The 55,621-nt window shown below is 68.7% G+C and carries 49 protein-coding genes and 5 pseudogenes (2 of these 54 running past the window's edge); 22 read left to right on the top strand and 32 right to left on the bottom strand.

Annotated elements, in window-relative coordinates:
- Positions 1 to 374, top strand: the 3' portion of a protein-coding gene (locus F1642_RS10730) for a MarR family winged helix-turn-helix transcriptional regulator (RefSeq protein WP_045981366.1). Its footprint begins 115 nt before the window's first position; 374 of the gene's 489 nt are visible here — the last part of the coding sequence; its start codon lies off the left edge, out of view; the stop codon is at positions 372 to 374.
- 4 nt (positions 375 to 378) lie between these two features.
- Here the strand turns inward: F1642_RS10730 and ubiG are convergent.
- Positions 379 to 1,120 (bottom strand): annotated as a pseudogene (gene ubiG / locus F1642_RS10725) (bifunctional 2-polyprenyl-6-hydroxyphenol methylase/3-demethylubiquinol 3-O-methyltransferase UbiG).
- A gap of 51 nt (positions 1,121 to 1,171) precedes the next feature.
- Between ubiG and pip the strand changes: the two are divergent.
- The 6 genes and pseudogenes from pip to infB all read left to right on the top strand — a co-directional run bounded on the left by pip (position 1,172) and on the right by infB (position 8,228).
- Positions 1,172 to 2,164, top strand: coding sequence for a prolyl aminopeptidase (pip, locus tag F1642_RS10720; RefSeq protein WP_045981368.1), 993 nt, complete (start codon positions 1,172 to 1,174; stop codon positions 2,162 to 2,164).
- On the top strand, positions 2,161 to 2,625 hold the full coding sequence (locus F1642_RS10715; protein ID WP_206692724.1) for a TspO/MBR family protein: 465 nt from the start codon (positions 2,161 to 2,163) through the stop codon (positions 2,623 to 2,625). Before pip ends, F1642_RS10715 begins: the two co-directional genes overlap by 4 nt.
- A gap of 130 nt (positions 2,626 to 2,755) precedes the next feature.
- Entirely contained in the window at positions 2,756 to 3,388 is a 633-nt protein-coding gene (gene rimP / locus F1642_RS10710) for a ribosome maturation factor RimP (protein WP_045999958.1), read from the top strand.
- Positions 3,389 to 3,391: 3 nt separating this feature from the next.
- Positions 3,392 to 5,018, top strand: a pseudogene (gene nusA, locus F1642_RS10705) (transcription termination factor NusA).
- 22 nt (positions 5,019 to 5,040) lie between these two features.
- Positions 5,041 to 5,664 carry an RNA-binding protein gene (locus tag F1642_RS10700; RefSeq protein WP_045981736.1) on the top strand — a complete coding sequence of 208 codons (624 nt, stop codon included), beginning with the start codon at positions 5,041 to 5,043 and terminating at the stop codon, positions 5,662 to 5,664.
- Positions 5,665 to 5,672: 8 nt separating this feature from the next.
- A complete protein-coding gene (gene infB, locus F1642_RS10695; RefSeq protein ID WP_148911454.1) occupies positions 5,673 to 8,228 on the top strand; it encodes a translation initiation factor IF-2 in 2,556 nt (851 codons plus the stop codon).
- A 162-nt stretch (positions 8,229 to 8,390) separates the two neighbouring features.
- On the opposite strand, the gene F1642_RS15870 is transcribed toward infB, so the two are convergent.
- From F1642_RS15870 to F1642_RS10680, 4 genes are all read right to left on the bottom strand, one after another.
- Entirely contained in the window at positions 8,391 to 8,519 is a 129-nt protein-coding gene (locus F1642_RS15870; RefSeq protein WP_045981737.1) for a hypothetical protein, read from the bottom strand.
- A gap of 121 nt (positions 8,520 to 8,640) precedes the next feature.
- Positions 8,641 to 9,039, bottom strand: coding sequence for a (deoxy)nucleoside triphosphate pyrophosphohydrolase (locus tag F1642_RS10690; protein ID WP_127897813.1), 399 nt, complete (start codon positions 9,037 to 9,039; stop codon positions 8,641 to 8,643).
- Positions 9,036 to 10,280 carry a bifunctional glutamate N-acetyltransferase/amino-acid acetyltransferase ArgJ gene (argJ, locus tag F1642_RS10685; protein WP_194886207.1) on the bottom strand — a complete coding sequence of 415 codons (1,245 nt, stop codon included), beginning with the start codon at positions 10,278 to 10,280 and terminating at the stop codon, positions 9,036 to 9,038. Before argJ ends, F1642_RS10690 begins: the two co-directional genes overlap by 4 nt.
- Complete coding sequence (locus tag F1642_RS10680) at positions 10,280 to 11,116, bottom strand: peptidylprolyl isomerase (protein WP_045981740.1); 837 nt, start codon at positions 11,114 to 11,116, stop codon at positions 10,280 to 10,282. Before F1642_RS10680 ends, argJ begins: the two co-directional genes overlap by 1 nt.
- 204 nt (positions 11,117 to 11,320) lie before the next feature.
- Between F1642_RS10680 and secA the strand changes: the two genes are divergently transcribed.
- On the top strand, positions 11,321 to 14,032 hold the full coding sequence (gene secA, locus F1642_RS10675) for a preprotein translocase subunit SecA (protein WP_194886206.1): 2,712 nt from the start codon (positions 11,321 to 11,323) through the stop codon (positions 14,030 to 14,032).
- Between the two features lie 102 nt (positions 14,033 to 14,134).
- Here secA and fmt read toward each other — a convergent pair whose 3' ends face one another.
- The 9 genes from fmt to F1642_RS10635 all read right to left on the bottom strand — a co-directional run bounded on the left by fmt (position 14,135) and on the right by F1642_RS10635 (position 23,386).
- Positions 14,135 to 15,028, bottom strand: coding sequence for a methionyl-tRNA formyltransferase (gene fmt / locus F1642_RS10670; RefSeq protein WP_194886205.1), 894 nt, complete (start codon positions 15,026 to 15,028; stop codon positions 14,135 to 14,137).
- A gap of 53 nt (positions 15,029 to 15,081) precedes the next feature.
- Complete coding sequence (locus F1642_RS10665; RefSeq protein WP_194886204.1) at positions 15,082 to 16,482, bottom strand: SAF domain-containing protein; 1,401 nt, start codon at positions 16,480 to 16,482, stop codon at positions 15,082 to 15,084.
- On the bottom strand, positions 16,479 to 17,987 hold the full coding sequence (locus tag F1642_RS10660) for a tripartite tricarboxylate transporter permease (RefSeq protein ID WP_045999952.1): 1,509 nt from the start codon (positions 17,985 to 17,987) through the stop codon (positions 16,479 to 16,481). The genes F1642_RS10665 and F1642_RS10660 overlap by 4 nt, the downstream gene beginning before the upstream one ends.
- Positions 17,988 to 17,999: 12 nt before the next feature.
- On the bottom strand, positions 18,000 to 18,515 hold the full coding sequence (locus tag F1642_RS10655; RefSeq protein ID WP_194886203.1) for a tripartite tricarboxylate transporter TctB family protein: 516 nt from the start codon (positions 18,513 to 18,515) through the stop codon (positions 18,000 to 18,002).
- A gap of 61 nt (positions 18,516 to 18,576) precedes the next feature.
- The gene (locus F1642_RS10650; protein ID WP_206692723.1) at positions 18,577 to 19,374 is read right to left on the bottom strand and encodes a tripartite tricarboxylate transporter substrate-binding protein; all 798 of its coding nucleotides are present in this window, start codon (positions 19,372 to 19,374) and stop codon (positions 18,577 to 18,579) included.
- 263 nt (positions 19,375 to 19,637) lie between these two features.
- On the bottom strand, positions 19,638 to 20,210 hold the full coding sequence (locus F1642_RS15050) for a 4-hydroxythreonine-4-phosphate dehydrogenase PdxA (protein ID WP_206692722.1): 573 nt from the start codon (positions 20,208 to 20,210) through the stop codon (positions 19,638 to 19,640).
- Entirely contained in the window at positions 20,207 to 20,698 is a 492-nt protein-coding gene (locus tag F1642_RS15045) for a 4-hydroxythreonine-4-phosphate dehydrogenase PdxA (protein ID WP_206692721.1), read from the bottom strand. Before F1642_RS15045 ends, F1642_RS15050 begins: the two co-directional genes overlap by 4 nt.
- A 58-nt stretch (positions 20,699 to 20,756) precedes the next feature.
- Positions 20,757 to 22,463: a dihydroxyacetone kinase family protein gene (locus F1642_RS10640; protein ID WP_194886202.1), complete on the bottom strand. Its 1,707-nt coding sequence runs from the start codon at positions 22,461 to 22,463 to the stop codon at positions 20,757 to 20,759.
- Positions 22,460 to 23,386, bottom strand: coding sequence for a sugar phosphate isomerase/epimerase (locus tag F1642_RS10635; RefSeq protein WP_194886201.1), 927 nt, complete (start codon positions 23,384 to 23,386; stop codon positions 22,460 to 22,462). Before F1642_RS10635 ends, F1642_RS10640 begins: the two co-directional genes overlap by 4 nt.
- 156 nt (positions 23,387 to 23,542) lie before the next feature.
- Here F1642_RS10635 and F1642_RS10630 point away from each other — a divergent pair, with 156 nt between their 5' ends.
- Entirely contained in the window at positions 23,543 to 24,211 is a 669-nt protein-coding gene (locus tag F1642_RS10630) for a GntR family transcriptional regulator (protein ID WP_194886264.1), read from the top strand.
- A 48-nt stretch (positions 24,212 to 24,259) separates the two neighbouring features.
- Here F1642_RS10630 and F1642_RS16130 read toward each other — a convergent pair whose 3' ends face one another.
- The 4 genes and pseudogenes from F1642_RS16130 to def (F1642_RS15850) all read right to left on the bottom strand — a co-directional run.
- On the bottom strand, positions 24,260 to 24,997 hold the full coding sequence (locus F1642_RS16130) for a calcium-binding protein (RefSeq protein WP_194886200.1): 738 nt from the start codon (positions 24,995 to 24,997) through the stop codon (positions 24,260 to 24,262).
- Positions 24,998 to 25,142: 145 nt separating this feature from the next.
- A complete protein-coding gene (gene def, locus F1642_RS10620) occupies positions 25,143 to 25,643 on the bottom strand; it encodes a peptide deformylase (RefSeq protein WP_139599542.1) in 501 nt (166 codons plus the stop codon).
- A gap of 2 nt (positions 25,644 to 25,645) precedes the next feature.
- Positions 25,646 to 26,131, bottom strand: coding sequence for a peptide deformylase (def, locus tag F1642_RS15855; protein WP_255522396.1), 486 nt, complete (start codon positions 26,129 to 26,131; stop codon positions 25,646 to 25,648).
- Positions 26,132 to 26,170: 39 nt separating this feature from the next.
- Positions 26,171 to 26,674 (bottom strand): annotated as a pseudogene (gene def, locus F1642_RS15850) (peptide deformylase); the annotation flags it as partial.
- Positions 26,675 to 26,751: 77 nt separating this feature from the next.
- Between def (F1642_RS15850) and F1642_RS10610 the strand changes: the two are divergent.
- From F1642_RS10610 to F1642_RS10600, 3 genes are all read left to right on the top strand, one after another.
- On the top strand, positions 26,752 to 27,936 hold the full coding sequence (locus F1642_RS10610; RefSeq protein ID WP_194886198.1) for a MalY/PatB family protein: 1,185 nt from the start codon (positions 26,752 to 26,754) through the stop codon (positions 27,934 to 27,936).
- Positions 27,937 to 28,043: 107 nt separating this feature from the next.
- Positions 28,044 to 29,006 (top strand): acetyl-CoA carboxylase carboxyltransferase subunit alpha, encoded by a 963-nt coding sequence (locus F1642_RS10605; RefSeq protein WP_194886197.1) that lies wholly within the window; start codon positions 28,044 to 28,046, stop codon positions 29,004 to 29,006.
- Between the two features lie 357 nt (positions 29,007 to 29,363).
- The gene (locus tag F1642_RS10600) at positions 29,364 to 29,594 is read left to right on the top strand and encodes a hypothetical protein (protein WP_045999942.1); all 231 of its coding nucleotides are present in this window, start codon (positions 29,364 to 29,366) and stop codon (positions 29,592 to 29,594) included.
- Here F1642_RS10600 and F1642_RS10595 read toward each other — a convergent pair.
- The 3 genes from F1642_RS10595 to F1642_RS10585 are packed head-to-tail and all read right to left on the bottom strand — an operon-like array spanning position 29,579 to position 31,973.
- Positions 29,579 to 30,391 carry a 1-acyl-sn-glycerol-3-phosphate acyltransferase gene (locus F1642_RS10595; protein ID WP_194886196.1) on the bottom strand — a complete coding sequence of 271 codons (813 nt, stop codon included), beginning with the start codon at positions 30,389 to 30,391 and terminating at the stop codon, positions 29,579 to 29,581. The genes F1642_RS10600 and F1642_RS10595 overlap by 16 nt on opposite strands.
- Positions 30,388 to 31,299 (bottom strand): ABC transporter permease, encoded by a 912-nt coding sequence (locus F1642_RS10590; RefSeq protein ID WP_194886195.1) that lies wholly within the window; start codon positions 31,297 to 31,299, stop codon positions 30,388 to 30,390. Before F1642_RS10590 ends, F1642_RS10595 begins: the two co-directional genes overlap by 4 nt.
- Entirely contained in the window at positions 31,299 to 31,973 is a 675-nt protein-coding gene (locus tag F1642_RS10585) for a cell division ATP-binding protein FtsE (RefSeq protein WP_045982482.1), read from the bottom strand. Before F1642_RS10585 ends, F1642_RS10590 begins: the two co-directional genes overlap by 1 nt.
- A 113-nt stretch (positions 31,974 to 32,086) precedes the next feature.
- Here F1642_RS10585 and F1642_RS10580 point away from each other — a divergent pair, with 113 nt between their 5' ends.
- Positions 32,087 to 32,908, top strand: coding sequence for a zinc-ribbon domain-containing protein (locus F1642_RS10580; RefSeq protein ID WP_194886194.1), 822 nt, complete (start codon positions 32,087 to 32,089; stop codon positions 32,906 to 32,908).
- 4 nt (positions 32,909 to 32,912) lie between these two features.
- Here F1642_RS10580 and F1642_RS10575 read toward each other — a convergent pair whose 3' ends face one another.
- The 4 genes from F1642_RS10575 to argH form a co-directional block, all read right to left on the bottom strand.
- Complete coding sequence (locus tag F1642_RS10575; RefSeq protein WP_255522395.1) at positions 32,913 to 35,372, bottom strand: DUF4175 domain-containing protein; 2,460 nt, start codon at positions 35,370 to 35,372, stop codon at positions 32,913 to 32,915.
- Between the two features lie 74 nt (positions 35,373 to 35,446).
- Complete coding sequence (lysA, locus tag F1642_RS10570) at positions 35,447 to 36,712, bottom strand: diaminopimelate decarboxylase (RefSeq protein WP_194886193.1); 1,266 nt, start codon at positions 36,710 to 36,712, stop codon at positions 35,447 to 35,449.
- On the bottom strand, positions 36,713 to 36,880 hold the full coding sequence (locus F1642_RS10565; protein ID WP_164871393.1) for a hypothetical protein: 168 nt from the start codon (positions 36,878 to 36,880) through the stop codon (positions 36,713 to 36,715). It lies immediately after the preceding gene.
- Entirely contained in the window at positions 36,877 to 38,277 is a 1,401-nt protein-coding gene (gene argH / locus F1642_RS10560; protein ID WP_194886192.1) for an argininosuccinate lyase, read from the bottom strand. Before argH ends, F1642_RS10565 begins: the two co-directional genes overlap by 4 nt.
- A 23-nt stretch (positions 38,278 to 38,300) precedes the next feature.
- On the opposite strand from argH, the gene F1642_RS10555 reads away from it, so the two are divergent.
- Entirely contained in the window at positions 38,301 to 38,849 is a 549-nt protein-coding gene (locus F1642_RS10555) for a TlpA disulfide reductase family protein (RefSeq protein WP_045983641.1), read from the top strand.
- Here F1642_RS10555 and F1642_RS10550 read toward each other — a convergent pair.
- Positions 38,827 to 39,402: a DNA-3-methyladenine glycosylase I gene (locus F1642_RS10550; RefSeq protein WP_194886191.1), complete on the bottom strand. Its 576-nt coding sequence runs from the start codon at positions 39,400 to 39,402 to the stop codon at positions 38,827 to 38,829. The two genes, F1642_RS10555 and F1642_RS10550, sit on opposite strands and share 23 nt — an antisense overlap.
- A gap of 111 nt (positions 39,403 to 39,513) precedes the next feature.
- Between F1642_RS10550 and F1642_RS10545 the strand changes: the two genes are divergently transcribed.
- From F1642_RS10545 to phbB, 3 genes are all read left to right on the top strand, one after another.
- Positions 39,514 to 40,314, top strand: coding sequence for an EAL domain-containing protein (locus tag F1642_RS10545; protein ID WP_045983643.1), 801 nt, complete (start codon positions 39,514 to 39,516; stop codon positions 40,312 to 40,314).
- Between the two features lie 129 nt (positions 40,315 to 40,443).
- A complete protein-coding gene (locus F1642_RS10540) occupies positions 40,444 to 41,616 on the top strand; it encodes an acetyl-CoA C-acetyltransferase (RefSeq protein WP_045999935.1) in 1,173 nt (390 codons plus the stop codon).
- 83 nt (positions 41,617 to 41,699) lie between these two features.
- Positions 41,700 to 42,425: an acetoacetyl-CoA reductase gene (gene phbB, locus F1642_RS10535; RefSeq protein ID WP_194886190.1), complete on the top strand. Its 726-nt coding sequence runs from the start codon at positions 41,700 to 41,702 to the stop codon at positions 42,423 to 42,425.
- Positions 42,426 to 42,506: 81 nt separating this feature from the next.
- Here the strand turns inward: phbB and F1642_RS10530 are convergent, their stop codons facing one another.
- From F1642_RS10530 to F1642_RS10520, 3 genes are read right to left on the bottom strand one after another with little or no spacing between them, the layout of a single operon-like run.
- Entirely contained in the window at positions 42,507 to 42,671 is a 165-nt protein-coding gene (locus F1642_RS10530) for a YdcH family protein (RefSeq protein ID WP_064503545.1), read from the bottom strand.
- 59 nt (positions 42,672 to 42,730) lie between these two features.
- Positions 42,731 to 43,489 (bottom strand): tRNA1(Val) (adenine(37)-N6)-methyltransferase, encoded by a 759-nt coding sequence (locus F1642_RS10525; protein ID WP_194886189.1) that lies wholly within the window; start codon positions 43,487 to 43,489, stop codon positions 42,731 to 42,733.
- Entirely contained in the window at positions 43,482 to 43,655 is a 174-nt protein-coding gene (locus F1642_RS10520; protein ID WP_194886188.1) for a DUF2007 domain-containing protein, read from the bottom strand. The genes F1642_RS10525 and F1642_RS10520 overlap by 8 nt, the downstream gene beginning before the upstream one ends.
- Before the next feature lie 111 nt (positions 43,656 to 43,766).
- Here F1642_RS10520 and F1642_RS10515 point away from each other — a divergent pair, with 111 nt between their 5' ends.
- The 3 genes and pseudogenes from F1642_RS10515 (at position 43,767) to F1642_RS10505 (ending at position 48,877) form a co-directional block, all read left to right on the top strand.
- A complete protein-coding gene (locus tag F1642_RS10515; protein ID WP_045983648.1) occupies positions 43,767 to 44,768 on the top strand; it encodes a polyprenyl synthetase family protein in 1,002 nt (333 codons plus the stop codon).
- Between the two features lie 245 nt (positions 44,769 to 45,013).
- Positions 45,014 to 46,420 carry an ammonium transporter gene (locus F1642_RS10510; protein ID WP_045983649.1) on the top strand — a complete coding sequence of 469 codons (1,407 nt, stop codon included), beginning with the start codon at positions 45,014 to 45,016 and terminating at the stop codon, positions 46,418 to 46,420.
- A 176-nt stretch (positions 46,421 to 46,596) separates the two neighbouring features.
- Positions 46,597 to 48,877, top strand: a pseudogene (locus F1642_RS10505) (transglycosylase domain-containing protein).
- A gap of 63 nt (positions 48,878 to 48,940) precedes the next feature.
- Here F1642_RS10505 and F1642_RS10500 read toward each other — a convergent pair.
- Together F1642_RS10500 and F1642_RS10495 are read right to left on the bottom strand one after the other, a co-directional pair.
- A complete protein-coding gene (locus tag F1642_RS10500; RefSeq protein WP_194886187.1) occupies positions 48,941 to 49,558 on the bottom strand; it encodes a phospholipid-binding protein MlaC in 618 nt (205 codons plus the stop codon).
- Complete coding sequence (locus tag F1642_RS10495; RefSeq protein WP_255522362.1) at positions 49,533 to 50,321, bottom strand: VacJ family lipoprotein; 789 nt, start codon at positions 50,319 to 50,321, stop codon at positions 49,533 to 49,535. Before F1642_RS10495 ends, F1642_RS10500 begins: the two co-directional genes overlap by 26 nt.
- 123 nt (positions 50,322 to 50,444) lie before the next feature.
- Here F1642_RS10495 and F1642_RS10490 point away from each other — a divergent pair, with 123 nt between their 5' ends.
- Together F1642_RS10490 and F1642_RS10485 are read left to right on the top strand one after the other, a co-directional pair.
- On the top strand, positions 50,445 to 52,196 hold the full coding sequence (locus F1642_RS10490) for a type I secretion system permease/ATPase (RefSeq protein WP_045999929.1): 1,752 nt from the start codon (positions 50,445 to 50,447) through the stop codon (positions 52,194 to 52,196).
- A pseudogene (locus F1642_RS10485) lies at positions 52,193 to 53,519 on the top strand (HlyD family type I secretion periplasmic adaptor subunit). Before F1642_RS10490 ends, F1642_RS10485 begins: the two are co-directional and overlap by 4 nt.
- On the opposite strand, the gene rnr reads toward F1642_RS10485, so the two are convergent.
- Positions 53,520 to 55,621, bottom strand: the 3' portion of a protein-coding gene (gene rnr, locus F1642_RS10480) for a ribonuclease R (RefSeq protein ID WP_046000803.1). The gene runs 148 nt beyond the window's last position; only the last 2,102 of its 2,250 coding nucleotides appear in the window; the start codon falls outside the window, past its right edge — the gene reads right to left on this strand; the stop codon is at positions 53,520 to 53,522.

The following is a 55,621-nucleotide window of genomic DNA, read 5'->3' as shown; positions in this document are numbered from 1 at the left end:
TCGGCAAGGCGCTGCCCAAGGGGATGCAGATTTCGCATTTTTCGGTGCTGAATCTTCTGGCCCACGTGAACGAGGAACGCACCCCCGCCCAGCTGGCGGCGGCGTTCCACATCACGCGGGGCGCCATGACCAACACGCTGGCGCGGCTGGAATGGGCGGGCCATGTGCACATTCGCCCCGATTGGGACGATGCGCGGCGCAAGTTCGTGTCGATCAGCACGGCGGGCCGGGCCGCGCGCGATCAGGCCATCGCGGGCTTCATGCCGCTGATCGCCGGCGTAGTGCGCGACATCGGCGCGGACCGGGTGCGCGGCGCCCTGCCCGTCCTGCGCGAGCTGCGCCTGCGGCTGGAGGCCGACCCGCCCAAGCCCTGAGGCCTCAGGCCCGACGTGCCGTCATGATGTAGTTCACCGCCAGGTCGCGATCCGACATCGACCAGCCGAAGGTGATCGGGTTGAACACCATCCCCTTGCGATCCGCGACCATCAGCCCCGCCGCCTGCGCATGGGCGGCCAATTCGTCCGGGGTGATGAACCGCGCCCAGTCATGCGTGCCGCGCGGCAGCCAGCGCATGATCCATTCCGCCCCGATGATCGCCGCGCCGAAGCTGCGCGCGGTCCGGTTCAGCGTCGACAGGATCAGCAGCCCGCCGGGGCGCAGCAGGTCGTGGCAGGTCGCGACGAAGGCCGCGGGGTCGGCGACATGTTCGACGATCTCCAGCGCCAGGACCGCGTCAAAGCGTTCGCCCGCCGCGACCAGCGCCTCGGCCGTGGTGGCGCGGTAATCGATCGTCAGCCCCTGCTGATCGGCATGGGTCTGGGCCACGGCGATGTTCACCTGCGTCGCATCCGCACCCACGACATCCGCGCCCAAGCGCGCCATCGGTTCGCTGGCCAGCCCGCCGCCGCAGCCGATGTCCAGGACCCGCAGCCCCGCGAAGGGCCGCAGGCTGCGCCGGTCGCGCCCGTATTCGGCCGCGATCTGGTCGCGGATATAGTCCAGCCGCAGCGGATTCATCAGGTGCAGGGGGCGGAACTTGCCGTTGGGGTCCCCACCATTCGGCGGCCATCGCCTCGAATTTCGCGATCTCGGCCTGGTCGATGCTGCTGGGCGTGGTCATTGGGGGGCGGTCCTTCTGGCGGGCGGCGTTGTCTGTGCTTATAGTGGCAGGATGGACCGATTGGCAGGACAAATCTCCGCGTCACATGGCCGCCTTCACCCGGCGGTCGAACCCTTTGCCCGCCACGAGATCGACGTGGGCGACGGCCACATCCTGTACGCCGAGGAATGCGGCAACCCGCAGGGCCGGCCCGTTCTGGTGCTGCATGGCGGGCCGGGCGGTGGGTGCAGCCCCTATATGCGGCGCTTTTTCGACCCGGCGCATTACCGCGTGGTGCTGTTCGATCAGCGCGGCTGCGGGCGGTCGCGGCCCACCGCGTCGGTGCGGGCCAACACCACTGCGCACCTGATCGACGACATCGCCCTGATCCGCGCGCGCCTTGGCATCGACCGCTGGCTGCTGTTCGGCGGCAGCTGGGGGGCGACGCTTGCCTTGGCCTATGCGCAGGCGCATCCGGACCATGTCACCGGGCTGGTGCTGCGCGGGGTGTTCCTGGGGATGCGGTCCGAACTGGACTGGTTCTATGGCGGGGGCGCCGCGCGGTTCTTTCCCGACCTGTGGGAGCGCTTTCAGGAGCCGATCCCCCCATCCGAACGCCAGGACATGATCGGCGCCTATCACCGGCGGCTGTTCGACGACGACCTGGGCCGTCAGGCGCGATTCGCGCAACCCTGGCTGATGTGGGAAAACGCGCTGGCGGGGCTGCAGTCGCAGGCCGCGGGCCATGCCCCCGCCGATTACGCCCGCGCCTTTGCCCGGCTGGAGAATCACTATTTCAGCAACGGCTGCTTCCTGGACGAGGGGCAGCTGCTGCGCGACCGCGGGCGGATCGAGCACCTGCCCGCGATCATCGTCCAGGGCCGCTATGACATGGTCTGCCCGCCCGTCAGCGCGCACCGGCTGGCCCAGGGGTGGGACCGGGCCGAACTGCGTCTGGTCCCGGCATCGGGCCACGCCCTCTCCGAACCCCGCATCACCGCAGAGCTGGCCGCCGTCATGGACGGCATCCGCGACGAGGACCGCAGCAGAAAGGTTCCCCGTTGATCCTGTTCCCGATCTTCCTGCTGGCCAGCGTCGCCGCCGCCGCGACCGGCGTCATCTTCAAGCCCGGTGCGTGGTATGACGGGCTGCGCAAGCCCGGCTTCACCCCGCCGAAATGGGCCTTTCCCGTGGCATGGACATTGATCTACCTGCTATCTGCCGCGGCCGCGACGCGGGTGGCGGGCCTGCCCGGCGCGGGGGCCGCGCTGGCCCTGTGGGCGGCGCAGATCGCACTGAACACGCTGTGGACGCCGGTCTTCTTCGGGGCGCGGCGGATGGCCTTGGGCATGGCGATCATCGCCACGCTGCTGGTAACGGTCGCGGCCATGACGGTGACCTTCTGGTCGCTGGATCGGATCGCGGGAGCGATGCTGCTGCCCTATCTGGCTTGGTTGGGCGTCGCGTCGGGACTGAACTGGCGCATCTGGCGCGACAACCCCGCCGTGCCGCGACCCGCCGCCTAAGATCGCTTGCATTCGGGCCCGCCTTTGGCTATAGGACCGATCAACAGCGGTGCAGGCGTCCAAACCCTGCCCACCGGAACTTCCGCATGGGGCCCGCTGACGGCCCCTTTTTCCTGTCCAAGAGGATCTGATGTCCGACGATCTGCCCGTCACGAACGACCTGATCGCCAAGACCGCGATCGACCGCCGCCTGGCCGAGATCATCACCCCGGTGATCGAGGATCTGGGATACGAGCTGGTGCGTGTCCGCCTGCAGGGCGGCAAGACCGCCACGCTGCAGATCATGGCCGACCGCCCCGAGGGCGGCATCAACGTGGACGACTGCGCCCAGATCTCGACCGCGGTCAGCGCCACGCTGGATGTCGAGGACCCGATCGAGGACAACTATCACCTCGAGGTGTCCAGCCCCGGCATCGACCGTCCCCTGACCCGCCTGAAGGACTTCGGGACATTCGAGGGCTATGAGGCGCGGCTGGACCTGAACCAGGCGATCGACGGGCGCAAGAAGTTCAAGGGCGTCCTGGCGGGCGTCGAGGGCACCGAGGTGCTGATCAACATCGAGGACAAGGGCCAGACCCACACGATCGGGCTGGACTTCGACCTGCTGTCGGATGCCAAGCTGGTCCTGACGGACGAGCTGATCAAGGAAATGCTGCGTCAGAAGAAGGAAGCCGGGGTCGAGATCGACAACCTGGACGAAACCGCCTTCGACGAGATCGAAACCGATGATGACGGCGCGACCGCCGTGCAACCCAAGGAGTGAGTGATGGCCATCACCTCTGCCAACCAGCTTGAACTGCTGCAGACGGCCGAAGCCGTCGCCCGCGAGAAGATGATCGAGCCCGAGCTGGTCATCGAAGCGATGGAAGACAGCCTGGCCCGCGCCGCCAAGTCCCGCTACGGCGCGGAGATGGACATCCGCGTCAAGATCGACCGCCGCACCGGCAACGCGACCTTCACGCGCGTGCGCACGGTCGTGGCCGACGATGCCGTCGAGAACTATCAGGCCGAACTGACGGTCGAGCAGGCCAAGCCCTATCTGGACAACCCCCAGATCGGCGACGAGATCATCGACCAGGTCCCCCCGGTCGAGCTGGGCCGCATCGCCGCGCAATCCGCCAAGCAGGTGATCCTGCAGCGCGTCCGCGAGGCCGAGCGCGACCGCCAGTACGAGGAATTCAAGGACCGCGCCGGCAGCATCATCAACGGTGTCGTCAAGCGCGAGGAATACGGCAACATCATCGTCGATGTGGGTCGCGGAGAGGCGATCCTGCGCCGCAACGAGAAGATCGGCCGCGAAAGCTATCGTCCGAACGACCGCATCCGCGCCTATATCAAGGACGTGCGCCGCGAGACGCGCGGGCCGCAGATCTTCCTGTCGCGCACCGACCCGCAGTTCATGGCCGAACTGTTCAAGATGGAAGTCCCCGAGATCTATGACGGCGTGATCGAGATCAAGGCCGTCGCCCGCGACCCCGGTTCGCGCGCCAAGATCGCCGTGATCAGCCATGACGGCAGCATCGACCCGGTCGGCGCCTGCGTCGGCATGCGCGGCAGCCGCGTGCAGGCCGTCGTCGGCGAACTGCAGGGCGAGAAGATCGACATCATCCCGTGGAACGAGGACCAGGCGACCTTCCTGGTCAACGCGCTGCAGCCCGCCGAGGTTAGCAAGGTCGTCTTCGACGAGGAGGCCAACAAGATCGAGGTCGTCGTCCCCGACGAGCAGCTGTCGCTGGCCATCGGGCGTCGCGGCCAGAACGTGCGCCTGGCCAGCCAGCTGACCGGCCTGGACATCGACATCCTGACCGACGAGGAGGAATCCAAGCGTCGTCAGGCAGAGTTCAACACCCGCACCGCGCTGTTCATGGAACAGCTGGACCTGGACGAGTTCTTTGCCCAGCTGCTGGTGGCCGAAGGGTTCACCAACCTTGAGGAGGTCGCCTATGTCGACCAGGACGAGCTGCTGACGATCGACGGGGTCGACGAGGGCACCGCAGCCGAGCTGCAAGCCCGCGCCCCGCGACGTGCTGGAGGCCAAGAACAAGGCCGCCCTGGACGCCGCGCGTGCCTTGGGCGCCGAGGATAGCCTCATTGAATTCGAGGGTCTGACACCCCAGATGGTAGAGGCGCTGGCCAAGGACGACGTCAAGACGCTGGAAGATTTCGCGACCTGCGCCGACTGGGAGCTGGCCGGCGGCTGGACCACCGTCAACGGTGCCCGCGTCAAAGACGAAGGCCTGCTGGAGCCCTATGGCGTGACGCTGGAAGATGCGCAGACCATGGTCATGACTGCGCGCGTGATGCTGGGCTGGGTCGATCCGACCGAGCTGGACGACACGGATGCGGAAGACGACCTGCAGGACGATGACGACAACGAGGAGGCCGGGGCCTGATCGCCCCGGATCGGAGCACAGATTGAGCCGTGGTGGACATGACAAGGACCGGGACGATGACCCGGAACGCCGGTGCATCGCCACCGGCGAGGTGCAACCCAAGCGGGGCCTGATCCGTTTCGTGATCGGCCCTGACGGGCAGGTCGTGCCCGACCTGGCGGAAAAGCTGCCCGGTCGCGGCATCTGGGTCGCCGCCGACAAGGCGGCCCTGAACAAGGCGGTGACCAAGGGGTTGTTCTCTCGTGCCGCCAAGGCTCCGGTTCAGGCGGCCCCCGACCTGGCCGACCTGGTCGAGGCGGGCATCGCCCGCCGGCTGGTCGAACTGGTGTCGCTGACGCGAAAATCGGGCCGCGCGGTGGCGGGGTTCGAAAAGGTCAAGGGCTGGCTGGCCGAAGGTCGCGCCAAGGTGCTGCTTCAGGCCAGCGACGGGTCGGACCGCGGCAAGGGCAAGCTGTGGACGCCCACCGGCGGACGCTGGTTCGGCTGCCTGACCGCATCAGAATTGGGTTTGTCCTTTGGGCGCAGTCATGTCATACACGGCGCGCTTGCGAAGGGTGGCCTGACGGACAAGGTGATCTTGGAAGCCGGCAGACTAACGGGTCTGCGCGGGCATGACGACGGCAATACGGCTGTCGGGAAGGAATGAAGACGCAGATGAGCGACAAAGACGGAAAAACCCCCTTGGGCCTTGGTGGCGGTAATCGCCCCGGCGCAGTCAAGCAAAGCTTCAGCCACGGTCGCACCAAAAGCGTCGTCGTCGAAACCAAGCGCAAGCGCGTCGTGGTGCCCAAGGCAGCCGCGCCGATGACGGATGCGCAGAAAGAAAAGAACCCGCTGACCGCCCGCGTGGCCGGCGACAGCTCCAAGCGCCCCGCAGGCATCTCCGATGCCGAGATGGAGCGCCGCCTGAAGGCCCTTGCCGCCGCCAAGGCACGCGAGGCCGATGACGCCGCCAAGCGCCTGGCCGACGAGAAGGCCCGCGAGGAGGAGCGCGAGCGCCGCCGCGCCGAGATCGAGGCCAAGGCCCGCGAGGAGCGCGAGCGCGAGGAGGCCCTCAAGGCCAAAGCCCTGGCCGAGGCCCAGGCCGCGCAGGATGCCGCCGACGAGGCCCGCCGCAAGGCCGAGCCGCGCCAGGAGCGTCCCAAGCCCTCAGCCGGTGCGACCAAGCCCGCCGCCCCCGATCAGGCCGCGATCGAGGCTGCCGCCTCGCGCGCCGAGACCAAGGGCGTCACGACCGGCGTGGCCCGCAAGACCGACCGCGTGGAGCGCACGGATCGAGACAAGACCGCCAAGGCCAAGACCACCGACGACAACCGTCGCGGCGGCAAGCTGTCGCTGAACCAGGCGCTGAACGGCGAAGGCGGCCGCCAGCGCAGCATGGCCGCGATGAAGCGCAAGCAGGAACGCACCCGCCAGAAGGCGATGGGCCAGTCCGCCCGTCCCGAAAAGCAGTTCCGCGAAGTCCGCCTGCCCGAGACCATCGTGGTCCAAGAGCTGGCCAACCGCATGACCGAACGCGCCGCCGACGTGGTCAAGGCGCTGATGAAGATGGGCATGATGGTCACTGCCAACCAGCCCATCGACGCCGACACCGCCGAGCTGGTGATCGAGGAGTTCGGCCACAAGGTCCTGCGCGTCAGCGACAGCGATGTGGAGCAGGTCATCGCCCCGACGGTCGATCGTGACGAGGACATGCAGCCTCGTCCGCCGATCATCACGATCATGGGCCATGTCGACCACGGCAAGACCTCGCTGCTGGACGCGATCCGCAAGGCCTCCGTCGTTTCGGGCGAAGCCGGCGGCATCACGCAGCATATCGGCGCCTATCAGGTGACGACCGACAGTGGCGCCGTCCTGTCCTTCCTGGACACGCCGGGCCACGCGGCCTTCACGTCGATGCGTGCCCGTGGCGCGAACGTCACGGATATCGTGGTGCTGGTGGTCGCGGCGGATGATGCCGTGATGCCCCAGACCGTCGAGGCCATCAACCATGCCAAGGCCGCCAACGTGCCGATGATCGTGGCGATCAACAAGATCGACAAGCACGAGGCCGACCCGCAGAAGGTCCGCACCGACCTGCTGCAGCACGAGGTGGTCGTCGAGGCCATGTCGGGCGACGTGCAGGATGTCGAGGTCTCGGCCAAGACCGGCCTGGGCCTGGACAACCTGCTGGAGGCCATCGCGCTTCAGGCCGAACTGCTGGAGCTGCGCGCCAACCCGAACCGTGCCGCACAGGGCGCGGTCATCGAGGCGCAGCTGGATGTCGGACGCGGCCCTGTCGCCACCGTCCTGGTCCAGCACGGCACCCTGCGCCGCGGCGACATCTTCGTCGTGGGCGAGCAGTGGGGCAAGGTCCGCGCCCTGATCAACGACAAGGGCGACCGCGTCGAGGAAGCCGGCCCGTCCGTCCCGGTCGAGGTTCTGGGTCTGAACGGTACCCCCGAGGCCGGAGACGTGCTGAACGTGGTCGAGACCGAAGCGCAGGCCCGCGAGATCGCCGAGTTCCGCGCCCAGCAGACCAAGGACAAACGCGCCGCAGCCGGTGCCGCGACCACGCTGGAGCAGATGATGGCCAAGGCCAAGGCGGACGTGAACGTGTCCGAACTGGCTGTCGTCCTCAAGGCCGACGTGCAGGGTTCGGCCGAGGCCATCGTGCAGGCCCTGGAAAAGGTCGGCAACGACGAGGTCCGCGTGCGCGTGCTGCATTACGGCGTGGGTGCGATCACCGAATCCGACATCGGCCTGGCCGAGGCGTCGGGCGCTCCGGTCATCGGCTTCAACGTCCGGGCCAACGCTCCGGCACGCAACGCCGCGAACCAGAAGGGTGTCGAGATCCGCTACTACTCGATCATCTACAACCTGCTGGACGACATCAAGGCCGCCGCTTCGGGCATGCTGTCCAACGAGATTCGCGAGAACTTCATCGGTTACGCGACCATCAAGGAAGTGTTCCGCGTCACGGGCGTCGGCAACGTCGCCGGCTGTCTGGTGACCGAGGGCGTGGCCCGTCGTTCGGCCGGCGTGCGCCTGCTGCGCGACAACGTGGTGATCCACGAAGGCACGCTGAAGACGCTCAAGCGCTTCAAGGACGAGGTCAAGGAAGTGCAGTCCGGTCAGGAATGCGGCATGGCCTTCGAGAACTATGACGACATCCGTCCCGGCGATGTCATCGAGATCTTCGAACGCGAAGAGGTCGAACGCTCGCTGTAAGCGACCGTCTGCGACATGCGAAAGCCGGGCGATCCGATCGCCCGGCTTTTTGCGTTCCGGGTTCCGGCAGGATGGAACGGAAAAGGGGGTGACCCTTTCGGATCACCCCCTTTCTGTTCATGCAGTTCCTTTGGCGCTACGCTCCCCCGTGCGCCGGAACGGTCAGTGGCCGACCGGCTTGCCCTCGAAAGTGCGGTTGCCGACGCGGACCAAGATGTTCCCATCCGCGGTCGAGCCCTCGAATAGACCCTGGATCGAGATGTAGCTGCCGACGGAAATAGTGCGAATCATGTCAAGCCTCCTCTGTGCCCTAAACAAAGTTAGTCATGAAATGGTTAAAAAATCGTTCGCAACTTGATCATCTACGACTTTTTTCAGCAACAATGCAATCGGATCACTCAAATTTGCGACACTATAGCCACATCTGCAGGGCCGGGATGAGGGGAATGTCTGCCGCAGGCATGGGGTAATCGCGCAAATCGCGGGCCCGGACCCAAGCCAGCTGCTGTCCTTCGCGCGGCTGAACGATTCCCTGCCAGCGGCGGCAGGCGAACAGCGGCATCAGCAGGTGGAACGTGTCATAGGCGTGGCTGGCGAAGGTCAGCGGTGCCAGGCAGCTGTTCCAGGTCTGGATGCCCAGCTCCTCCTCCAGCTCGCGGATCAGGGCGGCCTCGGGGGTCTCTCCGGGTTCGACCTTGCCGCCGGGGAATTCCCACAGGCCCGCCATGGACTTGCCCGGCGGGCGCTGGGCCAGAAGCACACGCCCGTCGGGATCGATCAGTGCCACCGCGGACACCAGGACGGTCTTCACGACCGGTAATCCGCGTTGATGTCGATATAGCCGTGCGTCAGATCGCAGGTCCAGACCGTCCGCGACGCCTCACCCAAGCCCAGATCGACGGCGATCCGCAGGTCCTGGTTGCGCATGTAGGCGCTGGCGGCGGCTTCGTCATAGTCGGGATCGCGCCAGCCGTCGCGGGCCACGACCATGTCCCCGAACGCGATGCGCAGGCGGTCACGGTCGGCGCGCGCGCCCGACTTGCCCACCGCAGCCACGATGCGGCCCCAGTTCGCGTCCTGTCCGGCGATGGCGGTCTTGACCAGCGGCGAATTGGCGATGGCCATCGCCACGCGATGCGCGTCGGCCGCATCCGCGGCGCCCGTCACGGCGATCTCGACGAACTTGGTGGCGCCCTCGCCGTCGCGGACGACCTGATGGGCCAGATCGCGCATGACGCCGTGCAGCGCGGTCACGAAGTCGCGCCCGGCATCGCTGTCCAGATCGGTGATGGGCGCGCCCGCCCCCTGCCCCGTCGCGGCCAGGATCAGCGCGTCGGACGTGGACGTGTCGCTGTCCACGGTGATCGCGTTGAAGGTCGCGTCCAGCCCGGAGGACAGCGCCTGCTGCAGCACGGCTGCGGGCACCGTGGCATCGGTGAACAGATAGACCAGCATCGTCGCCATGTCGGGCGCGATCATCCCAGAACCCTTGGCGATGCCCGCGATGCGGGTGCCGTCCGCCAGGGTCGCGGATGCGCCCTTGGGGAAGGTGTCGGTGGTCATGATCGCACGCGCCGCATCGGCGACCCCGCCCGCATCCAGATCACGTGCCAGATCGCCCACGATGGCCACAATCCGCTCGTGCGGCAGCGGCTCTCCGATCACGCCGGTCGACGAGGTGAAGACCCGCCCCTGCGGCAGGTCAAGGGCACCCGCCACGGCCGCGCAGACGGCATCGACCGACTGCTGGCCGCGCGCGCCGGTGAAGGCATTGGCGTTGCCGGAATTGATCAGGATCGCCGCGCCGTCGGGCGCATCGCCCCCCTGCGCCAGCTTGGCCTGGTTGTCCAGGATGCAGGCGGCGCGCGTGGACGACCGGGTGAAGGCCCCTGCCACCGTGCTGCCCGGCGCGATGCGGATCAGCGTGACGTCGCTGCGGCCCTGGTACTTGATGCCCGCGGCGGCGCTGGCGAAATCGACGCCCGCGATCACCGGCAGGTCCGGAAACCGCGCAGGTGCCAGAGGAGAGACGGGCAGACCCGCCTTTCCCATCACTCGGCCTCCAGCAGGTCGGTGGCGTTCAGCTGGGCGGGGTCCAGACCTTCGGTCTTCTTGACGTCGGCGGCGGTCACCAAGCTCTGGATCTGGGCCTCGACCTTCTCGCGCAGGACCATCTGGCTGATCTGGTCACGGACCTCGGCCAGCGGGGGCGCCTCGCGCAGGCGGGTCTCGTTCAGCTTGATGACGTGCCAGCCGAATTCGGTCTCGACCGGGTCGCTGACCTGGCCCGGCTCCAGCGCCGCGACGGCCTCGGCAAAGGGCGGCACCATCTGGTCGGCGGCGAACCAGCCCAGATCACCCTTGTTGGGACCGGACGGCCCGGTCGAGTTCGCCTCGGCCACGGTGCCGAAATCGGCGCCGCCATCGACCTCGGCCTTCAGTTCGGCGGCCTTCTCCTGGCTGTCGACCAGGATATGGGCGGCGTTGTATTCCGTCACGCTGCCCGCATCGGCGAACAGGCGGTCATAGCTGGCCTGCAGCTCTTCCTCGGTGGGCTCGGCCTGGGCGATCTGGCTGACCGCGGCCGAGGCGAGGGTGTTGCGGCGCTGCAGTTCCAGCTGGGCGCGCACGCCGGCGGTGTCCTCGGCGGATTCGGCCACGGCGGTCTGGCGGATCAACTGGTCCAGCATCACGTCCCACAGCGCCTGGTCGGGCATCTCGGCCATGGCCGGGTCCTGGATCGACTGCTTCATGACGATCATCTGGCCCAGGGTGATCTCTTGGCCGTTCACGGTGGCGACCACCTGGTCGGCATCGGCGTCCTGCGCCAGGGCGGGGGCGGAAAGGGCGGCAAGCACGGCTGCGGCCAGCAAAGTCGATCGGGTCATGGGGATGGGTCCTTTCACGGCGCGCACCCCCGCGGGGGCCGGGCCAACATTGACAGTCAGGTGGGCTGCGCCTACATCCAAACCAACTCCGTGGAAGGCGCCGCCGCCGCGTTCGTTCAACGCCCCTGATACGGCAATGCGACCGGCGCGGGCAAGTGGGCCGCAGGTGACGTCCCTTCCCGACAACGTGATGGCGAAGGTAACATGATCGGTAATCTGGCGAAGATGGTCTTTGGCACGCCCAATGACCGCAAGGTCAAGGGCACGCGCGCGCTGGTCGCCCGCATCAACGCCCTTGAGGACAGCTTCAAGGCATTGTCCGATCAGGGGCTGGTCGACAAGACCGCCGAATTCAAGACCCGCGTGGCGGGCGGCGAATCGCTGGACGACATCCTGCCCGAGGCGTTCGCCAACTGCCGCGAGGGTGCGCGCCGCGCGCTTGGCCTGCGGGCCTTCGATGTGCAGCTGATGGGCGGGATCTTCCTGCATCAGGGCAACATCGCGGAGATGAAGACCGGCGAGGGCAAGACCCTGGTCGCCACCTTTCCTGCCTACCTGAACGCGCTGTCAGGCAAGGGCGTCCATGTCGTCACCGTCAACGACTATCTGGCGAAACGCGATGCCGAATGGATGTCCAAGGTCTATGCCCAGCTGGGCATGTCCTGCGGCGTGGTCGTGCCGTTCCAGCCCGAGGGCGAAAAACGCGACGCCTATGCCTGCGACGTGACCTATGCCACCAACAACGAGCTGGGCTTCGACTATCTGCGCGACAACATGAAGGGCAGCGTGGCCGAGATGGTCCAGCGCGGTCACAACTTCGCCATCGTCGACGAGGTCGACAGCATCCTGATCGACGAGGCGCGCACGCCGCTGATCATCAGCGGTCCCAGCCAGGACCGGTCCGAGCTGTACCGCATCCTGGATGCCTATGTGCCCCTGCTGACCGAGGAGCATTACAAGCTGGACGAGAAGTCCCGCAATGCGACCTTCACCGAGGACGGCAACGAGTTCCTGGAGACGCGTCTGCAGGCCGACGGCGTCCTGCCCGAGGGACAGACCCTCTATGATCCGGAATCGACCACCATCGTCCACCATGCCAGCCAGGCCCTGCGCGCGCACAAGCTGTTCCTGAGGGACCAGCATTACATGGTGCGCGACGGCGAGGTGATGCTGATCGACGAGTTCACCGGCCGGATGATGAAGGGCCGCCGCCTGTCGGACGGCCTGCACCAGGCGATCGAGGCCAAGGAAGGCGTCGAGATCCAGCCCGAAAACGTGACCCTCGCCTCGGTCACCTTCCAGAACTATTTCCGCCTGTACCAGCGCCTGGCAGGCATGACCGGCACGGCATCGACCGAGGCCGAGGAATTCGCCGAGATCTACAAGCTGGGCGTGGTCGAGGTTCCGACCAATCGCGGCATCGCGCGGATCGACGACCATGACCGCGTGTATCGCACCGCGACCGAGAAGAACGCCGCCGTCGTCGAGGCGATCAAGGAGGCCCATGCCAAGGGCCAGCCGATCCTGGTCGGCACCACCAGCATCGAGAAGTCCGAGCTGCTGTCCGAGATGCTGAAGAAGGACGGCGTGCCCCACAACGTCCTGAACGCCCGCCAGCACGAGGCCGAGGCGCAGATCGTGGCCGATGCCGGCAAGCTGGGCGCGGTGACGATCGCCACCAACATGGCCGGTCGCGGCACCGACATCCAGCTGGGCGGCAATGTCGAGATGAAGGTGATGGAGGCCCTGAAGGCCGATCCCGACGCCCATCCCGACGAGCTGCGCGCCCGGATCGAGGCCGAGCATGCCGGAGAGAAGGAAAAGGTCCTGGCGGCGGGCGGGCTGTTCGTGCTGGGCACCGAACGCCACGAAAGCCGGCGGATCGACAACCAGCTGCGCGGCCGTTCGGGCCGCCAGGGCGACCCCGGACGGTCGCTGTTCTTCCTGTCGCTGGACGACGACCTGATGCGGATCTTCGGCTCCGAGCGTCTGGACAAGGTCCTGTCGACGCTTGGCATGAAGGAGGGAGAGGCGATCATCCACCCTTGGGTGAACAAGTCGCTGGAACGCGCACAGGCCAAGGTCGAGGGTCGCAACTTCGACATCCGCAAGCAGCTGCTGAAGTTCGACGACGTGATGAACGACCAGCGCAAGGCGATCTTCGGCCAGCGCCGCGAGATCATGGACAGCGAGGAGGTCGGAGAGATCACCGCCGACATGCGGCACCAGGTGATCGAGGACCTGATCGACGAGCACATGCCGCCCCGCAGCTATCCCGAGCAATGGGACACCGAGGGGCTGAAGAAATCGGTCCGCGAGCGGCTGAACCTGAACCTGCCGGTCGCGGATTGGGCGGCCGAGGACGGCGTGGACCATGACGTGATGCGCGAACGCATCACCGAGGCCAGCGACGCCTATATGGCGGACAAGGCCGCGGCCTTCGGCCCCGAGACCATGGTGCAGATCGAGAAGCAGGTCCTGTTGCAGCAGATCGACCAGAAATGGCGCGAGCACCTGATGACGCTGGATCACCTGCGTTCCGTCGTGGGCTTCCGCGGCTATGCGCAGCGCGACCCGTTGGCGGAATACAAGACCGAGGGTTTCCAGCTGTTCGAGACGCTGCTTGACGGCCTGCGCTTTGACGTGACGCAGCGGCTGGCGCAGATCCGTCCCCTGACGCAGGCCGAGCGCGACGAGATGGCGGCCCAGATGGCCCGCCAGCAGCAGCAGGTCCAGGAGGAGGCATCGGCGGAACCCGAGGCGGCAGCGCCCGCGCCCGCCGCGCCCGAGGCTCCTTCCGCGCCGCGCCCGGGCTTTGACGAGGCCGATCCGTCGACCTGGGGGATGCCTGCGCGCAACGATCCGTGCCCCTGCGGATCGGGCAAGAAGTTCAAGCACTGTCACGGCGCGATCTGAGCATCACGCGGGGCGCCGTTTGCGTCCCGCGATGGCGGTCGCGCCCGCCGGGTGGGGGCAAGCCCCCACCGCGCCCGGGCGCGACGGGCCGCTGATGCGGCCCTAGCCCAACCGGGGGGGCATCGCCCAACCGCGCAGCAGGTCGGCAGGGGTCATCGGCCGCTTGCCCGCACGTTGTGCCAGTGTGATGCGCACCGCCCCGGAGCCGCAGACGATGGTGAAATCGGGCAGGACCGTTCCGGGGTCGCCCTGTCCCGGGACGACGGTGCTCGCCAGCAGCTTCACGCGTTCGTCCCCGATCATGCACCACGCCCCCGGAAAGGGTGACAGCCCGCGGATCTGGAGGTCCACCTGTTCGGCAGGCAGGGTCCAGTCGATACGCGCCTCGGTCTTGTCGATCTTGGCGGCGTAGGTCACGCCATCCTGCGCCTGAGGCACGGCAGGCAGCGGCAGGCGGTCCAGCACGTCGCAGATCAGGTCCGCCCCCATCGCCGACAGGCGGTCATGCAGGCTGGCAGTTGTGTCATCCGCGGTGATGGGCGTGCGGGTCAGGGCCAGCACCGGGCCGGTATCCAGCCCCGCCTCCATCTGCATGATCGCGACGCCGGTTTCCGCATCCCCCGCTAGGATCGCGCGGTGGATAGGCGCCGCCCCTCGCCAGCGCGGCAGGATCGAGGCATGGATGTTCAGGCAGCCAAGGCGCGGCGCATCCAGCACCGGCTGCGGCAGGATCAGGCCATAGGCCACGACCACCGCCACATCCGCGTCCAGCGCCGCGAAGTCGGCCTGGTCCTGGGGGTCGCGCAGGCGGGCCGGGGTGCGGACCGGGATCCCCAGGTCCTGCGCCGCCAAGGCCACCGGAGAGGGGCGCGGCTTTTGCCCACGCCCGGCCGCGCGGGGCGGTTGGGAATAGACCGCCACCACGTCGTGGCGCGCGGCGATGGCCCGCAGGGCGGGGACCGAGAAATCGGGCGTTCCCATGAAGATCACGCGCATCGGGCAAGCCTCCGGTTGGTGCCTGCCCTCAATGCCCGCGCGGCGGACGGGCTTCAAGCCCCTGAGGCAAGCCCCCAATCGGTGACGGCGTCCTGCATCCGGCGCAGCCGCAGGAGCGTCGAGCCTTCGTCCAGTGCCACGTCGCCACACAGAATCGGTTGCCCTGCCGCGACGTCGCGGCGCAGCGTCCGCCCGGCGGCCAGGTAGTACGGCACCGGCACATCGTCCGCGACCGCCCGCGCGGGCGTCATGCGGCCCGAGACATGGGCGATGCTGTGATGATGCCCCTGGGCCCGCAGGACGGTGCCGGCGGGCAGGTCGGCATCGGCGAAGGCGGTCAGGTCCACGACCGGGCGCGGGGCGCGCGCGCCGGAGGAGACGCCGTGCAGGGCGGCCTCGAACACCGTGGTCGCGGCCTCCAGCCCCAGCAGGTGGCGCGGCAGGCCGATCATCGCGGTGCGCCCGTCGCGGGACACGACATGTCCCTTGTCGCGCAGCATGTCCCACGTCGCGGCGTCGTCGCAGGCCACGGTGACGAAGACGCCGCCCGCGAAGCTGACCTCGCCGGCCAAGCGCAGGCAGTGGAACACGTCCAGCCGCCCCTGCCCCGACAGAAGCCCGCCCTGGTCGGTCATCAGGTCCGCGACCTCGGGGATGCGGGCGATGGGGGCGTGCAGGTCCGCACGGTCCGGCATCAGCCCCAGGGCATTGGCGACCAGCGTCAGCTCGCACAGGTCCGGCACGGCGCGCTGTGGCAGCGCGCGCAGGGCGTGCGCCCGGCCCGCGGCCACATCGGCCCAAGGCCGATCCGCCGGGTCCATCCAGTCGGCCAGCCCCGGCGCGGCTACAGCCGTGCCATTGCTGATCACCTGCCCCGTATCGGGATCGAAGACGAAATCGTATTCGCTGGACTTGCCCGCCGCGACGATCCGCAGGCCGATGACCTGCGCCCAGGTCGCAAGCCCGATCAGCAGGCTTGGCTGATCGCCGTCCACCGGCGCCACGACCACGCCCCTATCGCGGGCCATGCGCGACAGGATCGGGCCGATGACGCTGTCGGTCTCCTTGGTGACCATGACGACGTGATGTCCCGCCGCAATGGCCATCTCAGCATGGCGGGCGCCGGCCTCGGGGTCGCCGGTGGCCTCCAGCACGACGTCCAGCGGGAGGGCGGCGACCGCGGCCAGATCGCCGGCGGCGATAAAATGACCCGCATCCCATGCCGCCCGCGCGGCCGCCGCGTCGGTGCAGGAAACGATCCGCGCCACGTCCACGCCGACAGATGCCAGCGCCGCCACTGCCGTCTCTGCATCGCGGTCCACCGCCACCCGGCAGGCCAGCCCGTCCACATGGCGCGCCTGCGCCAGATAGCTGCGCCCGAACCCGCCGGTGCCGATGATCGCGGTCTGGACGGTGCGCCCGTGGCGCGCGGCAAAGTGACCGATCAGGTTCATGCGACCACCTTGCGGTTGCGGCGCAGGCTGAGCGCCAGGCCAAGCGTCTTGGGCAGGATCAGCAGCGCCAGCGCCACGATCATGATCCCTGTCACCAACGGGTTGGCAAAGAAGATGCCAAGCGATCCGTCCGACAGCAGCATCGACTGGTGGAACGCGTTCTCGGCCTTGTGGCCCAGGACCATGGCAAGAATCATCGGCGCCAGCGGATAGTCCAGCTTGGTGAACATGAAGCCCACGAAACCGAAGATCAGCACCAGCCACAGATCGAACGTCGCCCCGGACACCGTGTAGGCACCGACGAAGCAGATCGCGACGATCATCGGCCCGATGATGGTGAAGGGGATGCGCAGCAGCGCCGCGAACATCGGCACGGTGGCCAGGACCAGGATCACGCCCAGCAGGTTCGACACGTACATGCTGGCGATCAGGCCCCAGACGAAATCGGGCTGGGTCGCGAACAGCATTGGCCCCGGCGTCAGGCCCCAGATCATCAGCCCACCCATCATCACCGCCGCAGTGGCCGATGACGGCACGCCCAGGGCCAGCATCGGCAGCATCGCGCAGGTGCCCGCGCTGTGATCCGCCGTTTCCGGCGCGACGATGCCCTCGGGGCGTCCCGACCCGAAGGCCGCGCCCTTGCGCGAGGTCTGGCGCGCCACGCCATAGGACATGAAGCTGGCCGCCGTCGGCCCGCCCGGCGTGATGCCCATCCAGATGCCAATCAGGCCCGACCGCAGGGTCGTGGCCCAGTACTTGGGCAGCTCGGCCAGGGTCTTGAGCACATCGCGCAGGTCGATCCTAGAGGACACGCCGCGGAACCGCAGCCCCTCCTGCACAGTGGCCAGCAGCTCCCCGATGCCGAAGAGGCCGATCACCACCACCAGGAAGCTGATCCCGCCCAGCAGGTCCGAGAACCCGTAGGTCAGGCGGATGGACCCGGTCACGCTGTCCATGCCCACGGATGTCAGGATCAGGCCGGTCGTCAGCGACACCAGCGTCTTCATCGGGGCGGCGCTGCCCATGCCGATGAAGGCCGCGAAGGCCAGGAAATAGACCGCGAAATATTCTGGCGCACCGAAGCGCAGCGCGAATTGCGACGCCCAGCCCGCCAGCAGGGTGATGACCAGAATACCCATCAGCGCGCCCACCCCCGCCGACACGAAGGCCAGCGTCAGCGCGCGCGTCGATTCGCCGTTGCGCGCCATCGGATAGCCGTCGAAGGTGGTGGCGACCGATGACGGTTCCCCCGGAATGTTGAACAGGATCGACGTGGTGGACCCGCCGAACAGCGCCCCCCAATACATCGATGTCAGCAGGATGATGGCCGATGTCGGGTCCAGCGCGAAGGTCAGCGGGATCAGCAGCGACACCCCGTTGGGCGCCCCCAGCCCGGGCAACACCCCCACGACCAGTCCCATCAGGACGCCCGCGACCATCAGCATCAGGTGCATCGGGGTGATGGCCACGGAAAACCCGTGCATCAGCAGATCGAAATTGCCCATTGTCGCGGCCCCTTAATAGATGCCCAGAAGCGGCTCCAGCGGCCCCTTCAACAGCGGAATCTGAAAGATCGTCTCGAAGATCAGGTACAGGCTGACGGCGAAACCCGCGCCGATGGCCAAGCCTTTCCACAGGCGGAACCCGCCCTGCCGCCAGGCGGTCAGCCCGATGTAGAAGGTCGCCGCGACATAGAAGCCGACCGTCAGCATGCCGATGACGAAGGCCGTCATCGCCCCCAGGAAGGTCGCGATGCGGATCAGGTTCTGGCGCGGCAGGAACGGCTCCTCCGGGTCATCCAGGGGGTCGGGGGGCGTGCGCTGTGCCTTGCTGTGCGCGACCAGCGCGCCGCCCAGGTTCCACAGGCTGCCCGCGATCAGGACGATCGCCACCCAGAAGGGGAAATAGCCCGGTTGGGGGCCATGATCGCTCCACCCGGTGCCCAGTTCGGCGGCGCCGATGATGGCCGCCACGCCCAATGCGCCGGTGGTGATTGCCGTGCCGATCTCGGCATGAAAACGTCTGACGGTCATGACCCTCCCTTTCCCCATTGGCAAAAGGGGCATCCGGATGATCCCGGATGCCCCGATGCGCTTACTGCGCGGCGGCGGTGACCCAGCCCTCGGCCTCGAAGACGGTCACGGTCGCGGCCTCGTTCTCCTCGATGAAGGCGGTCAGCTCGTCCCCGGTCAGCACCGCCGCGGTCTGCGAGGTCTTGGCAAGGTAGTCCTTCCATTCCTCGGTCTCGGCCACGCGGGTCAGGGCGTCCTGGTAAAAGGCCACCACCTCGGGGTCGGTGCCCGCGGGCAGCCAGACGGTGCGCGGCATCTGGTACCGCTCGATCTCCAGCCCCTGCTCGGCGCAGGTGGGGATGTCGTGCCAGCCCATGTCGCCGCTGACCGGCTCGGATTCCGCCATCCGTTCGGGCGAGAACACGCACAGCGGACGGATCGCGCCCGCCTGCCACTGGCCGATGTTCTCGTTCGGGTTGTTGACGTTCGCGGCGATATGGCCGCCGGCCAGCTGCACGCCGACCTCTCCGCCGCCGTTGAAGGGGACGTACTTGAAATCGGCGCCGGTGGTCTGTTCGATCAGCGCCACCAGCGTCTCGTCGGTGTCCTTGGACTGGCTGCCGCCAAAGACGATGGCGCCGGGTTCGGCCTTGGCCGCCTCGATCAGCTCCATCGACGTCTGCCAGGGGGCGTCGGCCTTGACCCAGATCAGGAACTCGTCCAGCGCCAGCGCTGCGACGGGCTGCAGGTCCTCGGCCGAATAGGCCAGCTGGGCCACATGGGGCAGCAGATAGACGTTGTTCGTCCCGAAGATCAGCTTGTGCGGATCGGGCGGCGTTCTGACGGGCGTACAGAAACGCCTCGGCCCCCGAACCGCCACCCTTGTTCAGCACGACCATGTTCTGGTCCAGGATGTCGTTGCGCGTCAGCGCGGCCTGGATGGTGCGGGCGAAATTGTCGGTCCCGCCGCCGGCCCCGGATGCCACGACGAATTCCACCGGGCGTTCGGGGGTCCATTCCGCCAGCGCCGGGACGGTGGCTGCCAGCAGGGCGGTGCCTGCGATCAATGCGGTCTTGATGGTCATTCTCTCTCTCCTCCCAAAGATGATGCGACCCGCTTGCGGCGGGAAGAAGACCGGGCGCCTATTCGGCGACCAGCAATGTCGGGGCGACTTCCGCCTGCGCCCAGTCCGCGGGCAGCGCGCGCGGCGCGCGGGCAGTGTTCAGCGCGGCCAGGTCGCGGCCAAGCCGCGCGGCGGTCAGCGTCGCGCCCAAGTCGGCGCGCCCCTGCCCTGCGATGTCGAAGGCCGTGCCATGCGCGGGCGTCACGATCGGAAAACCGTAACCGGCGATCAGCGTCACGCCGCGGTCAAAGCCCATCAGCTTCATCGCGATCTGGCCCTGGTCGTGATACATGGTCAGCACTGCGTCGAATTCGCCGCGAATGGCGCGCACGAAGACGGTGTCGGACGGGATCGGCCCCTTGGCGTCGATGCCCATGGCCACGGCCTGCGCCACGGCGGGGGCCAGGATTTCGTCATCCTCGTGGCCGAAATTGCCGCCGTCGCCCGCATGGGGGTTCAGCGCGGCGACGCCGATCCGCGCGCCGGGCTTGCCCGCACCGGCCATCACCTCGGCCGTCAGGCGCAGGCTGTCCAGGATGCGTTCGGTGGTCAGCGTCTCGGCAACCTTGCGCAGGGGGATGTGGCTGGTCACGCGGGGCGTTCCAGACCTCCTCCAGGACGTTGAACTCGCGCCCGCTGCGATCGGCGTTCAGCACCGCGTCGATGAAGCCGATCTCGTCGACATAGCTGGGCCGCGCCAGCCCGCATCGAATGCTTGTTGAAGGGCGTGAACATCGCCGCATCCGCGATCCCCGCCCCTGCCAGCTGCAGCACGCAGCCGAAATTCTGCAGGCTGGCCGCGCCGGCATGGGCGCTGGACTGGCCCAGGGTCATGCCGTCCACCGCGCAATTTTCCAGATCCAGCAGCACATGGCCCGGCGCCATGTCGGGGCCGACCTGATCGGCGCCTATCCGCGGCAGGTCCAGCGTGACGCCCGCATGGCGCGCGCCCATCTCCAGCACCCGCGCATCGCCCACGACGATCACGTCCAGGGCCTTCATGTCGTCATGGGCCAGCAGTTTCGCCGCCAGTTCCGGGCCGACGCCCCCGGCATCCCCCAAGGCCAAAGCAATGCGCATATGTCTCTCCGTCTGGAATGATGGTTCGTGGGCGGCGCGTCGGTCGCGCCGCCCGAATTCAGCGGGCCAGCGCCCCGGCCACGACCCGCGCGCAAAGCGCAAGCGAGATCGCGCCCGCATCGGGATGCCCGATGCTGCGTTCCGCCAGCGGGCGTGCCCGGCCAAGGCGCGGCGTCAGGTCGGCGGTGGCTTCAGCGGCGGCGGTCGCCGCGCTTGCTGCGGCCTCCCAGGCGGTGGCCAGCGCGGCACCTTGGGCAACCTGCCCCTGCAGCGTGTCGACGAAGGGCGCAAAGGCATCGACCAGCGTCTTGTCGCCGGGCCGAGCGCCGCCCAGGCGGGTCACTGCGTCGATCCCCGCCCGCGCCCCTGCGGCCACGCGGGCCGCATCGGGCACATCCGTATCGCCCAGCGCCTGCCCCCAGGCACGCAGGGCCACGCCCCACAGCGCACCCGACGTGCCGCCCGCGCGATCCGCCCAGGCGTCGCCCGCCAGCGACAGGACGGTGCCCGCGCCCGCGCCCTGCGCCGCCGCATCGCGTGCCGCAACGGCGGCTGCCGCAGACCCGCGCGCCATGCCCTGGCCGTGATCGCCGTCGCCCGCGATGGCGTCGATGCGGCCCAACTCCGCCTCTGCCTCGGCCAGCGCCCGGGCCAACCGCGCCACGATGTCGGCGACGCAGCCGGCCTGCGCCGCACTGGCGGGTTCGCCGTGCGGAACCGCTGCGATGGCTGCCCCTTCGCGGGCCACCTGACGCGCGCCTTGGGCGGCCACGGTCCCCTTGCGGAAGGCGGGTGCATCAGCAGGCGCACGCCACAGATCGGCCAGCGCATCGTCCAGCCACAGGATCGACAGAGAACACCCCTCCATGTCCAGGCTGGTCACGAACTCTCCGACCTCCGGGTCGATGACGGTCAGGCCAGCATCGGTCATCAGCCCGGTCAGATGATGCCACAGGACGAACAGTTCCTCGTGTTTCGTGCGGCCAAGGCCGTTCAGGACCACGGCCACGCGGCCGTCATGGCCCTGGGGCCGTTCCGCCAGCAGCGGCTCCAGTAGCATCCGGGCCAGATCGGCAGCGGGCAGGATGGCCTGCGCGGCGATCCCCGGCTCTCCGTGGATGCCCAGGCCAAGGGCGACCTGCCCCTCGGGCACGCTGAACAGGGGTGCCGCCTGTCCCGGCAGGGTGCAGCCGTCAAAGGCCAGCCCGAAGGACACGGTCCGCGCATTGGCACGTCCGGCCAGATCCATCACCGCGTCCAGGTCCAGGCCCGCCTCGGCCGCGGCACCGGCGATCTTGAAGACCAGCAGGTCGCCCGCCACGCCCCGCCTGCGCGCCGCGTCGGTCGCGGGCGCGCTGGCCACGTCATCGGTCACGGCCAGGATGCGCGCATCGATCCCTTCGGCGCGCAGACGTTCGGCGGCAGCGCCAAAGTTCAGCACGTCGCCCGCATAGTTCCCAAAGCCCAGGATCACGCCTCCGCCCAGGTCCGCCGCCCGCGCCACCCCGGCCACCGCACTGGTCGAGGGTGACGCGAACACGTCCCCCGCCACCGCCCCGTCGGCCAGGCCCGGACCGACATAGCCCAGAAACGCCGGATAATGCCCCGACCCTCCACCCACGACCAAGGCCACCTTGCCCGGCGCCCCCGCATGGGCGCGCAGGGCGCCATGCGGGATGGGAATGATACGGTCGGCATGGGCGGCACAGAACCCCGCCAGCGCGGTCGCGGCGAAATCCTCGGGGCGGTCCACGATCTTGGTCATGGCAGGGTCCTTCTCTGCGCCAGGATGCGGCGGATGTAGTCGCGGTTCTCGGCGCAGACCCCAAGTCCGTCGCCGCCGTAATGCTCGACCAGGAAGGGGCTGGAAAAGCCCAGGTCCAGCGCGGTGTTGATCGCCGCGCGCCAGTTGATGGTGCCGCCCATCATGGGCGCGGGATGGGACAGGATGACCCCCGACGGGTCGGTCATCCGGTAGTAGTTCTTGACGTGCCAGTAGCCCGCGAAGGGCGCGCACAGCGCGATCATCTCCGCCCAGGGCTGCACGGGCCGATGAAGGCGGATCAGGTTGCCGATGTCGATGTTCAGACGCACCGACGCGAGGTCCACGTCGGTGACGAAAGCGACCGCGTCGGAGGCAGTGCCCAGATAGGTGTCCTCGTACATCTCCAGCGCGACGTGGATGCCGCGATCGGCGGCGTGGCGGCCCAGGTCGCGGATGCGGGCGACGGCCAGGGCGCGGGTGGCGGGGTCGTCGGGGTTCGTCACCCCCGGCTCTGTCCAGAACCACAGGGCGGCGCGCTGCGCGTCGCTTAGCGGGCCGAACAGGCCAAAGCTGACATGCCCCGCGCCAAGATCGGCGGCGCAGTCGATGACACGATGGCAATAGGCCAGATGGTCGTCACCCTGCACCGGGTCGATCACGCTGCGCCGTGAGGTCGAGATGGCCGGAACGGTCAGTCCCAGGTCACGGCAGATCGCCACGAACCGCGCCCGTCCAGCATCGTCCAGATCGGCCAGCCGCAGCCAGCTGTCGGTCGGATCGACCGCATCGAACCCCGCCGCCGCGACCTGGCCCAGATCGCGCGCCCAAGCGGCCGGCCCGGCATCCTGGACGGATGCGAACGGGATCATCGCGCAGGCGATGGGCCAGTCCTGCGGCGTCCAACGCATGGTGTTCCCCGACATCGATCCCCCTCCCGAATCACGTCCCGGGTTCTTGCTAGCACGGCCCCGAAAGCGTATCAATAATTCTGTATACAGCACACAGAAGGCAATATTGACTTGCCACCCCCGCCGTCATAGCCAGAGAGAGACGCGCCAACGGAGACGCCGGTGACCGACATGTCAGACACAGACGCCCGCATCGAACGCCTGCCCCTGCTGGACGCGATCCTATCGCGTCTGCGCGACATGATCATCGAGGGGCAGCTGCCACCCGGCACCCGCCTGAACGAGGGCCAGATCGGCCAGCAGCTGGGCGTGTCCCGCACGCCGCTGCGCGAGGCGATCAAGTACCTGGCATCCGAGGGGCTTGTCGAACTGGTCCCGGCACGGGGCGCGGTGGTCAAGCAGTTCGGCGCGCGCGAGGTCCGCGACATGCTGGAGGTGATCCGCATCCTGGAGCAGCAGGCGGGGATCATCGCCTGCGCGCAGGCGACGGATGCGGGCATCGCGGGGGTGCGGGCGCTGCATGACAGGATGCTCGACTGCTATGCCCGGCGCGACCGCATGGCCTATTACAAGCTGAACCAGGCGATCCATACCGCCATCGTGGCACTTGCCGACAACGGTGCCCTGTCCGAGGTGCATGCCCGCCTGCAGACCCGGTTGAAGCGCGTCCGCTTCATCGGGCACGAAGGTGCGGAAAAATGGGCCAGCGCGGTCGCCGAGCACGAACGGATGATCGCGGCGCTGGAGGCGCGGGATGCGGACGGACTGTCGGACGTCCTGGGCCGCCACCTGACCCTGGCGTGGGAGCGGGTGCGCGACGACCTGCCTGCGCAGACATGAAAAAACCCCGCGCAGGGCGAACCTGCGCGGGGGGACCGTCAAAAGATCTTACCAGGAAAAGTCGTCGCTGCTCATCTGGTTCAGGCGGAAATCCTCGATGACCAGCTGGTTGGGGCCGAAATTCAACACGACGTCGGACCCGCTCTGCACGGCGGCGCCGCGGATCTGGGCATAGCTGTCGACATTGGCCAGGGCGCGCAGGTCGATGTCGTCGTCGCCGTTCTCGAAGTCGGTGATCCGGTCGCGCCCGCCGTTGAAGACGAACACGTCCGCCCCCTCGCCGCCGGTCATCGTGTCGTTGCCCAGCCCGCCGTTCAGCGTGTCGTTGCCCTCTCCGGCGATCAGGCGGTCGGCGCCGAAGCCCGCGATCATCCGGTCGTCGCCCTCGCCCCCGGTCAGGATGTCGTTGCCCGCCCCCGACGCCATGCGGTCGTTTCCGTCACCGCCGTCCAGCGTGTCGCGCCCGGCGCCGGCGTACAGGACGTCGTCGCCATCGCCGCCCCAGACGCGGTTGTTGCCGTGGCCGGCGGCGACGATGTCATTGCCCTCGCCCGCGGCGATCACGTCGCTGCCCGCGCCCGCCCAGATGCGATCGTTCCCCGAGTCGCCGGACACGCGGTTCGCGCCCTCGCCGGCCCAGATGCGGTCGTTGCCCTCGCCTCCGTCGATCGTGTCGTTGCCACGAAAGCCATAGAGCGCATCGTCACCCGACCGGCCATAGATTAGGTCGGCCACGTTGGTGCCGGTCAGGCGGTTGTCGTCGTCATTTCCGAACAGTCGTGCCATGGGGTGCATCCTTCTGAAAATCTCGGCGCCGCGGCGATCTTGCGACGGGGCGCGACGCCGGTCCCCGCTGCACGGACGGCCTTTCGGGCCATTCGACAGCAGAACGGCACGACGGGTCGTTCTATTCCATGACGACGAAAAAAAATCAGCGGCGGTGCAGCTTGGCCGACCGCGCGACCAGCATCTTGCGGCGCAGGGGGGTCAGGTGATCGACATACATCCGCCCGGCCAGGTGGTCGATCTGGTGCTGGACGCTGGTGGCCCACAGGCCGACGAAATCGCGGTCCTCCTCGACGCCGTCCTGGTTGAGGAACCGCACCGTGACCGCCCGGGGGCGGCTGATCGGGGCCGAGACGCCTGGCAGGTTGGGGCTGGCCTCCTCGTGCTCGCGCAGCTTGACGCTGGCATGCAGGATCCGGGGGTTGGCCATGCGGACCGCCTGTCCGCGCGGCCCCGAGGCATCGACGACGGCCAGCGCCATCATGATGCCGATCTGGGGCGCGGCCAGGCCCACGCCGGGCATCGCCTCCATGGTGTCGACCATGTCGTCCCAGATCATGCGGACGGATTCGGTGATCTCTGCCACCGGCGCGGCGGCGCGATGCAGGCGGGGGTCGGCATAGGGCAGGAACGCGCGCGCGGCCATGGTCAGTCCTTCACGATCAACAGGCCGTCCAGGTGATCGACCTCGTGCTGGGCGATGCGGGCGGCGGGACCCTGCATGTCGCGCACCTGATAGCGGCCGTCCAGATCATACCAGCCGATTCCGATGGCGGCGGGGCGCGTGACCTCGACGGGGCGGCCGGGGATGGACAGGCACCCTTCGGTCGCGGTCTCGGTCTGCGGCGACCGGACCAGGATCTCGGGGTCGATCAGGACCAGAGGATCGGGCGCGCCGTCCTTCCAGCCGGCATCCATGACGAAGATCCGGCGCAACACGCCGATCTGCGGGGCGGCCAGGCCGCGGCCCTGGGCGTGATACATGGTGGCCAGCATGTCGGCGGCCAGCACGCGCAGTTCGGGGCCGGTCATGTAGCCGGCGGGTTCCGCGCGCAGGCGCAGGCGCGGGTCCGGCCACAGGACGATGTCGCGCAGGGTGCCAAGGCCAAGATCCCCCGGCAGGTCGGGGCGCATCCAGCCGCTGGCACCCGTGCGATCAGGCACGGGCCAGGTCCGCTTCAGCTTGACCATCTTGCGGGTGATCATCTGCCGCTTGATGGCGGAGAGGTGATCGATGAACAGCACGCCGTCCAGGTGGTCCAGCTCGTGCTGGGCGCAGGTGGCCCACAGCTCGTCGAACTCGCGTTCATGGGTCTTGCCGTCCAGCCCCAGCCAGCGCATGCGGATCTGCGCGGGGCGCGTGACCTCTCCGTACTGGTCGGGGATGGACAGGCAGCCCTCCTCATAGGTGTTGGGCGTGTCCGACGCCCAGGTCACCTCGGGGTTGACCAGCACCAGGGGCGCGCGCGGCGCCTCGGGGTCGCGGTTGGCATCCATGGTGAAGACGCGCAGGCCCACGCCGATCTGCGGCGCGGCCAGGCCGATGCCGGGCGCCTCGTACATGGTGGCCAGCATGTCCGCGGCCAGGGTCTCGATCTCGGGCGTGATGCGGGCGACGGGCTGGGCCACCTTCTTCAGGCGCGGATCGGGATGGATCAGGATGGGTCTCAGGCTCATGTCCCGGATTTAGGGCAAGCCTTCACCATAAGCAACAACCCCGCTAGGCTGGGATGACGCAGCCCCCAGGAGCCCCCATGACCCATCCCGACTTCGACCGCATCATCGACCGGCGCGGCACGCATTGCAGCAAATGGGACGACATGCAGGCGGCCTATGGCGTGGCCCCCAATGACGGGCTGGCCATGTGGGTGGCCGACATGGACTTCGCGCCCCCCGCCTGCGTGCAGGCCGTGGTGGACCGCGCCGCCGCGCATGGCATCTATGGCTATCCCGGCGCGAACGCGCCCTATCTGGCCGCGATCGGCTGGTGGATGGAGCACCGCCACGGCTGGCCGATCCGGCCCGAATGGGTGCTGACCTGCGCGGGTCTGGTCAATGCGGTGGCGATGGCGCTGCAGGCCTATACGCAGCCGGGCGACGGGGTGGTGGTGATGGCACCGGTCTATCACGCCTTCGGCCGGGTCGTCCGCGCGGGCGGGCGCGACCTGGTCGAGCTGCCCTTGGCCGAACGGGACGGCCAATACGTGATGGATTGGGACGCGTGGGAGGGGATGCTGACCGGGCGCGAGCGCCTGCTGATCCTGTGTTCGCCGCACAATCCCGGCGGCCGCGTCTGGTCCGAAGCCGAACTGCGCCAGGTCGCCGATTTCTGCGACCGCCACGACCTGATCCTGATCTCGGACGACATCCATGCCGACCTGGTCCTGCCGGGCGGCCCCCGTCACCGGATGATGGCGACCGTGGCACCCGACATCCTGCCGCGCCTGGTGACGCTGACCGCCGCCACCAAGACCTTCAACATCGCGGGCGCCCATATCGGCAACGCGATCATCCCCGACCCCGACCTGCGGGCGCGGTTCCAGGGCGCGCTGGCCGCCGCGGGGATCTCTCCGGCGATGCTGGGCCAGGACATGGTCGCGGCCGCCTATTCGCCCGAGGGCGCGGCTTGGGTCGATGCGCTGGTCGATTACCTGGACGGCAACCGGCGGATCTTCGATCAGGCGGTGAACGCGATTCCCGGCCTGCGGTCGATGCCCCTGCAGGCAACCTATCTGTCCTGGGTCGATTTCCGCGACACCGGCATGACCGACGCGGAAATCACCCGTCGCATCCAGGACGACGCCCGGATCGCGGCCAATCACGGCGCGACCTTCGGGCTGGGCGGCGACGGGTTCATGCGCTTCAACATCGCGACGCCGCGGGCGCGGGTGATCGAGGCGGCGGACCGGCTGCGCGCGGCCTTCGCCGACCTGCAGTGACGCGGGCGCGGCACCCGGCCCCGCGGGTGCTGGCCACTGCGCCCGCGTTGCAACCCGTCCCGCACCGACCTATATAGCGCCAAACCCGAACCCCAAAGGCATGCCGCATGGTCTATCTGGATTTCGAAAAACCGCTCGCCGACATCGAGGGCAAGGCCGAGGAACTTCGCGCCATGGCCCGCAAGGGCGACGGCACCCTCGACGTCGAGAAGGAGGCCGCGGCGCTGGACCGCAAATCGTCGGACCTGCTGCGCGACCTCTACAAGACCCTGGACCCCTGGCGGAAGACGCAGGTCGCCCGCCATCCCGACCGCCCGCATTGCAGCGACTATATCCAGGCGCTGTTCACCGAATACACGCCCTTGGCGGGCGACCGCGCCTTTGGCGACGACCATGCGGTGATGGGCGGCCTGGCGCGTTTCAACGACGCGCCCTGCGTGGTGATCGGGCATGAGAAGGGCAACGACACCAAGTCGCGCATCCACCACAATTTCGGCATGGCCCGCCCCGAGGGATACCGCAAGGCGATCCGCCTGATGGACATGGCGCACCGTTTCGGTTTGCCCGTGATCACGCTGGTGGACACGCCCGGCGCCTATCCCGGCAAGGGCGCCGAAGAACGGGGACAAAGCGAGGCGATCGCCCGCTGCACCATGAAATGCCTTGAGATCGGCGTGCCGCTGGTCAGCGTCATCATCGGCGAGGGCGGGTCCGGCGGGGCCGTGGCCTTTGCCACCGCGAACCGCATCGCCATGCTGGAGCATTCGATCTACTCGGTCATCTCTCCGGAAGGCTGCGCGTCGATCCTGTGGAAGGACGCCGAAAAGATGCGCGACGCGGCCGAGGCGCTGCGCCTGACCGCGCAGGACCTGAAGAAGCTGGCCGTGATCGACCGCATCATCGCCGAACCCCTGGGCGGGGCGCAGCGCGCACCCGATGAGGCCATCGCCGCCGTGGGGGCCGAGATCACCGCGATGCTGGCCGAATTGTCGGACATGAAACCCGACCAGCTGATCAAGGACCGCCGCGCCAAGTTCCTGGCGATGGGCTCCAAGGGGCTTGCGGTCTGACGCACACGATACTGTGACCGACCTGCAACAGCCGTCCCGTCATGGGGCGGCTGTCGCGTTTTGCCGTCTTGCGCGAAATGCAAGGCTGGGCCAGCCTGCACTCCTGCCCGCAACGCATGCGCGAAAGGAGGGGCTCATGACATCATATGCCAATGCCCCCGCCCTGACCCGCACCGGTTCGATGCGTCCCTTGTCGTCGCGACAAGGCGCCTGACCGCCGCAAGGCAGACCCCGCTGACATCATGACCTGACACGACCGCGATCCGCGGGCCTGTCCGCATGGCGTCATCCCTTCCCTGAACCCCATCGACCGCACAAGGCACCGCCCTGTCCGGTCCCCATCTCCGGAGACTGACGATGATTGCCGATCTTCATCCGCAAAGCGCCCGCCTGCGTCCCGCGATGCACCGCCTGATCGCCCGACACGGCGCGACGGCGGTCTTATGGGCCGCGATCCGCGCGGCGCTGCTGCCACGGCGCAGGCGGCCGCGGCCGCCCGATCCGTACCTGATGTCCCCGCACATGCGGCGCGACATCGGGCTGCCGCCGCAGGGGCCACATGTCCCGCGCTACTACGACCTGAGGTGAGAGCGGTTCCGGGCGGCGTCATCGGCGTCGCCCGGTTCCGGCAGGACCAGCCCGGCCTCGGCCATCAGGCGGTCGGAATGGGTCTCGATCTCGGCCCGCAGGCGGGGCAGGAAACCCTCGGCCGGGATGGTGGGATCGATGGGCGGCAGGAACTCGACCACTGCGCGGCCGGGGCGGATGCCCCACCCGCTGCGCGGCCAGAACATGCCCGTGTTCACCGCGACGGGCACGACCGGCAGGCCGGTCCCCTCGCGGATCGTGGCCACGCCCTGCTTGTAGGGCTTGCGCTGGCCCGGCAGGGTGCGCGTGCCCTCGGGATAGATGATCAGCTGGCCCAGCCCCTCGGCCGACAGGCGCTGGTTGATGGTGCTGCTGATCGCGGCCATCGCGTCGCGCCCGCGCGACCGGTCGATGGGGATGCAGCCGGTCTTCCACGCGTACCAGCCCATGACCGGGACGCGCATCACCTCGCGCTTCATGATGAAGGCGCGGCGGGGGACGGCATGGGCGATGACCATGATGTCCCAGAACGACTGGTGCTTGGCCGCGACGATGCAGTCATGGGTCGGCGGCGTGCCGCGGATCTCGCAGGTCAGGCGCAGGTGGATGCGCGCGGCCCAGACCATGTAGGCGATCCAGCGCGTAGCGATGCGGTTCGCGCCCGCCCGCCCGTGGCGCAGCGCGGGCAGACCGAACAGGCCGATGATCAACGTGGCGCAGGCGACATGGACATAGAACAGCACGTTCTGGACGTACTGCCAGGGGGTCAACGCGCCGGGACGCGCGCCGTCGGTCATCGCACGGCCTCCAGCATCTTCAGCGCCGCCCACCGCGTGGCGACGAAGCCCACACCGGCCGCGATCAGCGGGATGGTCAGCGGCATCAGCCAGTCGGCGCCCTGAAAGCCCAGCCCGGTCAGGAACCCGCCCGCGGCGCTGGCATCGGGCAGGATGGCGATCGCGCCCATGCCCAGCACGGTGCCGACGGCGGACCCCATCGCGGCGCGCCGGGTGAACCGGCGCACGAAGGCCGTGGCGATGGTCAGGTCGCGCGCGCCGATCAGGCGCAGAACGCGGATCACCTGGACGTTCGCGGCCAGCGCGGCCTTGGCCGCCAGCGTGATCATCGCGGCCGAGGCGGCCCCGATCAGCATCAGCGACACGATGCCCAGCATCCGCAGGCGGTTCGCGGCCGAGACCAGCGGCCGGCGCCATTCGGTGTGATCGTCCAGCACCGCGCCCGGCACCTCGGCCTCAAGGCGCAGGCGCAGGCCCTCGGCGTCGAACTCGCCCTCGACGGTCAGGTCGATCAGGGCGGGCACGGGCAGCGCGTCCACGGGCATGTCCGGCCCGAACCACGGCTCCAGCAGCTGGGCCAGCTCGTCCTCGGGCAACAGCCGCGGTGTGCCCGCGCCCGGCGTGGTCTGCAGGATCGACAGCGCCGATTGCACCAGCGCGTCCTGTTCCGCCACCGGCGCGCTGACGCGGACCGTCACGCTGCCGGCCAGTTCGGAGGACCAGCGGTCGGCCAGCCGCCCCGTCGCCAGCGCCAGCGCCAACGCGAACACCGCCAGGAACGCCATGGCGCCTGCGGAAAACAGCGTCAGCTGCGCCGTGAACCCGGTCGGCGGCACGATGCGGTCGCCGGCGCCGTCCTTGTCACCCGTCAGGCCCTGCCACAGGCTTCCGATATTCAGCCGTCCCATCAGAGATCCGCCCCCGCCAGATGCAGGCTGCCGCCGGTGATCCGCAGGACGCGCGCCGTCACCTGCGCCTTGGTGGCGCGGATCAGGTTCAGGTCATGGGTCGCCACCAGGACGGTCTTGCCCGACTTGTTCAGCTCGATCAGCAATTGCATCAGCCGCATGGACATGTCCCAGTCCAGGTTGCCCGTGGGTTCATCCGCCAGCACCAGGTCCGGCGACAGGATCACCGCGCGGGCCAGCGCCGCCCGCTGGCGCTCGCCGCCCGACAGCGACGGTGGCAGGGCGCGGGCGTGCTGAGACAGCTGGACCCAGCCCAGAAGATCGCGCAGCGCGTCCATGTCCACCTCCTCTCCGGCGATGGAGAGGGGCAGCGCGATGTTCTCTGCCAGGGGCAGATGGTCCAGGAACTGCGGGTCCTGGTGGACCACGCCCACGCGGCGGCGCAGATCGGCGATGCCGTCGCGCGACAGCCCGCGCATGTCCTGGCCAAAGGCCGTCATCTGGCCCGAACTGGGCAGAAGATCCGCAAAGCACAGCCGCAGCAGCGTGGTCTTGCCCGACCCGGACGGTCCGGTCAGGAAATGGAACATGCCCGGCTGCAGGGTCAGCGTCATGCCCGACAACAGCTCGTCCTGGCCCTGATAGCCGAAGCCGACATCCCGCATCTCGATCAAGCGCCACCTCTTTTCCGCTGCGACCCGTCTGGTGCGGGCCCTTGGCGCCCGGCGCGACTTGGAAGCCGGACCCGCGCTTGATAGAACAGCCGCACGATGAATGCGAGGGTGGCATGGCTGAATTCAAGTTGATCTGTCCGGGTTGCCGCGCCGAATATGCGCTGCCCCCCGACGCCATTCCCCAGGGCGGCCGCGAGGTCGAATGCCCCGCCTGCGGCCATGTCTGGCAGGCCCATCCCCCGGCCGCCGGGGGACGACTGGATCTGGGCCGCTTCTTCAGCAGGCGCCCCGACCAGGACGAGACGCCCCGACCCCTGCCGCCGGCCCGCGCGCGCCTGTCCCCGGACGTGCTGGACATGCTGAAAAGCGAGGTCGATCACGAACGCCGCATGCGCGACGCCGAACAGCCGGACGACCCGCGCCCCGGCGCCGAGGAGATCGACTGGCCCGCGACCACCGTGACGCTGCCCCCAATGCCCGCGGCCCTGCCCCCGCCGTCCCCGGCCATCGCAGCGCCGAACCCCGCGATTCCGGATGCGCCCCGCGCCCAGGTCCCCCGTGGCCCTGACGCCCGTGACGCCCGTGACGCCCGTGACGCCCGTGACGCCCGTGACGCCCGTGACGCCCGTGACGCCCGTGACGCCCGTGAACCGGAACGGCGCCAGCCGGACCTGCGCCAGCCCGAATTGCGCCAGCAGGCCGAAACCACGGTGCATCGCCGTGCCACGGCCACGCCCATCCGGGTGATGCGCCAAGGCCGCGGCTTTGGCGCGGGCATGACGCTCTCGCTGCTGGCGGCTGCGGCGGTGCTGGCGGTCTATCTGCTGGCCCCGGTGGCCGAGGCGCGCGGCTGGCCGCTGTCGGGGACGCTGGCTACGGCGCGCGACGGGCTGGACGCACTGCGGCAATGGCTGGCGACCCGCGTCGGCGGCTGAGCCGTCAGAACCGGTCCAGCAACCGGCCCAGGTAATCGCGTTCGTCCTGCGGGCGGTCCGGCTGCCCGCTGCGGCGGCGGATCTCGTCCAGCAGATCGCGGGCACGGCGTGCGGGGTCCAGCCCCTCTGCCAGCGGATCGCCGTTGGTGATGACATTGCCGCCGCCCATGCTCTCGCGGCCCAGGGGGTCCAACTGCGGCCGACCCTGATAAGGCTGCCCCTGGCTGCCCTGCGCCGACTGGCCGGGTTGCTGGCCGGGCTGCTGCCCCTCGCCGCCCTCCTGCCCCTCCTGCCCCTCCTGGGCCATCATGTCGCCCAAGGCGCGCATCCCCTCGCGCATGGACTGGATCGCATCGGCTTGGCGCTGCATCGCGCCGGCCATGTCGCCGTCACGCAGGGCCTGTTCGGCGTCCTCCATCGCGCGCCCGGCCTCGTCCAGCTGACGCCGCGCCGCGTCGCCCTCGGGTGACCCCTGCCCCGGCATCAGCCCCTGCTGCTGGCCCAACTCCTCGCGCAGCGCGCGCTGGCGGTCGGCCATGCTGCTGCCGTCCTGGCCGTCGTCACCGGGCTGCTGGCCTTGGCCGGACTGGCGCTGCATGTCGCGGAACGCCTCGTCCGACAGCTCCTGCTGCTCGCGCAGCGTGTCGGCAAGGCGGTTCATCGGCTGGCTGCCCTGCCGGCCCTCTCCCTCGCCCTGCCCCTGGCTTTGCTGAACCTGCAGGTTCTCCATCATCCGGTTGAACTGGTCCAGCAGGGCCTCGGCCTCGGCCATGCGGCCCTCGTTCATCAGGCGCTGGATCTCGTCCATCATCTCCTGGATCTGGTCTGCGGTGATGGTCTGGCCCTGCTGGCCGCCCCGGTCGGGGCTGTCGGCCTGATCCTGCGGCTGGCTTTCCTGTGCCAGCATGTCAGTATAGGCGTCGGTCGCCTCGCGCAGCTCGTCCATCAGCCGCTGGACCTCGTCGGGGCTGGCCCCGTTGCGGATCGCCTCTGACAGGCGCTCCTGCGCGGCGCGCATCCGTTCCAGCGCATCCGACAGACCGCCATCCTCCAACAGAATTGCGGCCTCCCACAGGGCCTCGGCCAGACGGTCGCGGGCCTCCGGGGTCAGCTCGTCCCCGTCCAGCAGCCGCACCGCCGCGCGCAGCTCGGCATACAGATCGTCCTCGACGAACCCCTCGGGCTGCCAGGTGACGGCGCGCAGGATCTCGGCGCTGCGCCCGGCATTCTGGCGCGACCACAGCAGGTCGCGGCGCAACTCGATCAGCGTGGCCGCGAACGGATCGAAGAACCGCCGCCCCGGCAGGGGCAGCGCCATCGGGTCGGACTGGCCCGCCTGGTCGATCCCGTCCACCGCGCGCAGCGTGACGGTCACGGGCAGGTTGGCCCAAGGGTGGCGCGACAGGTCCTCGGCCAGCTGCCCCTGCACATCACGGCGGTCGCCCCGTGGCAGGGGCAGGTCCAGCGCCACCGGGTCGCGCGGCTCGGGCGCGACGGTCAGGCCAAAGCGGCGATCGACCGCGTCCAGGTCCAGCGCGATGACCGCCTGAGCCGAGATGACGCCGTGATCGTCCCCGGCCTGGTAATCCTGGATCATCCGCCCATCGGCGCGGCGCGTGGGCGCGGCGCCTGCGCGGATCACCGGGACGGCATCGGGCTGTACGGTCACGGCGAAACGACGTCCCTGGACGTCGATGCTGCCAGAGCGGTCGGCCCGGAATGCCGGCGCCGTCGGATCGTCCGACGTGACAGGCCCGATGTCCTGAGTCACCTCTGCCCCCTGGGCATAGAGGCGAAAGCTGACCGTGCTGCCCTGGGGCAGGTCCAGCACCTGCCCCTCCTCCAGGGCGTTCAGGTACAGGGTCGGGCGGCGGGTATAGGCGGGCGGTTCGGCCCAGCCCTCCCAGACGGGCCCCTGCGGCGGCGCGGCGCCCGGCTGCGGCGTGGCCATCGTCGCGGCCAGGGCGCGCAGACCCAGGCCCATCTGGCCCGCCCCCCCGAAGATCAGCGCCATCACCAGCGCCACCAGCCCCGCCAGCCGCAGGGCGAACGGGTCGCGCCGGGCAAGGTCCGCATCGGGGCGCACCGCGCGCGCGGCCAGCGCGGCATCGCGCATCTGCGCCAGATGCGCCTGCCACAGCGGCCCCTCGCCGCCGATCGCCGCACGGTCGGACAGCGCGGTCAGCGGGCGCCCGGGCAGGGTGCGGTCCAGCCGGGCCACCACCTCGGCCCGGCGCACGCGGCGAAAGCGCCATCCGCCCCGCACCGCCGCGATCACGACCGCCAGCAGCCACAGGCCCGCCAGCCAAGGCAGCAGCACCTGAGGCAGGGCCGCCACCGCGCCCAGCCACAGCGCCGCGATGCCGAAGAACAGCAGCGTCGTCAGCGGCCAGAAGGCCCGCGCCGCGCGTTCCCATGCCATGCCCGCGCGGGTCAGGCGCAGGGCACGGGCCACCGGCCCCATCTCCGTTGTGAAAATATCCTCGGGGGTCCGGGGGCTGACGGCCCCCGGGCTGTCGGTGTCGTGCTGTCGCCCGATCAAAGCCATGCCGGGATGCTATCCCGTGCCAGCATTTCCTCAAACGTCGGGCGTGCCCGGATGACGGCGAAGTGATCGCCCTGCACCAGCACCTCGGGGACCAGCGGGCGGGAATTGTATTCCGACGCCATCACCGCACCATAGGCCCCGGCCGACCGGAACGCGACCAGCCCCCCTGCCGCCAGTTCGGGCAGATCGGCTCCCTTCTGGAAGGTATCGCCCGATTCGCAGACCGGACCCACCACGTCATAGGGCCGGACCGGCGCGCCGACGGCGGGTTCGACCAGAGGGACGATGTCGTGATGCGCGCCGTACATGGCCGGGCGCAGCAGGTCGTTCATCGCCGCGTCCACGATCAGGAATTCGCGATCCTCGCCGTTCTTCACATAGATCACGCGCGACAGCAGGACGCCCGCATTGCCCACGATGTTGCGGCCCGGCTCGATCTCGATCTGACAACCCAGATCGCCCACGGTCTCGCGGATCACCTGCCCGTATTCGATGGGCAAAGGCGGCGCGCTGTTGTCGCGGCGATAGGGGATGCCCAGGCCGCCGCCCAGGTCCAGGCGGGTGATGTCGTGCCCCTCGGCGCGCAGCGCACGGGTCAGTTCGGCCACCTTCAGATAGGCGGCGCGGAACGGTGCCAGATCGGTCAGCTGGCTGCCGATATGCACATCCACACCCACGACGCGCAGCCCCGGCAGGGACGCGGCCTCGGCATAGACGGCCATGGCGCGGGAAATCGGGATGCCGAACTTGTTGTCGGACTTGCCCGTGGCGATCTTCTCGTGCGTCTTGGCGTCCACGTCGGGGTTCACGCGGATCGCCACCGGCACCGTGGCGCCCATGCTGACGCACAGCGCGGACAGGGCGCGCATCTCGGGCTCGCTCTCGATGTTGACCTGCCGGATGCCGCCTTCGATGGCCATGCGCATCTCGGGGATGGTCTTGCCCACGCCCGAGAAGACGATCCGCTCGCCCGGCACGCCGGCGGCCTTGGCGCGGGCGTATTCCCCGCCCGACACCACGTCCATGCCCGCGCCCAGATCGCCCATCAGCTTTAGCACCGCCAGGTTGCTGTTCGACTTGACCGCAAAGCAGACCAGGTGGTCGGTCCAGTCCAGCGCCTGCCGGAACAGGCCGAAATGCCGCGTCAGCGTGGCCGCGGAATAGACATAGACGGGCGTGCCGACCTGCTGCGCGATGCAGGACAGGGGCACGTCCTCGGCATAGAGTTCGCCGTTCCTGTAGAGGAAGTGGTCCATCTACAGCTCGGCCGACACGCCGAACCGGGCATCGCCGCTGACGGTGACGCCCATCTGCTGCTGCAGGGGCTTCTCGACCGGGCGCTGCGGGGCGCCGTCGACGCCGCAGCTGGCCAGAACGGCCACGACCACGACCAGGACGACGACGATGATGACCGTGTTTCTCATGCCAGTTTCTCCTTCCAGCGGGTGATCTGCGCGCGCACCTGCGCGGGCGCCGTGCCGCCATAGCTTTGGCGCGAGGCGACGGAATTGTGCACGCCCAGCACATTGAACACATCGTCGGTGATCTGACCATGCACCGATTGCATCTGCGCCAGCGTCAGGTCGGGCAGATCGACGCCCCCCTGTTCGGCCAGGGCCACCAGCGATCCGGTGACATGATGGGCGTCGCGGAACGGCAGGCCCAGTTCGCGCACCAGCCAGTCGGCCAGATCCGTCGCGGTAGAGAACCCGGCCCCCGCCGCGGCCTCCAGCCGGTCGCGGTTCGCGGTCAGGTCCGACAGCATGCCGGTCATCGCGGCCAGCGCCAGCATCAGCGTGTCGGCGGCGTCGAAGACCTGTTCCTTGTCCTCCTGCATGTCCTTGGAATAGGCCAAGGGCAGGCCCTTCATCACCGTGAACAGCGCGACGGTCGCCCCCAGGATGCGGCCGATCTTGGCGCGGATCAGCTCGGCCGCGTCGGGGTTGCGTTTCTGCGGCATGATCGACGACCCGGTCGACCACTTGTCCGACATCGACACGAACCGGAACTGGGCCGAGGACCAGATCACCAGTTCCTCGGCCAGGCGCGACATGTGGACGGCGCAGATGCTGCTGGCTGCCAGGAACTCCAGCGCGAAATCCCGGTCGCTGACCGCGTCCAGGCTGTTGGCCATGGGACGGTCGAAATCCAGGGCCGCAGCGGTCATGTCTCGGTCGATCGGATAGCCCGTGCCCGCCAGCGCCGCGGCGCCCAGGGGCGATTCGTTCATGCGCTTGCGGGCGTCCTGGAACCGCGACAGGTCGCGGCCGAACATCTCGACATAGGCCATCATGTGGTGGCCCCAGGTCACCGGCTGCGCGGTCTGCAGATGGGTGAAGCCCGGCATGACCCAATCGGCGCCGCGTTCGGCCTGCGACAAAGCCGCGCGGATCAGTGCGGTCAGCCCGTCGATGGCCGCGTCGCACTGGTCGCGCACCCACAGCCGGAAATCGGTCGCCACCTGGTCATTCCTGGACCGGCCCGTGTGCAGGCGGCCTGCGGGTTCCCCGATGACCTCCTTCAGGCGGGCCTCCACGTTCATGTGGATGTCCTCCAGGTCGGTGCGGAAGGCAAACTGGCCGGCCTCGATTTCTGACAAGACGGTGAGCAGGCCTTTCCCGATGGCCTCGGCATCGCTATCGCTGATGATGCCCGTGGCGGCCAGCATCGCCGCATGGGCCCGGCTGCCCCGGATATCCTGGGCGTAGAGCCGCCGGTCGAACCCGATCGAGGCGTTGATCGCCTCCATGATCGCGTCGGGACCGGCGGCAAAGCGCCCGCCCCACATGCTGTTGGCGGTGGTCTGGGGCCGGTCGGTCATCAAGTACGTCCTTCGGAGGTCACATGCTGCGTTCCGCCCTGCTTTATACGGCCCTTGTTTTCGGTGCAAACACCGCCTTCGCCGCAGGCCCCGACTGGCAGGCGGCGCGCGACGGGGGGCTGGACAAGCTGGTCGTGGCCGAAGACCCCGCCCCCGTGGCGGCCGCCGAGTTCACCGACCGCGACGGCGGCACCCACACCCTGGCCGACTGGCAGGGCAAGGTCGTGCTGCTGAACTTCTGGGCCACCTGGTGCGCGCCCTGCCGCGAGGAGATGCCCGCCCTGGACCGCCTGCAGGCCGAACTGGGCGGCGACGACTTCGAGGTGGTGACGATCGCCACCGGACGCAACGCGGTCGAGCGCATCGACGATTTCTATGCCGAGGTCGGCGTCGAGAACCTGCCGGTCCTTTTGGACCCGCGCCAGCAGGTCGCGCGCGAGATGGGCGTCGTGGGCCTGCCCGTGACGGTGCTGATCGACCGCGAGGGCCGCGAGGTCGCCCGCTATCTGGGCGACGCCGAATGGGATTCGGACGCCGCCAAGACGCTGGTCACCCAGCTGACAGCGCCCTGACGGGACCATGCCTGTGGCAGGTCACGACATGGTCGTTCACCATGCCCGTGGCCTGCATGAAGGCATAGGTGATCACCGGACCGCAGAACCCGAAACCGCGCGCCTTCAACGCCTTGGACATCGCGTGCGATTCGGGCGTGTCGGTGGGGACGTGTCCCAGGTCCGGCCAGTCATTCTGGATCGGCGCGCCGCCGACAAAGGACCACAGCCAGGGAGCGAACCCTTCGGACGCCTCGATGTCCAGAAAGGCGCGGGCGCCGCGCACGGCGGCCTCGATCTTGCCGCGGTGGCGGATGATGCCGGGGTTCGTCAGCGCACGGTCGATCCGCGCCGCGTCCCACGCCGCCACGCGTTCGGGGTCGAACCCGTCGAATTCGGCGCGAAAGGCATCGCGTTTCTTCAGGATGGTGATCCAGGACAGGCCCGCCTGGAACCCGTCCAGCACCAGCTTTTCCCACAGCGCGCGCGGGTCGCGTTCGGGCACGCCCCATTCGGTGTCGTGATAGGCGACATAGACCGGCAGATCGCCGCACCATCCGCAACGGTCCATCATCTGTTAACCCAAACCTGAGAAAGAGATCACGATTCACGGCAGGTTAAGCCAATATGGGCAGACTGCAAGCAGACCCGACTCGGTAAGAGGCCGCCCGTGAGCGACAGAATTATGGACAACAGCTCGCCCCTAGAGGACGCGATCCGCCATCAGGACCGCATCACCCTGGCGGCCGTCACGTCGGCGGTGGAAAAGGGCAGCGCGACGCTGGCCTTCCAGCCCATCGTCCAGGCGCAGCGCACCAAGACCCCCGCCTTTTACGAAGGGCTGATCCGCATCATCGACGACAGCGGCCGCCTGGTGCCCCTGCGCGATTTCATGCCCCAGGCCGAAGTCACGGAGCTGGGCCGCAAGATCGACTGCCTGTCGCTGTCCCTGGGCCTGCAGACCCTGGCCGAGGATCCGGGCCTGCGCCTGTCGATCAACATGTCTGCACGCTCGATCCTGTATCCCGAATGGATCAACACCCTGCGCCGCGGGGTGTCCGACGACACCACCCTGGGCGAACGCCTGATCCTGGAGATCACCGAAAGCAGCGCCATGGGCATGCCCGAGGAGGTCCAGACCTTCATGGCCGAGGTGCAGGGATACGGCATCAGCCTGGCGCTGGACGATTTCGGGGCGGGCTATACCTCGTTCCGCTATCTGCGCGACTTCTGCTTCGACATGATCAAGATCGACGGCCAGTTCATCCGCGAGATCGCGACCAAGCCCGACAATCAGGTCCTGACGCGCGCGCTGCAATCCATCGCGCATCATTTCGACATGTTCACCGTGGCGGAATCGGTCGAGACGGCGGACGAGGCCGCCTTCCTGATCGATATCGGCATCGATTGCCTGCAGGGCTACTATTTCGGGGCCCCGACCATCGCCCCGCCCTGGAAGAAACCCCCGTCCTTGGCCAGCCGCTGAGGGCAACTTCCGCCCATCCGGGCGGGGGCCATCATCCGAAAGTCCCAAGGCTTCGACTTGACGTAGCGTCCCGAAACAGCATCCTGACCCCAGGCCGGTTCGTCCGGCACTGATGCGAAGGAGTCTGCCGTGACCAAAGCCGTAATCGTTTCCGCCGCCCGCACCCCGGTCGGAAGTTTCCTGGGGGCCTTTGCAAATGTCCCCGCCCATGACCTGGGCGCAGCCGTCCTGGCCGAGGTCGTCGCCCGCGCCGGCATCGACGCGGCCGAGGTCGACGAGACGATCCTGGGTCAGGTGCTGACTGCCGCGCAGGGCCAGAACCCCGCCCGCCAGGCGCATATCAAGGCCGGCCTGCCGCAGGAATCCTCGGCCTGGGGCATCAACCAGGTCTGCGGATCGGGCCTGCGCGCCGTCGCGCTGGCCGCGCAGCAGGTGATCCTGGGCGACGCCCGCGTGGTGCTGGCCGGGGGTCAGGAAAGCATGTCCCTGTCGGCGCATGCCGCCTATCTGCGCGCCGGTCAGAAGATGGGCGACATGCAGTTCATCGACACGATGATCCGCGACGGGCTGTGGGACGCGTTCAACAATTATCACATGGGTCAGACGGCCGAGAACGTCGCCGCCAAGTGGCAGATCAGCCGCGACCAGCAGGACGAATTCGCGCTGGCCTCTCAGAACAAGGCCGAAGCCGCCCAAAAGGAAGGCCGCTTCGACGACGAGATCGTCGGCTATACCGTCAAGACCCGCAAGGGCGAGACGGTCGTCGACAAGGACGAATACATCCGCCACGGCGCCACGATCGAGGCGATGCAGAAGCTGCGCCCCGCCTTTACCAAGGACGGATCGGTCACCGCGGCCAATGCATCCGGCCTGAACGACGGCGCGGCCGCGGTCATGGTGATGACCGAGGACGAGGCCGCGCGCCGCGGCCTGACGCCCTTGGCGCGCATCGCCAGCTATGCCACGGCGGGCCTGGACCCGGCGATCATGGGTACCGGCCCGATCCCGGCCAGCCGCCGCGCGCTGGAGAAGGCCGGCTGGTCGGTCGGCGATCTGGACCTGGTCGAGGCGAACGAGGCCTTTGCCGCCCAAGCCTGTGCGGTGAACAAAGACATGGGATGGGATCCGTCCATCGTGAACGTCAACGGCGGCGCCATCGCCATCGGTCACCCGATCGGCGCCTCGGGCGCGCGAGTCCTGAACACGCTGCTGTTCGAGATGCGCCGCCGCGACGCGAAAAAGGGCCTGGCCACGCTGTGCATCGGCGGGGGCATGGGCGTCGCCATGTGCTTGGAACGCTGAGCCAATTTGGCGCGCAATGATCTTGCGCGCCGAAACTTCATTGATTAGCAATATTTCAAGAACCTAAAGAAGGAGGGGGAAACATGTCGAAAGTCGCACTGGTCACCGGAGGATCGCGGGGCATCGGCGCCGCCATCTCGAAGGCGCTGAAGGATGCGGGCTATATGGTCGCGGCCAATTACGCCGGCAACGACGACGCCGCGCGCGCCTTCACCGAGGAGACGGGCATCAAGACCTACAAGTGGTCGGTCGCCGATTACGACGCCTGCGCCGAAGGCATCAAGCAGGTCGAGGCCGAACTGGGCCCCGTCGCCGTGCTGGTCAACAACGCCGGCATCACCCGCGACGCGATGTTCCACAAGATGACCCCCCAGCAGTGGAAAGAGGTCATCGACACCAACCTGACTGGCGTCTTCAACATGACCCATGGCGTCTGGAACGGCATGCGCAACGCCAAGTTCGGCCGCGTGATCAACATCAGCTCGATCAACGGGCAGAAGGGTCAGGCGGGCCAGGCGAACTATTCCGCGGCCAAGGCGGGTGACCTGGGCTTCACCAAGGCGCTGGCCCAGGAGGGCGCGCGCGCGGGCATCACCGTCAACGCCATCTGCCCCGGCTACATCGGCACCGAGATGGTGCGCGCCATCGACGAAAAGGTGCTGAACGAACGCATCATCCCGCAGATCCCCGTCGGCCGCCTTGGCGAACCTGAGGAGATCGCCCGCGCCGTGGTGTTCCTGGCCGCGGACGATGCAGGCTTCATCACCGGGTCCACGATCAGCGCGAATGGCGGCCAGTTCTTCGTCTGACGTCGGACCGCACTGCTGAAACGGCAAGGCCCGCGCGATCTGCGCGGGCCTTTTTCCGTTTGGTGTCGGGTCGGCGACGGGTCAGTGACCCAGTCTGTTGATCTGCTCCTTGAGACGCAGTTTCTCGCGCTTCATCGCGGTGATTTCGTGGTCGCGGGCACTGGGGCTCCTCTGGGCCCTCTCCACGGCGACCGAAAGGTTCTGATGCTTCTTGCGAAGCTCCTCGACATGGGAAGCAACCGTCATCGCGTACTCCTCTATAGTTGTCTCGAACCAGTCCAGTGCACCACAGCTTGTTGATTCTGTCACGCGGCTTTCGCAATTCCCATCGCGATCGGCGCACCATCGCGCAGAACCTGGGCAGCCAGGGGGGTCAGATCCTCGGCATCGCGGTCGTGACGGGGGGCGGCATGGGTGATCAGGGGTGCCAGCAGGCGCAGCGGACCGCGCGCGCCCTTTCGCGACGCGACCAGGACGCGCCCCGCGGGGCTGCCCGCCCGCGCGGCGATGGGTAGGATCGTCACCGCCCCGGCACGCGCGCCAAGCGCGGCCATCACCCCGTCCAGGCGGTCGGCCCGCTGGATCAGCGTCAGCCAGCCGCCGGGCCGCAACCGCCTGAGGCCCGCATCGATCCACTGCGCCAGCGGCGTCTCCTCGCGTCTGGCCAGGGCGCGGCCCGCGTCGGGCGCGGCCGTGCCCCCCAGGAAATAGGGCGGGTTCATCATCACGTGATCAAAGGAGGCGTCGCGCAGATCCCGCGGCGGGTCGGTCAGATCGCCGGTCAGGACCGTCAGCGCGATGCCGTTTGCAGCTGCATTGCCGCGGGCCAGGTCCGCATAGGTCTGCTGCCGCTCCAACCCGGTGATCACCAGGTCCGGCACCCGCCAGCCCAGGCACAGGCTGGCCACCCCCGCCCCACAGCCCAGTTCCAGCACCGCCTGCCCCGGCCGCGCGGGACAGGCCGCGGCCAGCATCACCGCATCCGCCCCCGCGCGATAGCCGCGCGCGGGCTGACTGATGCGCAGCCGCCCGTCCAGGAATCCGTCGATGCGGGTGTCAGTCATCCAGCCCGTTGTCGCGCAGGATGGCGCGGGCCATGAATTCGTCGCGGTCCGCGACCATCAGCCGCGCGGGCAGCACGCCGATCGATCCCTCCAGCACGCTCATGTGCTGATCCATCGGAAAGGTGGCGATCCCTTCGGATTCCAGCAGGCTGGTGGCGGCGGACATGCGGACCGGATCGTTGCTGCGGAAAAAGCTCTTTCATCGGCGCGACGTTAAGCGGCGGTTGCGCATTTGTCGATGCCGTGGCAATGCACGGTCGCAGACACGGGGTATGGCATGACTGTGCAGGACAACGTCCGCAAACCGCTGGATCGGCTGAGCGAGGCCCTGACCGCCGAAATGGAGGCGGTCAACGCGCTGATCCGCGACCGCATGGCCAGCCGCCATGCCCCCCGCATCCCCGAGGTGACGGCGCATCTGATCGAGGCCGGCGGCAAGCGCCTGCGCCCGATGCTGACGCTGGCCGCGGCCAAGCTGCTGGGCTATCCCGGCCCGTGGCATGTACACCTGGCCGCGACGGTCGAATTCATCCACACCGCCACGCTGCTGCATGACGACGTGGTCGACGAAAGCGCGCAGCGGCGCGGACGCCCGACGGCGAACCTGCTGTGGGACAACAAGTCCAGCGTGCTGGTCGGAGATTACCTGTTCGCGCGCAGCTTTCAGCTGATGGTCGAACCCGGCAACCTGCGCACGCTGGAGATCCTGGCCAATGCCAGCGCCACCATCGCCGAGGGCGAGGTGCTGCAGCTGACCGCGGCGCAGGACCTGGCAACCGACGAATCCGTCTATCTGCAGGTGGTGCGCGGCAAGACGGCGGCGCTGTTTTCCGCCGCGACCGAGGTGGGCGGCGTCATCGCCGGTGCGCCCGACGATCAGGTGCAGGCGCTGTTCGATTACGGCGACGCCCTGGGCATCAGCTTCCAGATCGTCGACGACCTGCTGGATTACGGCGGTGCGACCGAGACGATCGGCAAGAACGTGGGCGACGATTTCCGCGAACGCAAGCTGACCCTGCCGGTCATCAAGGCCATCGCCAAGGCCGACGCCGAGGAACGCGCCTTCTGGACCCGCACCATCGAGGCGGGCGACCAGCGCGACGGCGATCTGGAGCACGCGCTGTCGCTGCTGGCCCGTCACGGCGCGATGGAGGCCGCGCGCGCCGATGCGCTGGCCCATGCCGCACGGGCCCGCGCGGCGCTGCAGGTGCTGCCCGCGCATCCGATTCGCGACATGCTGGCCGACCTCGCGGATTTCGTCGTCAGCCGCGTGGCCTGACCGACCCCCTTTTCGTCGTCTCCCACCCTGCGTTTTCGGCGGCCCTTTCGGGGCTGCCGCAGCCGCACGCGGCGCGCCTGAAATTCGGGCATCGCCCCGCATTATAGCCCATTTTCCCGGCATGACCGGTCTGGACGCCCTGAATCAGTGCCTGCGGCCTGTGCAAGCGGCTGCATTCTGCCAATCCAAGGGGCGAAGTTCGCCGCAGCTGCGGCCCGTGGGGTGATGTTAAGGATGAGAGAAGTATGAGAAAGCTTTCCGCATATGGTCTTTTGGCGGCGGCCCTGTCCGCCGTCCCAGCCTTCGCGCAGGACGCCGCGGCCCCGGTCGTCGAGGCGGCGGCCCCCATCGTCGACAAGGGCGATGCCGCCTGGCTGATGATGTCGGCCGTCCTGGTCATCTTCATGACCCTTCCGGGCCTGGCGCTGTTCTATGGCGGCCTGGTGCGCGCCAAGAACATGCTGTCGGTGCTGATGCAGGTGCTGACCATCTTTTCGATCATCGCGATCCTGTGGGTCGCCTTCGGCTATTCGCTGGCCTTCACCGGTGCCGGCAGCGCCGAGGACGCGACCTTCTTCACCCCCTATATCGGCGGACTGTCCAAGGCGTTTCTGGCGGGCGTGGGCACCGATGCCCTGGCCGAGACCTTCTCGACCGGCGTGTACGTCCCGGAACTGGCCTTCGTGATCTTCCAGATGGCCTTCGCCTGCATCGCCTCGGCGCTGATCGTGGGTGCCACGGCCGAGCGGCTGAAGTTCTCGGCGGTGATCCTGTTCGTGGTGATCTGGTTCTGCTTCTCCTACATCCCGATGGCCCACATGGTCTGGTGGTGGGGCGGCCCGTCGGCCTATGACGCGCCCTCGGGGCTGCTGTTCGGGCATGGCGCGCTGGATTTTGCCGGCGGCACGGTGATCCACATCAACGCAGGCGTCGCGGCGCTGGTCGCGGCCATGGTCGCAGGACCCCGCCTGGGTTATCGCAAGGAGCTGCTGGCGCCCCATAACCTGACCTTCACGCTGGTCGGCGGCTGCATCTTGTGGGTCGGCTGGTTCGGCTTCAACGCGGGCTCCAACCTCGAGGCCAACGGCCTGACCGCACTGGCGATGATCAACACCGCCGTCGCCACCGCCGCCGCCGTGCTGGCCTGGTCGTTCGGCGAATGGATGATGCGCGGCCATCCCAGCCTGCTGGGCGGCATCTCGGGCGCCATCGCGGGCCTGGTCGGCGTGACGCCGGCCGCGGGCTTCGTCGGACCCATGGGCGCCATCGCGATCGGCCTGATCGCCGGCCTGGTCTGCATGTGGTTCGTCATCTCGGTCAAGCCCCGCATGGGCATCGACGACAGCCTGGACGTGTTCGGCATCCACGGCGTCGGCGGCATCGTCGGCGCGATCCTGACGGGCGTCTTCGCGGCCCCGTCCCTGGGCGGCGGCGGCGTGTTCGACTATTCCACCGGCGCGGTGGGCGAATACGCGATGGGCGCGCAGGTCTGGAACCAGACCCTGGGCGTGATCATCGCCATCGTCTGGTCGGCGGTCGTGTCCTTCATCGCGATCCATATCGTCAAGGCGCTGATCGGCCTGCGCGTCAGCGACAGCGACGAACGCCAGGGCCTGGACGTGACCACCCACGGCGAGAACGCCTACAACTGATCGGGCGCCCGCCCCACGGCAAAGGCCCGGCCCCTGCGGCCGGGCCTTTCGCATGACCGGCAGGCGGGGAAAATCACGCTTCGGTCAGCCCAATTCCCCCCGACGCAAACTTGCTGTAAGCTGAATGCCAATTCCGCCGGACCAACCGGCCACGCAGTCACGCAGGCACCCGACGCATGAAACGACCTACCGGTACCCCGCCCCGTTCGGGCAAAAGCCCTGTTGCCGACAAGCGCAGCCAACCCGCGCCGGCCAAGGCCACGCCCCGCAAGGTCAAGCGGCACGGAAAGCCGCGGCGCGGCGGCATCCTGGGATGGATCGCCGGTCTGGTGACGCTGGCCTGGCGCATCGTCTGGGGGTCGATCTGGCGCTTGGCCATGACGGTCGCGCTGATCATCGGCGCCGCCAGCGCCTATTTCTATGTCAGCCTCCCCGAGGCGCAGGACCTGTTCGATGGTCGCGCCCGCGGCAGCGTCACCATGCTGGACCGCGACGGCCGCGTCTTCGCCTGGCGCGGAGAGACATACGGCGCCGTCACCAGCGACCAGATCCCAGAGGTGCTGCAGCAGGCCGTCCTGTCGTCCGAGGACCGCCGGTTCTTCCGCCATTTCGGCGTCAGCCCGCGCGGCATCGCCAGCGCCATCCGCATCAACATGGCCGAGGGCCGCGGCCCGCTGGAGGGGAACGGCGGTTCCACCATCACCCAGCAGGTCGCCAAGCTGCTGTGCCTGGGCGACACGTTCGATCCCACCCGCTTTGCCAACGAGGCCGAGTTCGAGGCCGAATGTCGGTCGGGCGGCATCTGGCGCAAGATCAAGGAGATCCCCTATGCCTTCGCCATGGAGGCGAAGTACAGCAAGGAGGAGATCCTCTCGATCTACATGAACCGCTCCTATCTGGGCGGCGGCGCCCGTGGGTTCGAGGCCGCGAGCCAGGTCTATTTCAACAAGCCCGCGGCCGATCTGAACGTGTCCGAGGCCGCGATGCTGGCGGGCCTGCTGCCCGCACCCAGCCGCTATGCCCCGACCGCCAGCCTGGAACGCGCCCAGGCCCGTGCCAGCGTCGTCATGGGGCTGATGCACCAGGAAGGCTATTCTGGACGACCAGCAGCTGGCCCAGGCCCGCGCCAACCCCGCGACCCTGTCGCAGGCGGCATCGGCCCGGGCGGGCGGTTACTTTGCGGACTGGCTGATGGAATCCGGCCCCGGCTTCCTGACCAGCGAGACGACCGAGGACGTGACCATCACGACCACGCTTGACCAGCGCATCCAGCGGGCAGCCGAACGCGCCCTGCAGAAGGTGTTCGATGAGAAGGTCAAGGACGGCTCGACCGCCGAGGCCGCGGTCGTGGTGATGTCCGCCGACGGCGCGGTGCGTGCGATCATCGGCGGGCGCGACACGCGGGTGAACGGTGTCTTCAACCGCGCGACCCAGGCCAAGCGCCAGACCGGGTCCAGCTTCAAGCCCTTCGTCTATGCCGCCGCGCTGGAGGCCGGGTATTCGCCAAGCGACCGGATCGAGGACGGCCCCCTGACCATCCGCATCCCCGGCGGGCGCAACTGGTCGCCCCAGAACTATACCCGCAACTATCGCGGCATGGTCACGCTGACCCAGTCCCTGGCGCAATCGCTGAACACCTCGACCATCCGCCTGCAGGAGGTCGTCGGACGTGATCAGGTGATCCGCGTGGCGCGCGATTTTGGCATCGTCAGCAACCTGACCACCAGCCCGTCCCTGGGCCTGGGCGCGTCCGAGGCGACGCTGATGGAACTGACGGGCGCCTATGCCGGCATCCGGAACGGCGGCACGTCGGTCGCGCCCTATGGCGTGGTCGAGGTCGCGATGCAGGGCGACGACCGCCCGCTGATGGGCCAGACCGGCGGCTTTGGCGAACGCGTCATCAGCCAGCGCGCGGCGGGCCAGCTGATCTACATGATGCAGCAGGTGATCTCGAACGGCACCGGCGGGCGCGCACAGCTGGGCGACCGTCCCGTGGCGGGCAAGACCGGCACGACCAGCAGCTATCGCGACGCGTGGTTCGTGGGCTTCACCGAACAGTACGTGACCGGCGTCTGGATGGGCAACGACGACAACACGCCCCTGACCGGGGTTACCGGCGGCGGTCTGCCGGCCGAGATCTGGCAGGCGGTGATGCTGGAGATCCATGACGGGCTGCCCGAGCTGCCCCTGTCGACCGTGTCGCCCGACGGCAGCGGGATCATCATGTCCAGCGGCGGCACGACCCCGCAGGTGGTGACCAGCGGATCGGCCGACGATCCGCTGGCCGCGGCGCTGGCCGGGGTGATGAACGGGATCGAGGCGCAGAACAGCGGCCGCGTGATCACCGCCCCCGGAGAGGTCCAAGGCGGGGCCCCCGTCACGCCGGGCAGCAGCGTGGGCGCCGATTCGGACGACGCCCTGTCCCGCGCCCTGAACGGCATCCTGGGCGGAAACTGACCCCCGGACATGAAAAAGCCGCCCGGTCCTGCGACCGGGCGGCTTTTTCGTGGGCCGGTGCGGTCAGCCCGCCTGGCGCAGATCGGCGGCCAGCGCCGCGACATCACCCTGCCGACGGGCCAGCATGGCGCCGATCTCGGCCCGTTCGCTGGCCAGCATGTTCACGCCCTCGATGATGATGTTGAAATAGAGATCCTGCCCCGAGCGGTCCGAGACGTGCCATTCGACCTCCAGCGGCGCGCGCCCGTTCAGATAGGCCACCGACGTCACCGCATAAAAGCTTTTCAGCTGCCGCGACCCCGTCACCTCGATCCGCGATCCGATGAACTCGCGGAACCGGGCGCCGTACTTGCGGCCGATATAGCCCTGGAACGCCTGCCGGTACTCGGCAAATGTCGCCGGATCGGTCTGGCGCGCCGCCGGACCAAGCGCCGAACGCGCGATGACATCCACATCCGCATAGCGGGCAAAGATCGCCTCGAACTGCTGATACATCTGGGGGGCGGGCTGGCCCGAATTGATGACCTGATAGACCTCGGCCAGCGACCGGTCGATCAGCGCGTGCGCCCCATCCGCGTCCAGCGCATGGGCGGCACGCCAGGGCAGCACCGCCGTCAGCGACGCGCATCCGATCAGGCCCAGCAGCCCCCGGCGGTCAGTCCGAATAGGGGTCGATGACATCCGCATCGTCATAGGGGTCGTAATCGTCACCGGTCTCTCCCAGGTCAAAGCGGCGGTTCATCAGCCAGATCAGCCGCGTCTGCGCATAGCTATCCGCACTGCCCTGCAGAATGCCATCCACCGTATCCCCAAAGCGCGCCCGATCACCGGCTTTTGACGCGACCCGCAGGGCAAATACCGTCGCGGCATCCCGACCGTCAAAGACGTGGTACAGCGGATCGATCAGCAGATCGACGACCTGACCCACCGCATCGCGCTGCGTCGACGGGCCCAGCACGGGCAGTTCCAGATAGGCGCCCTCGGGGACGCCCCAGACCGCCAGCGTCTGGCCGAAATCGGTGTCACGTTCCGTCACGCCGAAACTGTCGGCGGCCGGATCGAAGACGCCGCCCAGCCCGACCGTCGAATTGACCGCGAACCGGGTCAGGTTCGCGCCCGCATCGCGGGGCTTGCCCTGCAGCAGCCCGTTCACGACCTTGACCGGCAAGGACAGGTTGCGCCCGGCATTGATGACCATCTGCAACAGCCCGATCGGCGCGTCGGGGTCGCGCGGCGCGTCGTCGCCGCTGCCCTTCAGCCGGTTCGCGACGGGGCCGATCACCCGCGCATCCAGCCCCTTGTTGAAGGCATGCACGCGGCGGTTCTGCGCCTCGAACGGGTCGTTGATGGTGATGCCGTCCTTCTGGACGGGCGCCTGCGCGCATCCGGCGGCGACAAGCGCCGTCAGCAGCAGGGCCATGACGGGGGGGCTGTTGGGGCGCAAGGGAATCCTTAACCTTTCGATGCGAGGGTCGCGGCAGGCTGGCATAAGCCCTGCGTGGTGATATGGTCGCCGCGGTAACGAGGCAAGCCCCGCCATCGGCGCGGCATTTTCGGGGCAAGACGTATGGCCAAGGCTGCGAACCTGACGGACGGGGCCCGGGAATTGCGCCAGGCGCGCGCCACGGGGTGGCCGCTGTTCCTGTCGGTGGGGGTCTTCTCGGCTGTCGTGAACCTGCTGATGCTGACCGGGCCACTGTTCATGCTGCAGGTCTATGACCGCGTGCTGGCCTCGCGCAGCGTCGAGACGCTGACCGCGCTGTTCGTGCTGGTGATCTTCCTCTTCGTGCTGATGGGTGCCATCGACATCATCCGCAACCGCGTGATGCAGCGGATCGCCGCCCGGTTCCAGGACCGGATGGAAGGTCGCGTCTTCGACGCCGCCCTGCGCGAGGGCGCATTGCGCGGCGACGAATCGGCCGCCACGGCGGGCGGGATGCGCGACCTGGATTCCGTCCAGCGGCTGATCGGGTCGCCGGTCATGCTGGCTTTCTTCGACCTGCCCTGGGCACCGCTGTTCCTGGCGGCGGTCTTCATGTTCCACCCGGTCCTGGGCATCGTCGCGACCGTCGGCGGCGGGATCCTGGTCGGCACCACGATCCTGAACCGCGTCCTGACCCGCGCGCCGCTGCAGGGTTCGGCCCAGGCCGGCGCGCAGGCGCAGCGCATGGCGGACCTCTATCGCGACGAGGGCGAGGTGATCGGCGCCCTGGGCATGCGCGGCGCGACCTTCGCCCGCTGGCGCCTGGCCCGGTCTGAATCACAGGACAATGCGGTTCGCGCCGGAGACCTGTCGGCGGGGTTCAGCGTCTTTTCGCGGACCTTCCGCCTGTTTCTTCAAAGCGCGATGCTTGCGGCGGGGGCCTGGCTGGTGCTGCGCCAGGAACTGACGCCCGGCGCGATGATCGCCAGCTCCATCGTGATGGGCCGCGCCCTGGCCCCGGTGGACCAGCTGGTCGGCGGTTGGCCGTCGGTTCAGGCCGCGCAGGACGGTTGGGGCCGCCTGGCGGGCCTCCTGTCGCGCCAGCCGCCCGATCCGGTCCGCACCCCCCTTCCCCGCCCCGAGGCCCGGCTGGAGGTGCGCAACCTCTCGGTCGCCCCGCCGGGAGAGGGGCAGGCCACCCTGCGCGGCGTCAGCTTCGGCGTGGCGCCTGGCACGGCCCTGGGGGTCATCGGCCCGTCGGGCGCGGGCAAGTCGACGCTGGCGCGGGCGCTGATCGGCGCGTGGCGCGTGGGCGGCGGCAGCATCCGTCTGGGCGGCGCGACGCTGGACCAGTACCACCCCGACGTGCTGGGCGGCCTGATCGGCTATCTGCCCCAGCAGGTGACGCTGTTCGACGGCACGATCGCGGAAAACATCGCCCGCCTGTCCGACCGCCCCGACCCCGACCAGGTGGTGCGCGCCGCACAGGCGGCCGCCGCGCACCAGATGATCCTGGACCTGCCGCAGGGATACGACACGCGCATCAGCCAGACGGCGGGCCGTCTGTCGGGCGGCCAGATTCAGCGCATCGGCCTGGCCCGCGCGCTTTATCCCGACCCCGTGCTGCTGGTTCTGGACGAGCCGAACTCGAACCTGGACAACCTGGGGTCCGAGGCGTTGAATGCCGCGATCCGGCGGCTGAAGTCGCAGGGCGGCGCGGTCATCATCATGGCCCACCGTCCCGCCGCAATCAACGAATGCGAAAACCTGCTGGTGCTGGAGGGCGGCGTCCGCCGCGCCTTCGGTCCGCGTGACAAGGTGCTGGAACAGATGGTGCAGAATTCGGCCCAGATCCGTCAGGCCCAGACCTCGGGCCAGGGCGGGGGCGTCGCATGAGCCGCGGTCGGACACGCGCAGCCTCGGGCGACCGGCGCTGGCCGGTGCGCGGCCCGATCATCGCGGGCGTGGTGGCGGTGCTGGTGCTGGTGGGCGGCTTCACGGTCTGGGCGATGTCCACGCGCATCTCGGGCGCGGTCGTGGCGGGCGGCCAGGTCGAGGTCGAACAGCAGCGCCAGATCGTCCAGCATCCCGATGGCGGCGTGGTCCAGGACATCGCCACATCCGAGGGCAGCACCGTCGCCGCGGGCGATCTGCTGCTGACGCTGGACGGCACGCTGCTGCGCACCGAGCACACCATCGTCGAGGGCCAGTATTTCGAGATCCTGGCCCGCCGCGGCCGGCTGGAGGCCGAACGCGCCGATGCCGATACGATCACCTTTCCCGACGAACTGGTGCAGGCCGCGACCGCATCGCCGGCGCTGCAGGATCTGATCGCGGGACAGACCAGCCCTGTTCCGCACGCGGCTGGACACGCTGCGCCAGTCGCTGGACCAGCTGGCCAAGCAATCCGACCAGGTCGATTCCGAGGTCGACGGCATCGACGCCCAGTTCGCCGCCCTGGGCACGCAGCGCGACCTGATCGGGCGCGAGCTGACCGACCAGCAGAGCCTGCTGGACCGGGGGCTGGCCCAGGCCAGCCGCGTGCTGGCCCTGGAGCGCGAGGCCGCACGCATCGACGGTGAGCTGGGGTCGCTGCAGGCCAGCCGCGCCTCGGCCGCGATCCGCCAGACCGAACTGCAGATCCAGAGCCTGCGCCTGGCCGCCGAACGCCGCGAGATGGCCGAGACGGAACTGGGCGATCTGGGCTATCGCGAGCTGGAGCTGGCCGAACGCCGCCGCAGCCTGACCGAACAGCTGGACCGGTTGGAGATCCGCGCCCCCGTGTCGGGCGTCGTCTACAACATGCAGGTCACCACGCCGCGGTCGGTGATCCGGCCCGCCGACCCGCTGCTCTACATCATCCCGCAGGACCGCCCGCTGGTGATCGGCGCGCGCGTGGCGACGATCAACATCGACGAGATCCAGCTGGGCCAGCCGGTCGTCCTGCGCTTTTCCGCATTCTCGTCGCGCACCACGCCGGAAATCGACGGGCGGCTGGACCGCATCTCCGCCGATGCCCTGCTGGATGAGGCGACGCGGACCCCCTATTACCGGGCCGAGGTCTCGATCCCGCCCGACCAGCTGGACAAGCTGGGCGGGCTGGCGTTGGTGCCCGGCATGCCGGTCGAGGTCTATATCCAGACCGGCGACCGCAGCCCGATGGCCTACCTGATGAAGCCGCTGGCCGACTACTTCAATCGCGCGTTCCGCGAAAGCTGATCAGCGCTTGCGCCGCCGCTTGGTGGCGCGCTTGATCTCGGCCAGCCGCGACTTGACGGCCATGCGACCCGGTCCACCGCCGCGTCGTCCCTTGGACGGACCGCGCGGCAGGGTCGCGCCCTCCAGCTCCAGCAGGTCCAGCAGCAGCCCCCCGGTCAGGGGCAGTGCCTCGGCCAGGCGCACTGTCACCCGCTGTCCGATGCCGATCTCCAGGCCAGTGTCGCTGCCGATCAGCATCTGGCGGTCGGGGTCGAAATGGAAATACTCCTGCCCGATGGCGCGGATGGGCAGCAGCCCGTCGGCCCCCGTCTCGTCCAGCTTGACGAAGGCGCCGAACTTCTGGATGCCGCTGACGCGGCCGCTCATCTCGGTGCCCACGCGTTCCGCCAGGAACGCCGCCAGATAGCGGTCGGTCGTGTCGCGTTCCGCGGCCATGGATCGCCGCTCGGTCTCGCTGATATGGGTCGCGGTCTCGGGCAGGCGTTCGACCTGATCCTCGGTCAGCCCGTCCTTGCCCCAGCCATGCGCGCTGATCAGCGCCCGGTGCACCACCAGGTCGGCGTACCGCCGGATGGGCGAGGTGAAATGCGCATAGCTTTTCAGCGACAGGCCGAAATGGCCGAAATTCTCGGGGTGGTAATAGGCCTGGGTCATCGACCGCAGCGTGCTGATGTTGATCAGCTCGTCGAAATCGCTGCCCTCGGCCTGGGACAGCAGGCGGTTCAGGTGGCTGGTGTGCAGCACCTGCCCCTTGGCCAGCGTGAACCCCGAAGCCTGGGCCACCTCGCGCAGCGCGTCCATCTTGGCCAGGCTCGGCTCCTCGTGGACGCGGAACAGCAGGGGGCGCTTGCGACGGGTCAGCTCCTCGGAGGCGGCCACGTTGGCCAGGACCATGAACTCCTCGATCAGCTTGTGCGCGTCCAGGCGTTCGCGGAACGCCACGGCCGTGACGCGTCCTTCGGGCGACAGCTCGATCCGGCGTTCCGGCAGGTCCAGTTCCAGCGGCTGGCGGCGCTCGCGCGCACCCTTCAGCAGGCCATAGGCATGCCACAGCGGGCGGATCACGTCGTCCATCAGCGGCGCGGTCTGCGCGTCGGGCACCCCGTCCGCGCCCGCCTGCGCCTGCTCATAGGCAAGGCTGGCGCGGCTGTTCATCATGGCGCGGTGGAACCGGTGGCCGGTCTTGTTGCCCTGCGCGTCCAGCCGCATCTCGACCGCGATGACGGGTCTGTCCACGCCCTCGTGCAGCGAACACAGGTCCGCCGACAGCGCCTCTGGCAGCATCGGCACCACGCGGTCGGGGAAATAGGTCGAGTTGCCGCGCCCCCAGGCCTCGCGGTCCAGCGCGCTGCCGGGGCGGACGTAATGGGCCACGTCGGCGATGGCGACCCAGATCGTCGCACCGCCGTCCTCCTCGACAAAGGCCGCGACCGCATCGTCGTGGTCGCGCGCGTCCGACGGGTCGATGGTGACCAGCGGCAGATGGCGCAGGTCGTCCCGCCCCTTCAGCGGCGCGGGCTTGGCGGCCTCGGCCTCGTCCAGCGCCTTCTGCGGGAATTCGTCGGGGATGCCGTGCTGGTGGATCGCGATCAGGCTGACCGCGCGGGGCGCCGACGGATCGCCCAGACGTTCGATGATGCGCGCCTGCGGCAGGCCCATGCGGCCACGCGGGCCGATCTGTTCGCCCTGCACCAGTTCGCCGTTCTCGGCATCCAGGGTGGCGTCGGCACGAACGCGCCATTCCTTGTCCTGGCCCTTGTCGATGGGCAGGATACGGCCGCCCTCGCTGTCCTTGCGGAAGATGCCGGTGATGCGGTTCGCGCTGGCCGTGATGCGGCGGATCAGGCGGGCGCGGTACTGATAATCCTCGCCCAGAACCGGCATCAGCCGGCCCAGGAACCGGTCGCCGCGGCCCAGGGCCGGATCGGCCTTCAGCGGCGCGTACAGGATCCGCGGCATCGGCCCGGTCCCCGACCATTCCAGCGGTCGCGCGAACAGATCGCCCGACCCGTCCGGCGCCAGCAGTTCCAGGACCGTCACCGGCGGCAGCGTCTCGGCGTCCAGGTAATGGCGGCGGCGGCGCTCCAGATGGCCCTCGGCCT

The organism is Paracoccus sp. NBH48 (assembly GCF_015390265.1).
Lineage (GTDB): Bacteria > Pseudomonadota > Alphaproteobacteria > Rhodobacterales > Rhodobacteraceae > Paracoccus > Paracoccus marcusii.
Note: the sequence above shows the minus strand (reverse complement) of the source record. Positions and strands in the feature narration are given on the sequence as shown.

Excerpts from the sequence above, each read along its gene's own strand:
- F1642_RS10550 (WP_194886191.1), bottom strand. The coding sequence starts at position 39,402 with ATGATGGACCGTTGCGGATGGTGCGGCGATCTGCCGGTCTATGTCGCC.
- F1642_RS10595 (WP_194886196.1), bottom strand. The coding sequence starts at position 30,391 with ATGACCGACGGCGCGCGTCCCGGCGCGTTGACCCCCTGGCAGTACGTC.
- F1642_RS10640 (WP_194886202.1), bottom strand. The coding sequence starts at position 22,463 with ATGACCAAGATCGTGGACCGCCCCGAGGATTTCGCCGCGACCGCGCTG.
- F1642_RS10530 (WP_064503545.1), bottom strand. The coding sequence starts at position 42,671 with ATGACGGTTGCTTCCCATGTCGAGGAGCTTCGCAAGAAGCATCAGAAC.
- F1642_RS15045 (WP_206692721.1), bottom strand. The coding sequence starts at position 20,698 with ATGCGCATTGCTTTGGCCTTGGGGGATGCCGGGGGCGTCGGCCCGGAA.
- F1642_RS10660 (WP_045999952.1), bottom strand. The coding sequence starts at position 17,987 with ATGGGCAATTTCGATCTGCTGATGCACGGGTTTTCCGTGGCCATCACC.
- F1642_RS10515 (WP_045983648.1), top strand. The coding sequence starts at position 43,767 with ATGACTGTGCAGGACAACGTCCGCAAACCGCTGGATCGGCTGAGCGAG.
- F1642_RS10635 (WP_194886201.1), bottom strand. The coding sequence starts at position 23,386 with ATGTCGGGGAACACCATGCGTTGGACGCCGCAGGACTGGCCCATCGCC.
- F1642_RS10545 (WP_045983643.1), top strand. The coding sequence starts at position 39,514 with ATGGACAACAGCTCGCCCCTAGAGGACGCGATCCGCCATCAGGACCGC.
- F1642_RS10555 (WP_045983641.1), top strand. The coding sequence starts at position 38,301 with ATGCTGCGTTCCGCCCTGCTTTATACGGCCCTTGTTTTCGGTGCAAAC.
- F1642_RS10605 (WP_194886197.1), top strand. The coding sequence starts at position 28,044 with ATGGTCTATCTGGATTTCGAAAAACCGCTCGCCGACATCGAGGGCAAG.
- F1642_RS10600 (WP_045999942.1), top strand. The coding sequence starts at position 29,364 with ATGATTGCCGATCTTCATCCGCAAAGCGCCCGCCTGCGTCCCGCGATG.
- F1642_RS10490 (WP_045999929.1), top strand. The coding sequence starts at position 50,445 with ATGGCCAAGGCTGCGAACCTGACGGACGGGGCCCGGGAATTGCGCCAG.
- F1642_RS10610 (WP_194886198.1), top strand. The coding sequence starts at position 26,752 with ATGACCCATCCCGACTTCGACCGCATCATCGACCGGCGCGGCACGCAT.
- def (WP_139599542.1), bottom strand. The coding sequence starts at position 25,643 with ATGGCCGCGCGCGCGTTCCTGCCCTATGCCGACCCCCGCCTGCATCGC.
- argJ (WP_194886207.1), bottom strand. The coding sequence starts at position 10,280 with ATGGGAAAGGCGGGTCTGCCCGTCTCTCCTCTGGCACCTGCGCGGTTT.
- fmt (WP_194886205.1), bottom strand. The coding sequence starts at position 15,028 with ATGCGCGTGATCTTCATGGGAACGCCCGATTTCTCGGTCCCCGCCCTG.
- secA (WP_194886206.1), top strand. The coding sequence starts at position 11,321 with ATGATCGGTAATCTGGCGAAGATGGTCTTTGGCACGCCCAATGACCGC.
- def (WP_255522396.1), bottom strand. The coding sequence starts at position 26,131 with ATGCGCCCCGACCTGCCGGGGGATCTTGGCCTTGGCACCCTGCGCGAC.
- F1642_RS10655 (WP_194886203.1), bottom strand. The coding sequence starts at position 18,515 with ATGACCGTCAGACGTTTTCATGCCGAGATCGGCACGGCAATCACCACC.
- F1642_RS10580 (WP_194886194.1), top strand. The coding sequence starts at position 32,087 with ATGGCTGAATTCAAGTTGATCTGTCCGGGTTGCCGCGCCGAATATGCG.
- F1642_RS16130 (WP_194886200.1), bottom strand. The coding sequence starts at position 24,997 with ATGGCACGACTGTTCGGAAATGACGACGACAACCGCCTGACCGGCACC.
- pip (WP_045981368.1), top strand. The coding sequence starts at position 1,172 with ATGGACCGATTGGCAGGACAAATCTCCGCGTCACATGGCCGCCTTCAC.
- F1642_RS10630 (WP_194886264.1), top strand. The coding sequence starts at position 23,543 with ATGTCAGACACAGACGCCCGCATCGAACGCCTGCCCCTGCTGGACGCG.
- rimP (WP_045999958.1), top strand. The coding sequence starts at position 2,756 with ATGTCCGACGATCTGCCCGTCACGAACGACCTGATCGCCAAGACCGCG.
- phbB (WP_194886190.1), top strand. The coding sequence starts at position 41,700 with ATGTCGAAAGTCGCACTGGTCACCGGAGGATCGCGGGGCATCGGCGCC.
- argH (WP_194886192.1), bottom strand. The coding sequence starts at position 38,277 with ATGACCGACCGGCCCCAGACCACCGCCAACAGCATGTGGGGCGGGCGC.
- lysA (WP_194886193.1), bottom strand. The coding sequence starts at position 36,712 with ATGGACCACTTCCTCTACAGGAACGGCGAACTCTATGCCGAGGACGTG.
- infB (WP_148911454.1), top strand. The coding sequence starts at position 5,673 with ATGAGCGACAAAGACGGAAAAACCCCCTTGGGCCTTGGTGGCGGTAAT.
- F1642_RS10565 (WP_164871393.1), bottom strand. The coding sequence starts at position 36,880 with ATGAGAAACACGGTCATCATCGTCGTCGTCCTGGTCGTGGTCGTGGCC.
- F1642_RS10575 (WP_255522395.1), bottom strand. The coding sequence starts at position 35,372 with ATGGGGCCGGTGGCCCGTGCCCTGCGCCTGACCCGCGCGGGCATGGCA.
- F1642_RS10520 (WP_194886188.1), bottom strand. The coding sequence starts at position 43,655 with ATGTCCGCCGCCACCAGCCTGCTGGAATCCGAAGGGATCGCCACCTTT.
- F1642_RS10665 (WP_194886204.1), bottom strand. The coding sequence starts at position 16,482 with ATGAACCTGATCGGTCACTTTGCCGCGCGCCACGGGCGCACCGTCCAG.
- F1642_RS10525 (WP_194886189.1), bottom strand. The coding sequence starts at position 43,489 with ATGACTGACACCCGCATCGACGGATTCCTGGACGGGCGGCTGCGCATC.
- F1642_RS10500 (WP_194886187.1), bottom strand. The coding sequence starts at position 49,558 with ATGTCATCGACCCCTATTCGGACTGACCGCCGGGGGCTGCTGGGCCTG.
- F1642_RS10680 (WP_045981740.1), bottom strand. The coding sequence starts at position 11,116 with ATGACCCGATCGACTTTGCTGGCCGCAGCCGTGCTTGCCGCCCTTTCC.
- F1642_RS10510 (WP_045983649.1), top strand. The coding sequence starts at position 45,014 with ATGAGAAAGCTTTCCGCATATGGTCTTTTGGCGGCGGCCCTGTCCGCC.
- F1642_RS15870 (WP_045981737.1), bottom strand. The coding sequence starts at position 8,519 with ATGATTCGCACTATTTCCGTCGGCAGCTACATCTCGATCCAGGGTCTA.
- F1642_RS10590 (WP_194886195.1), bottom strand. The coding sequence starts at position 31,299 with ATGGGACGGCTGAATATCGGAAGCCTGTGGCAGGGCCTGACGGGTGAC.